Genomic DNA, 57,671 nt, shown 5'->3' on the forward strand with positions numbered 1-57,671 from the left:
ACTTCGGGAGAAGGGGGGCCATCACTGGTGAGAGGACTTGCTCCTTGAGCTGGGGGTGGCCGCAGAGACCAGCGAGAAGACGCCGCCCCACCGGTAGGTACCGCGGGTCCTACAGGAACGAGTTGATCTCGATCGTCTCGGTGCGGCCGGGACCGACGCCGATCGCGGAGATCGGGGCGCCCGACATCTCCTCGAGGGCCTTGACGTACGCCTGGGCGTTCGCCGGAAGGTCCTCGAAGGTCTTCGCCTTGGTGATGTCCTCCGACCAGCCGGGGAGGTATTCGTAGATCGGCTTCGCGTGGTGGAAGTCGGTCTGCGAGTACGGGAGCTCCTCGACGCGCTTGCCGTCGATCTCGTACGCGACGCACACCGGGATCTGCTCCCAGCCGGTCAGCACGTCCAGCTTGGTGAGGAAGAAGTCGGTCAGACCGTTCACGCGGGTGGCGTAGCGCGCGATCGGCGCGTCGAACCAGCCGCAGCGGCGGTCACGGCCGGTGGTCACACCGCGCTCGCCGCCGATGCGGCGCAGGTCCTCGCCGTCCTGGTCGAACAGCTCGGTCGGGAACGGACCCGCACCCACACGCGTGGTGTAGGCCTTCAGGATGCCGATCACGCGGCTGATCTTCGTCGGGCCGACCCCGGTACCGGTGCAGGCGCCGCCCGCGGTCGGGTTCGAGGAGGTGACGAAGGGGTACGTGCCGTGGTCGACGTCGAGCAGGGTGCCCTGGCCGCCCTCGAAGAGCACGACCTTGTCCTCGTCCAGCGCGTTGTTGAGGATCAGGGTGGTGTCGGCGACGTACGGCTTGATCTGCTCCGCGTACTGGAGCATCTCCTCCACGATCGCGGCGGCGTCGATCGCGCGGCGGTTGTACAGCTTCGCGAGGAGCTGGTTCTTGCCCTCCAGCGCCGCTTCGACCTTCTGGGTGAGGATCGACTCGTCGTAGAGGTCCTGGACGCGGATGCCGATGCGGTTGATCTTGTCCGCGTAGGTCGGGCCGATGCCGCGGCCGGTCGTACCGATCTTGCGCTTGCCGAGGAAGCGCTCGCCGACCTTGTCGAGGGTGACGTTGTACGGCGTGATCAGGTGCGCGTTGCCGCTGATGAGCAGCTTGGAGGTGTCGATGCCGCGCTCGTTCAGACCGCGCAGCTCGGAGAGCAGGACGGCCGGGTCGACGACGACACCGTTACCGATGACCGGGGTGCATCCGGGGGAGAGGATGCCGGAGGGGAGAAGGTGCAGCGCGTACTTCTGGTCGCCTACGACGACCGTGTGGCCGGCGTTGTTGCCGCCCTGGTAGCGCACCACATAGTCAACGGATCCACCGAGCAGGTCGGTGGCCTTTCCCTTGCCCTCGTCACCCCACTGAGCTCCGAGCAGCACAAGAGCGGGCACAGGCGTACACCTCTTCCGGATGGGGCATGTCCAAGGTCAGGGGGCGTACGACGATGTACACCGCAGGCTGAGCCGTCGGACCGGTACCCCGGAATAGACGAAGGCCCTGGCGCAATAGCGCAAGGGCCTCTTGCACAAAGATGCTACCCGAGGAAGGACCGAGGTGTCGGCTCCAGAGCCCACCATGAGCCATGCGGGCGCGCCGGTAGGCGGCCTTCTCGTGCTCGTCGACCCGGTCGCCCGCCGTCTTGACGGCGAGTCCGTGCGGATCGCGAAGGATGTGTTGTCAGCGGGAGCGGCGGCGAAAATCTGCCTCCCGGACTCGCAGGAGGAATTCGCGCGGGCCCTCGCCCGCCGGGGTCATCGGCGGCCGGTGATCGTGGGTGACGACCGGGCTCTGGTGCGCGCCGTGGGGCTGCTGCACCGGGAGCGGGGGCTGGGCGAGGGGCCCCTGTCGCTGGTCCCGGTCGGGTCCGCGGGCGCGCTGGGGCTGGCGCGGTCCCTGGGCGTGCCGCTGTCGGCGGTCTCGGCGGCGCGGGCGGTGCTCGACGGGTCGGTCCGCGTGTGCGACCTGCTGGTGGACGACAGCGACGGGGTCGTGCTGGGGGCGGTGCGGATCCCGCCGCTGCGGGGGGCGGGGCGGCCGGACGGGCGGCCGGGGCCGTCGGTGTGGAGCGCGTACCGCTCGCTGGTCCGTACGCTCGTCCGCCCGCCGGGGCCGGGGGGCGCGGGCCACCGGCTGCGGGTGGAGGCCGACGGGGTGGTGCTGGCGGACGTGGACCGGCCGGTGGAGGACGTCTCGGTGACCACGCGGGAAGGTGGCGGTCTGGCCGAGGTCGTGGTGCGGACGGGCGGCGGCGCGGGTGCGGCCGTCCGGGCCCGGGCGAGGACGGTGACGGTCTCGGGCACGGACTTCCGCTACCGCGCCGACGCCGCGATGACCGGCCCGGTCCGGCGCCGTACGTGGACCCTGCGCCCGGGGGCGTGGACGCTCACGCTGCCGCGGTGACGCTCGCGCTGCCGCGGTGACGCTCGCGCTGCCGCGGTGACGCTCGCGCTGCCGCGGTGACGCTCGCGCTGTGCGGTGACGCTCGCGCTGTGCGGTGACGGGGGCGTGCGGGGTGTGCGGTGACGCGCGGGGTGTGCCCGTGGGCGGGGCGTGTCGGGTGTGCGGGGCGTGCCCGTGGGCGGGGCGTGTCGGGTGTGCGGGGCGTGCAGGGTGTGAGGGATCGCGGGACGGGGTGCGAGGGCTGTGCGAGGTGCAGGGGGCTCGGCGGGGGCGGGGGTGGGGCGGGGACGCTCCGGAGTGTCTCCTCGGCTCGCGCACTTGGGTCCGGCTGCGTGAGGTGCGGCCTGGGTTGCGCGCTCGTCCTGCGGGGACTCTCCTGCGCGTCCCCGCCCCACCCCCGCCGGGCTCCCGCTCCACGGTGGCGGGGTGCGGGGCGCCGTCGTCCGCGCTCCGGCCGTCGGCCGCCTGGGCCGCGCCCGGCCACTGCGCAGCCCCCTCTGCCGCCGCTGCCTGGCCGCTCCCCGGTCACAGCACTAGGTCCTGTCCGGGCGATCTTCGTGGATCAGCCCGCGTCGTCTGGTGCGGTGCATCGCAAGGCGGAGGATCGCAGCTCGTACTCGGCCGTACTCGCGCGGTCCGACAACGCGGCGAGGCGCCGTGCCAGGCGGCGCGGGCCCGCGAAGATCGCCCGGACAGGGCCTAGGAGCTAGCCGAGGTCCAGGGTCGCCCTGTGGATCCGCCAGCGGTCCAGGAGCCCCAGCATCTCGCCCTGGAGGAACTCGAAGAACGCCGCCGTCTCGGCGACCCTGGCTCCGGCGGGGGAGTCGGCGCCGAGGCTCGCCGCCCCCTCGCGCAGGGTCTTCTCCCACATGGTGAGCACCTGGTCCCGCCGGGTGAAGGTCTCGTACCAGAGCTCGTTGTGCAGGACGTACCGGTCGCGGCGGGAGCCCGGCTCGCGCTCACGGCTGACCATGCTGACCTGGGTCAGGTAGGACACGGCTCCCGAGACCGCCGCGGGGCTGATCCGCAGGGCCTCGCTCAGTTCCGCGGAGGTCATCGCGCCCCCGTCGGTCGCCATCAGCTGGGCGAAGACCCGCGACGCCATGCGCTGCATCCCCGCCTCGGTCAGCTGCGCGGCGAACCGCTCCACGAAGCGGGAGACCGCTTCCTCGTTCCGTACCGCCATGTCGTCCGCCACCCTCCCCACTTTATACGATTCGTTAACTTCACAAATTTGTGAAAGAAGCGTACGTTCGGAGCCATGACGAAGGCAATCAGCGTGGCCGGACTCCACAAGGCGTTCGGCGCCACCCACGCACTGGACGGACTCGACCTCACGGTCGCCACCGGCGAGGTCCACGGATTCCTCGGCCCCAACGGCGCCGGCAAGTCCACGACGATCCGGGTCCTGCTGGGCCTGCTGCGCGCCGACTCCGGCACCGCCGAACTGCTCGGCGGCGACCCCTGGGCCGACGCCGTGGCCCTCCACCGCCGCATCGCCTACGTGCCCGGCGACGTCACGCTGTGGCGCAACCTCTCCGGCGGCGAGGTCATCGACCTCTACGGACGGCTCCGCGGTGGCCTCGACCGGGCCCGCCGCGCCGAGCTGGTCGAACGCTTCGAACTCGACCCGACCAAGAAGGGGCGTACGTACTCCAAGGGCAACCGGCAGAAGGTCGCCCTCGTCGCCGCCTTCTCCTCCGACGCCGAGCTGCTCATCCTCGACGAGCCCACCTCCGGCCTCGACCCCCTGATGGAAGGGGTCTTCCGGTCCTGCGTCGCCGAGGCCCGCGCCGCCGGACGCACCGTCCTGCTCAGCTCGCACATCCTCAGCGAGGTCGAGGCCCTCTGCGACCGCGTCAGCATCATCCGCAAGGGGCGCACGGTGGAGACCGGAACCCTCGCCGGACTGCGGCACCTGACCCGTACGTCGATCAGCGCCGAGCTCGCCGGCCCGCCCAACGGCATCGCGCACCTGCCCGGCGTGTACGACGTGGACGTGCAAGGGCTGAGGATCCGCCTGCAGGCCGACACCGACAAACTGGACGCCGTACTGCGCGCCCTCACCGACTCCGGGATCCGGTCGCTGACCTCGACCCCGCCCACCCTCGAAGAGCTGTTCCTGCGGCACTACGCGGACGCGGAAGGTGCCTCGCGATGAAGGACCGACTGGCCGGGACGGGCGCGCTGCTGAGGCTGGCCCTGCGCCGCGACCGCGTGATGACACCGGTCTGGATCATGGTCGTGTCGCTGCTGGTGCTCAGCATGCCCGCCTCCCTCGAATCCGTGTACGCCACGCCCGCCGACCGGGCCCGGCTGTTCGCCGCCATGGGCGCCAACGGCTCCCTGCGCGCCCTGTACGGGCCGCTCTTCGGGGACTCGGTCGGCGCCCTGGCCGCCTGGCGCGGCGGCGTCTTCGCCGGACTGCTCGCCGGGGTGATGAGCCTGGTCATCGTGGTCCGGCACACCCGCGAGGAGGAGGAGACGGGCCGTCAGGAGATGCTCTCCGCCGCGATGGTGGGCCGTCAGGCCCCGCTGACGGCCGCGCTCCTGGCCGCCCTCGTGGCGAACGGGCTCGTCGCGCTGGTGGTGACCGCCGGCCTCGCCGGGCAGGGTGCGAGTGGCGCGGCGGCCCTCGGGCTCGCCCTCGGCGCCACCGGGATGATCTTCGCGGGGCTGGCGGCCGTGGCGGCCCAGCTCACCGAGAGCGCACGGCTCGCGAAGGGCCTCACCGGGGCGGCGGTCGGCGCGGCCTTCGTCCTGCGCGCGGCGGGCGACGCGGGCTCGCGGACCGGCTCGTCGGCGCTGACCTGGATCTCGCCGCTGGGCTGGCTGGAGCACGTACGGGCCTTCGCCGCCGAACGCTGGTGGGTGTTCGCCCTGTTCGCCGCGGCCGCGACCGCGCAGGTGGCGGCGGCGTACGCGCTGGCCGGGCGCCGCGACGTGGGCATGAGCTTCCTGCCCGCCCGGCCCGGTCCGGCGCGGGGCCGGCTCGGCACGGCCGGGGCGCTGGCCTGGCGGCTCCAGCGCGGCAGCCTGATCGGCTGGAGCCTGGGCTTCCTCGCCGCCGGTGCGGTCTTCGGCGGGATGACGGACGGGGCCACCGAACTGGTCGGCGACAACGAGCGGACCCGCGAGATCATCGAGCGGATGGGCGGCCGGAGCGGGATGACCGACGCCTTCCTCGCCACGATGGCCGGGATGCTCGGCCTGGTCGCCGCCCTGTACATCGTCTCGGCGGTGCTGCGGCTCGGCGGAGAGGAGTCGGGCCAGCGCGCCGAACCGCTGCTGGCGAACGCCGTCGGCCGGCTGCGCTGGGCCGGCGGCCACCTCGCCGTGGCCTTCGGCGGCGCGGCGCTGATCCTGCTGCTCGGGGGGCTGGGCCTGGGGATCGGGCACGGGCGGTCCGCCGCGGGCACCGGCGAGGCCGTCGGCGCCACCCTCGCGCAGCTCCCGGCGGTCTGGGTGATCGGGGCCGTAGCCGTCCTGCTGTACGGCGCGGCCCCCAGGTACGCGGTGGCCGCCTGGGCGGTGGCCGGGACCTCGCTGGCCCTGGGCTGGGTCGGGCCGGCGCTGGAGCTCCCGCAGGCCGTCATGAACCTCTCGCCCTTCGCCCACCTGCCGAAACTGCCGGGGGCCGAGGCCCTGACGTGGGCCCCGCCGCTGACCTTGACGGCGCTGGCGGTGGCGATGACGGCCGCGGGCCTCGGCGCCCTGCGCCGCCGCGACATGGTGGCGTGACCCGCTCGTCGGGTCCTGTCCGGGCGATCCGCGAAGATCGCCCGGACAGGGCCTAGAACTGCACCAGCAATTGCTCCAGCCCCCGGATGACGTACCCCTCCCGCCGCTGCGGCTCCTCGACGAGCCGCAGCGGCGGGAACCCGTCCGCCAGCAGCGCGCCGAAGGAGGCCTCCAGCTCCCGCCGGGCCAGCGGAGCCCCCAGGCAGTAGTGGATTCCGGCCCCGAAGCTCAGATGCGGATTGTCGGCCCGCAGGAGGTCCAGGGTGTCGGGGTCCGCGAAGCGTGCGGGGTCCCGGTTGGCGGACCCGAAGAGCAGTGCGACCTCCGCTCCGCGCGGGATGAGCGTGTCCCCGATCCGGATGTCGTCGAGCACCCAGCGCTCGAACATCTGCAGAGGTGTGTCGTACCGCATGAGTTCATCCACAGCTGTGGACAACTTTTCGGAACTCGGCGGTCCGGGGTGCGCGCGCAGGCCCGCGAGCTGCCCGGGATTGCGGAACAGCGCCCACCATCCGTTGACGGTGGTGTTGACGGTGGCCTCGTGCCCGGCGTTCAGCAGGAGGACGCAGGTGGAGATCATCTCCTGCTCGCTGAGCCTGCCCTCCTCGTCGTGGGCGGCGATCAGCGCGGAGATCAGATCCTCCCCGGGGCGCGTGCGCCGTTCGGTGATCAGCCCGCGCAGGTAGGCGCTGAACTCGACGCTCGCCCGTACCGCGCGCCGCGCCGTCTCCTCGTCCGGCCGGAGTTCGAACATCCCGCAGATATCGGCCGACCAGGGCCGCAGCAGGCTCCGGTCCGCCTCCGGCACCCCGAGCAGCTCCGCGATCACGGCCACCGGCAGCGGCTCGGCGACGACGGTCAGCAGATCCCCGCCGCCGTCCGCGAGCAGCCGCCCCGCCAGCTGCCGGGCCAGCCGCTCCACTGCCGGTACCAGCCGTTCCACCGTCCGGGGGGTGAAGGCCTTCGCCACCAGGCGCCGCACCCGCGCGTGCGCGGGATCCTCCAGGTCCAACAGGCCGTTGCCGTTGAGCACGTGGAAGGGCTCGTGCTCCGCCGGCGGGGCCTCGCGCCCGAACTCCTCGTGCGAGAACCGGTGCAGATAGGTCCGCCCCAGCCGCCGGTCCCGCAGCAGCGCGCTCACGTCGGCGTAGTGCGGTACGAGCCACTGCCCGGTGGCCTCCCACCACACGGCCCGCCCCTGCTCGCGCAACTCCCGGTACGCCGGATACGGATCGGCGACGAACGCGGCATCCCACGGATCAAAGCCCATCCCGGCACTGTAGGCCTTGCCCGGGCGATCAAGCGGGGGTTCAGGCCGGGTTTCGGACCGGGGTCCAGGCCGGCGTTCAGGCCGGGGTCACCAGGCGGGTCTCGTAGGCGAACACCGCGGCCTGCGTGCGGTCCCGCAGGCCCAGCTTCACCAGGATCCGGCTCACATGGGTCTTGATCGTGGACTCGGCGACGATCAGCCGGTCGGCTATCTCCGCGTTGGACAGCCCTTGCGCGATCAGCACCAGCACCTCCGTCTCCCGCTCCGTCAACTCCCCCACCGCCGCCGGGTCGGCCGGCCTCGGCGTCCCGGACAGCTTGGAGAACTCCGCGATCAGCCGCTTGGTCACCGAGGGCGCCAGCAGCGCGTCCCCGGCCGCCACCACCCGTACCCCATCCGCGAGCTGACGGGCCGAAGCGTCCTTGAGCAGGAACCCGGAGGCCCCGGCCCGCAGCGCCTGGTACACGTACTCGTCGAGGTCGAAGGTCGTCAGGACCAGCACCTTCGCGTCCGTGTCGGCGGCCACGATCTCCCGCGTCGCCTCCAGCCCGTTCATCTCCGGCATCCGGATGTCCATCAGCACCACGTCCGGCCGCAGCGCCGCCACCTGGGCGATGGCCGCACGGCCGTCGACCGCCTCGCCCACCACCTCGATGCCGTCCATGGCGTTCAGCAGGACGGAGAAGCCCTCCCGGACCATCATCTGGTCGTCGACGATCAGCACTCTGATCGTCATGCCGGCCCTCCTTCGGCCGCCGGCTCCGGACGGCTGGGCACCGGTATGAACACCGCCACCTCGTACCCTCCCGCCGCCGTCTCCCCGGCCGTCATCTCACCCTCCAGCATGGCCACCCGCTCCCGCATGCCGGTGATCCCGTGCCCGGCCCCCGCCGAGGGCCGCACGTCCCCCGTCGCCGGCTCGTTGACGACGCGTATGCCCAGGCCGCCGAGTACGTACGACACCTCCACCCCGGCCGAGGCGCCCGGCGCGTGCCGCAGCGTATTGCTCAGCGCCTCCTGGACGATCCGGTACGCCGACAGCTCCACGCCCTGCGGCAGCTCCCGCACCGCTCCAGTGATCGTCTTGTCCACCCGCAGCCCGGCCTCGCGCACATTGGCCAGCAGCACGTCCAGCGAGGCCAGCGTCGGCTGGGGGGCGTCCGGGGCCTCGTAGTCCGAGGAGCGCACCACTCCCAGCACCCGCCGCAGTTCCGTCAGGGCCGCCACCGCGTTCTCCCGGATGGTGACGAACGCGGCCTCCAGCTCCGGCGGCGGATTCTTCACCCGGTACGGGGCCGCCTCCGCCTGGATCGCGACCACCGACATGTGGTGCGCCACCACGTCGTGCAGCTCCCGCGCGATCGTGGTCCGCTCCTCCAGCAGCGTCCGCCTGTCCCGCTCGACGGCCGTGACCTCCTGCTGGGCCGTGACCTCCTGCCGCGCCTCCTTGCGCGTGTTGCGCACCGTGACCACCAGCAGGATCACCGCCGACAGGAAGGCCATGGGGGCGAGCTCGACGGACCGGCCGATCAGGACCGGCAGCACCGTCCCGGCCACCACGGTGATCAGCCACATCCACGCGGCGACCCGGGGCCTGCTCCGCATCGCCACGATGGTCACCACGGCGAGATGGGCCACGAACGTGCTCGGCACCCAGGGCCAGTTCATGCCCGAGCTCTGCACCATGGCCGGCGGCAGCGTCACCGCCAGCATGACCCAGAACGCCCCCACCGGCCGCACCAGGGTCATCAGCACGGGCGCCGCGGCCATCAACGCCAGCAGCAGGGCCAGACCGTGGGGGGCGCCCTCGCTGATCGTCATGCCGAAGAACAGCGTGATCAGGGCCAGCAGGACCACCACGAAGTGCGGGTAGTACCCCGCCTGCGGCCGGGCCGCTCCGGGAAGCCACCGGGCTATCCGCCCGGCCGGCCGGACCGGTGGCAGCGGCCGGTAGGCGAAGGCATCGGTGATCAGGTCGTCGCGGAGGTCCCGGAGGAAGCCCGAGGCGATGCGGAACTCGGGCGGCCGGGCTGTCCCCCCGGTGGTGGTCTCGGTCATACACAGAACCGTAGGTCCGCCACCCCCTCACCCGCGTCGCCGCTGATGGGGATTTCCCGGGGTCCCCCTCAAGTACTACCCGGGTGGGATCAGTAGCCCGTCGGGCGGATCAGACCCGTCTCGTACGCGAACACCGCGGCCTGCGTGCGGTCCCGCAGGCCCAGCTTCACCAGGATCCGGCTCACATGGGTCTTCACCGTCTGCTCGGCCAGCACCAGGTGTTCCGAGATCTCCGCGTTCGACAGGCCCTGGGCGATCAGCGACAGCACCTCGGTCTCCCGCTCGGTCAGCTCGTCGATCCGCGCACGCGAGGGCGCGCGCGGAGCGCCCATCCGCGAGAACTCCGTGATCAGCCGCTTGGTGATGTTCGGCGAGAGCAGCGCCTCCCCGGCCGCCACCACCCGCACGGCCTCCGCGAGCTGGTCGGCCGACGCGTCCTTGAGGAGGAAGCCGGAGGCTCCGGCGCGCAGCGCCTCGTACACGTACTCGTCCAGGTCGAAGGTGGTCAGCACCAGCACCTTCACGGCCGCGCCGGGAGCGGCCGTGATCACGGACGTGGCCTCGATGCCGCCCATCCCCGGCATGCGGATGTCCATCAGGACCACGTCCGGATCCAGTTCGGCCACCTTCGCCACGGCGTCGGCCCCGTCCACCGCCTGGCCGACCACCTCTATGTCGGGCTGGGCGTTGAGGAGCACGGTGAAGCCCTGCCGGACCATCATCTGGTCGTCGACGATCATGACTTTGATGGGGGTGGCGCTGGCGCTCATCAGTCCTTCTTCAGCTCGGTGGAGGAACCGCGGGTCGGCACCGGCGGATCCATGGGGAGCACGGCGCTCACCTCGTACCCGCCGTCGGGGCGCGGGCCGGCGGCCAGCTCGCCCCCCAGCATGCCCGCTCGCTCCCGCATCCCCAGCAGCCCGTGTCCGGCGCCCTGCGAGGGTGCGGCCGGGCGGGTCGGCGGGGTGTTGGCGACGCACAGGTGCAGGTCCCGCGGCCCGTAGGCGAGACCGACCTCCACCCGGGAACCAGGCGCATGGCGCAGGCAGTTGCTCAGCGCCTCCTGGACGATCCGGTACGCGGTCAGCTCCACGCCCGGGGTCAGCGGCCGCCGGATACCGGCGATCGCGGTGGTGACCGCCAGCCCGGCCCCCCGCACGTTCTCCACGAGGCCGTCCAGCTCGGCGAGGGTGGGCTGCGGATGCTGCGGGGCCGCCGCGGGATCATCCGGCTGCTCCGATCGCAGCACGCCCAGCACCCGGCGCAGTTCCGTCAGGGCCTCCAGCGCGTTGGCCCGGATGCCCGCCAGGTTCTCCATCAGCTCCTCGGACGGGTTCTCCACGAGATGCGGGGCGACCTGCGCCTGGATGGAGATGACCGACATGTGATGGGCGACCACGTCGTGCAGTTCGCGGGCGATCCGGCTGCGCTCCTCCAGCAGGGTGCGCCGGGCCCGCTCCTCCTCGGTCAGGGTCTCCTGCTCGACCAGCTCGCCGCGGGCCAGCCGCAGGGCGCGCAGCGCATAGCCGAGCAGCCCGGCGAACCCGAAGAGGAGGGCGCCGCCGGTCACGGTGCTGGTGCTGTGCTCCGGCCGGAGCAGTGCCTCGGCCAGGCCGGTGCAGGTGAGGGAGACGGAGACGACCGCGACGGTGACCCGCGGCGGTACCCGCAGGGCCACCAGAAGGATCACTATGGCGAAGGCGAAGATGCCGCCGGGAGTCCAGGGCCAGGTCTGTCCCTGGCCGACGGGGCCGTGCATCTCCCAGGCACCGAGGCCCGCCGCGAGCAGGGCGAGCCACCATGCGGCGATCGGGCGGAACATCGCGAGCACGATGGACACCCCCGTCAGCGCCGCCGGCGCCCAGATGACCGCGCCGCTGACGTGGTAGTGGTCGCCGAGCTGTTCCGCGGTGAGGAAGCCGAAGAACGCGGCGGCGTAGGCGACGACGACGTGCGGCAGCCGGGCCAGCCACCGAGGCCGGGACATCCGGGGAAGCGGATCCCGGCGCAGGGTCAGCAGCTCCCGAGCGGTGTCCCGCAGCACCCTGCCCCGGCTCTCGGGGGCCTGGCCAGGGAGTCCGCTCTGCTCGTTCATGGGCTCAAGGCTAGACACGGGTGATCTCCGGGGCGGGAGCCGGCCGGGGCCGGGGCGGCACGGGCGAGCCCGCGGTCGTACGGGAGGGCTCCGCGCGCCGGCCCTGTTCGTACGTACGGAACGCGGCCCAGCAGAGCGTCAGCGCGGCGGCGAACACCGGCAGCCACAGCAGCCGGGCGACGATCCAGGCCCCGGAGTCGGGCACGGTGTGCAGCCCGGGCAGGTCGCCAGGGGCGAGCAGCCCGAGGGCGGTGACGGCCATCATCGCGGTCTGGTGCCAGAGGAAGACCGTCATCGCGGACAGGTTCACCAGCGCCACCTTTGCCCAGGCCGTCGGCCGTCGCATGGCCCGGGCCAGCGGCTCGCGCAGCGCCAGCGCCAGCCCGCACTGGGCCAGGCCGAAGGCCACCGCGGCGAGCGTCGGCGGGTTCAGGTTCGACACCTGCGCCCCGGGGACACCCACCATGGAGGCCGGGTACCCGCCCCACAGGACCAGCGCGGCGGTGGCGACGGAGCCCGCGCCGAGCAGCAGGAGGGCCGGTCCGCGCCGGGCGAAGGTCCCGCGGGACCAGGCGGCGCCCAGGGTGAAGGGGACGAGCCAGCCGGCGGCCACATTGACCCAGCCGATCCACTCGGGCCCGCCGAGGGCGAAGCGCCACACGTCGACGCCCGCGACCACGGCAAGGGGCCACAGCGGGCTGAGGCGGCTCACGAGCGGGGTCGCGGCGGTGAGCGCGGCGAAGACGAGGAGGAACCAGAGCGGGGAGAGGACCAGCTTGACCAGCGTCCGCACGGTGTTCAGCTCCGCTCCGCCGATCAGCATCCCGCCCGCCACGACCGTCCACAGGGTGAGGACGGCGGCGACCGGACGGAACAGCCGGCCCATCCGCTGCCCCAGCCAGGTGCCGTACGAATCGCCCCGGGCCCGCGCCGACGCGTACCCCTGGGCGGCGACGTGCCCGCCGACCAGGAAGAACACGGCCAAGGTCTGGAACACCCAGGTCACCGGCGCCAGCCAGGGCATGTGCGCCAGCGGGCTGGTGCCGCTCAGGCCGCCGTCGGCGGTGGTCAGGGCGGTGACCAGCCAGTGGCCGAGCACCACGCCGAGGATCGCGAAGGCCCGCAGGGCGTCCACGGACCGGTCGCGGCCGCCCGGGGTGGCCGAGTCGATGCGGTCCGCGAGGGCGGACCAGCGGGCGCGGAGCTCAGGCACGGGGGGCCTCCGGGTCGCTCGTGGTGCCGAGGACGATCGCGGCCAGGCTGTCGAGGGACTCGGTGCCGGGCTTGAGGTAGTCGCTGTGCCCGGCGGTGCCGGCGGCGAAGGCCCGGGCTCCGAAGGCGGGGTCGACGGGGTCGGCGCCCAGGCCGATGCCGCCGAGCCGGACGTGCGGGACCTTGGCTATCCAGTCGCCGCTGCCCCGCCCGGCCCAGACGCGGGCGCCGGTCGCCAGCTCATCGGCGGAGCCGGACGCCGTGCCCGGGCTGCCGTAGAAGACCATGTCGCTCACCGTGGAGCCGGTCGCGGTCCGGGCGCAGACCACGGAGCCGTAGGAGTGGCAGAGGAGGGAGAGGCGGGCGCCGGGTGCGGCCAGGTCCCGCAACCGGTGCAGGAAGGGCCCCAGTTCGGCGGCGGCCTGCTCCGCGCGGTCGGCGGTCAGGACGGTCGTGCTGATCGTGCCGGGGGTGTCGTACCCGAGCCAGGCGACCACGGCGGAGCGCGGGTGCTCGGCCTGGAGGCGCTGCTGGAGGGCGACGGCCCCGGCACGGAACCGCTGGTAGGTGTCCAGGGTGGTGTCGGAGCCGGGCACCAGGACGGTGACCCGGTCGGCGCTCTCCAGGTCGCCGAACACCTCGACGGCCCGGCCCTTCCCACCTCCGTCGAAGGCGAGGAACTGCGCCGTGCCGGCCGCCTCCATGGCGCGGAGCCTGCCGGCGCGGCCGGTCCGGCCGGCGTCCTCGGCCATCCGGGCCGCCTCGGCGATGGCGGCGCGGTTGGCGGCGTACCGAGCGGGGGCGCCGGTGCCCTCGGCGAACGTCGTGGCCGCGGGGGCGGGGACGTCGGGGGAGGCGGCGGCGGACACGGGGAGGGCGACGGCCGCGGCGACGACGGAGGCCAGCAGGGTGCGGCGCAGGCGGCCGCTGCCGGACCCCGCCCGCTGCCCACGGGAACCCCGGGCTTCGGAGGTCCCCGTCGTAGGCGGCGTGGTCTGCGCCGTTTCCGCCGCTCCTGCCGGTCGCGTCGTTCCTGCCGCTCCTGCCGCTCCTGCCGCTCCTGCCGCTCCTGCTGTTCCCGCCGTTTCCGTCGTCCCCGTCGTCATGGCTCTTCCCTCGGTCGCCGGAAGAGCCGTCAGCGCTCTTCTCTGCCTCCGAAGTTAGAAATCGCGGTCCGTGGTCGGCGTCACGCTGGGGAGCTGTGTTCCCGAGTAGCTCTCAGGTATGACAGGGGGTACCTGAGAGGGCCGATGGCCTGCGGCCCGCGCAAGGGGGCAGAGGGGGAGGGGGTTCAGTCGGCCAGCAGGGATTCGACGTAGCCGGCCCGCCAGCGGGGTGCCGGGTCCTGGCCGGGGCTGGTCCAGTACTCCCTCGCCGCGACGACCTCCCCGTCCCGCACCGTCCACAGGGAGACCGCCCGGTAGAGGACGTGGTCCTGGGGCATCTCCACCTCGGTGACGACGAGGTCCCCGTCCGCCAGGATGCGCAGGAGCTCCACGGACCTCTCGTCCGAGTAGCCGTCGTCGCTGTTCACGGCGATGAAGTTGGCGCGTCCCACGATGCGTTCACCGCTCACCGGCCATTCGATGACGGCGTCCTCGGCGATCAGCCCGGCCACGCCGTCCCAGTCGCGTGCCTCGATCCGCTCCCACAGTTGTGCCACTACCTTCAACGGCTCCATGTGCGGCAGTGTCCGACGGGCCCGTCACGCGTAACAAGCTTTGCTTGCAGGCTTATTGACTTCGACACAAACGGCCCGGGTCACTGTTTGCGATAGGTGAGCGGGGCGCCGGGAGCGCCCGCCAGCTCCCGCTGGAGGGTGCCGTCGGGCAGCAGGCGCAGCCGGCTCCAGTTGCCGGGACTGCAGGTCGGCGGGGCGCCGGAGGTGACGGTGGAGGCGTCGAGCTCCACCGGGTCGGGGGCGGCGCGCAGCGGGGCCTTCCAGGCGCAGGTGAACTCGGGGCTCCGGACGCTGAGGGTCATCACCGGCTCGCCGACCACGCCGTGGGTGAGGGTGAGCTGCCAGGTCTGCGTGCCGGTGGTGGCCCGCCAGGTGCCGAGGTAGGCCTCGGGGAGCGCGGCGGGCGGCGGGGGTGGAGCCGGGGTTCCGGCGGGGCCGGTGCCCGGGGTGCCCGGTGCCGTGCCGGTGGCCGAGGCGTGACCGCCGCCCGGCCGTACGGGGTCCGCCGGGCCGTTCATCACCGCGTACACCGTGCCGCCCGCAGCGACGGCGACGACCACGGCCACCGCGAGGAGGAAGACGGTGGACGCGGTCCGGGGGCGGTCCGCACGCTCCGCTTCTCCGTGGGCGCGGGCCGGGTAGAAGGGGTGGCCGGGCCCGGTCGCGGTCGCGGCCGCCGGTGGGACCACGGGCGGCGGAACGAGGGGCGCCGGCGGTGCCACGGGCGGGGCCGGAGGTGTGGGAGAGGGGGGCGCCGCGGGAGGTGCCGGAGGTACGGGTGGTTCGGGCGCCACGGGAGGCACGGGCTCCACGAGAGGTACGGACGGTACGGGCAGTACGGGAGGTACGTGGTCCGGGCCCGCGTCCTCGCGGTCCAACAGCTGTACGGCGTGCCGCCCGAGCTGCGCCACCAGCAGCGCCGGAAGCCACGGTTCCAGGGCCTTGCCCTCGGCCACGGTGTCCCCCGCGCCGACCCGGGCCAGCACCTCGGCGGGCTCCGGCCGCGCCGCGGGGTCCGCGCGCAGGCAGTCCCGTACGAGCTCGCGCAGCTCGGGCGGTACGCCGTCCAGGTCCGGTTCCGGTCCCGGTTCCGCTTCGGCTTCCGTGCCGCGGAGCAGGAGCGCGGCGACGCCGCCGGGCTGTTCGGCGTCGCCGAAGGGCAGCCGGCCGGTGGCCGCGTACGCCAGGACCGCGCCGAGGCAGAACACGTCGCAGGCGGCGGTCGCGGGCTCGCCGCGAGCCTGTTCGGGAGCCATGAAGCCGGGCGAGCCGATGAGTTCACCGGGCCGGGTCAGGCCCAGGTCGGGCTCGGCGGGGGCGCGGGCGATGCCGAAGTCGATGACGCGGGGGCCGTCGAGGGTGATCAGGACGTTCGAGGGCTTCAGGTCGCGGTGGACGAGGCCCGCGCGGTGGATGTCCTGGAGGGCGTACGCGAGTCCCGCGGCCAGGATGCGTACGGAGCGGCCCGGCAGCGGACCGAAGTCCCGGGCCACGACCTGGCGCAGGCTCGGCCCGGCCACGTAGCCGGTGGCGAACCAGGGGATCTCGGCCTCGGTGTCGGCCTCGAGGACGGGGGCGGTCCACTCGCCGGCGACGCGCCGGGCCGCGGCGACCTCCTGGCGGAAGCGGACGCGGAACTCCTCGCGGGCGGCGAGGTCGTGGTGGACCAGCTTGACGGCGACGGAGCGGCCGCGGTCGGAACGGGCCAGGTACACCTGGCCCATGCCTCCGGCGCCGAGCCGGGACAGCAGGCGGTACGGGCCGATGCGGTGCGGGTCCCGTGGGTGCAGTTGTTCCATGCCGGGCGGTCCTCCCCTGTGGGGCCGACAGCCCCCGCGGGAGAAGACGGACCCGGACCCCGGGTGGTTGCTCCGGACCGCCGGGGCACCGCCCCTTGCCGGGCCCGGCCGAGCCCGCCTGGAGCACCGGCCCTTGCCGGGGCACCGCCTCTGCCGGGGCACCGCCTCCCTGCCGGGGCACCACGTCTGCCGGGGCCCCCGCCGCTCCCTGCTGGGGCACCGCCCCCGGCTGGGGCCCGACCTCGGCGCCCTGCCCAGGCCCACCCCTGCCGGGGCCCCGCCCCGCCCGGGCCTTTCCGGGCTGGCCCAGGCGCGCCGGGCTCGCCCGCCCGGGCCCGCCCCGCCCAGCTGGGCCCCGCCCCAGCCATGGACCTGCCTCGCCCATCCCGCCCGCTCAGGCTCACCCCGCTGGGCCGAGCCCGCCCCGCCCCGCCCCACCCCGGGGTCAGGGCTCGGTTGTCGGAAGGGTGTCCAGGGCTCGGGTCAGGCGTTCCAGGACGTGGACCGTCTCGGCCAGGCCGTCGTCGCCCAGTTCCGCCGCGAGGCGGGTGGCCAGGGACGCGTGGCCCGGGCCGATGCGGGCCACCGCCGCGCGGCCGGCCTCCGTCGGGCGCAGCAGTTTCGCCCGGCGGTGCGCCGGGTTCGGTACGTACTCCGCCAGGCCCTTGGCGGCCAGCAGGTCCGCGACGCGCTGCACGCTCTGCCGGGTGATGCCCATGGCCCGGGCGATGCCCGCCACCGGCAGCGGCTCCCGCAGCACCGCGCCCAGGACCTGCCACGAAGCGGCCGTCAGTCCGGCCGGGCGGGCCAGCTCCTCCGAGACGGAGAGGAACTGGCCGTTCAGCCGGAACACTCCGAGCGCGGTGCGGCTCAGCAGGTCCTGCCGGGCGCGGACGGACAGCCCCGCCGCCTGGGACTCGGACCCCGCCTCCCGCGGCCGCGGCTCAGGCATCGCCCGACTCCGCCGCCGCCATCAGGACCGGGTACGCGCTCGCGTCCGAGTCGTGGAACAGCCGGTACCACGCGTCCAGCACGTCCGGCTTGTAGACGTCGAGCCGCGCGAAGACCTCGCGGGCGAAGGCCACCGGTTCCGTCGGCCCCGCCGTGATCAGGTCGCCGTCCGTCACGGCGTCGGCCTCGACGTAGTGCTCGGCGCCCGCGTACCCCGGCTGGTGCGCGAGGTACACGGAGGCCGCGCTGGTGTGGGCCCGGCCGTCCAGCAGGCCCTCCCGGGCCAGCCCGGCGGTGGCCCCGCAGATCGCCGCGACCGGGACCCCGGCGGCCAGGAACTCGCGCGCCTTCGCCGCGAAGGGGGCGAGGTCCTCGCCGGTGTCCCAGAGCGAGGCGCCGGTGAGGATCAGCAGCGAGGAGTCCTCGGGCCGCAGGTCGGCCAGGACCAGGTCGGGCTGGATCCGCACGCCGCCCATGGTGGTGACGGGCTGCTCGGCGGCGAGTCCGACCGTACGGACGCGGTGGCCGCGCTGGGTCAGGTGCGCGGTGGTGTGGCCGGTCTCCCAGTCCGCGTACGTGTCGTAGACCGCGAGGTGGACGGGCTTGGCCGGGGTGTCGTGCCGCAGGGTCTCGCTCATGGTGCTCGCCTCCGTGGTCGGGTCCGACGTGCGGTGCCTTATGACAAGAGGCTGTCATAACGACAGTGTGCTGTCAATCGTCTCGCAGCAGCCCTCGCAGCAGCCCTCGGGGCAGTCCACCGGGCGCCCTCCGGGCAGGCCGCAGGGACAGAGTCGCGAGGCAGGCCGCAAGACAGACTGCCGAGACCGGCACCCCAGCCGCAGACAGTCCGCCGATATCCCGCCCCACCTGCGCACTTCTAGCGTGGCGACATGACCCCTCATGTCCCCCCGCACGCCGACCCGCTCGCCGGTGCCGCAGTCAAAGACGCCGACCGAAAGCACGTCTTCCACTCCTGGTCCGCCCAGGCCCTGATCGACCCGCTCGCCGTCGCCGGGGCCGAGGGGGCGTACTTCTGGGACTACGAAGGCAAGCGCTTCCTCGACTTCTCCTCCCAGCTGGTGAACACCAACATCGGCCACCAGCACCCCCAGGTCGTCGCCGCGATCCAGGAGCAGGCCGCACGCCTGTGCACCCTCGCGCCCGGCTTCGCCGTCGACGTCCGCTCCGAGGCCGCACGCCTCATCGCCGAGCGGACCCCGGGCGACCTCGACAAGATCTTCTTCACCAACGGCGGCGCCGAGGCCGTCGAGAACGCCGTCCGCATGGCCCGGCTGCACACCGGCCGGCAGAAGGTGCTGTCCACCTACCGCTCGTACCACGGCGCCACCGCAGCCGCGATCAACCTCACCGGCGACCCGCGCCGCTGGCCCTCCGACACGGCCGCCGCCGGTGTCGTCCACTTCTGGGGCCCGTACCTCTACCGGTCCGCCTTCCACGCCACCACCGAGGCCGAGGAGTGCGCCCGCGCCCTCGCCCACCTCTCCGACACCATCGCCTTCGAGGGTCCGCAGACGATCGCGGCGATCATCCTGGAGAGCGTGCCCGGCACCGCCGGGATCATGACCCCGCCGCCCGGCTACCTGGCGGGCGTGCGCGAGCTCTGCGACCGCCACGGCATCGTCTTCATCCTCGACGAGGTCATGTCGGGCTTCGGCCGCACCGGCAAGTGGTTCGCCGCCGACCACTGGGGGGTCACCCCCGACCTGATCACCTTCGCCAAGGGCGTCAACAGCGGGTACGTGCCGCTCGGCGGCGTCGCCATCTCCGCAGCCATCGCCGAGACCTTCGCCACGCGCCCCTACCCCGGCGGACTGACGTACTCCGGCCACCCCCTGGCCTGCGCCGCCGCCGTTGCCACGATCAACACCATGGAGGCGGAGGGCATCGTCGAGCACGCCGCCCACCTCGGGGAGAACGTCATCGGCCCGGCGCTCGCCGGGATCGCCGAGCGGCACCCCTCCGTCGGGGAGGTCCGCGGGCTCGGCGCCTTCTGGGCTCTGGAACTCGTACGGGACAAGGAGACGCGGGAGCCGCTCGTCCCGTACAACGCCTCCGGCGCCGACAACGCGCCGATGGCCGAATTCGCGGCGGCCTGCAAGGCGTCCGGCCTGTGGCCGTTCGTCAACATGAACCGCACGCACGTCGTCCCCCCGTGCAACATCACGGAGGCGGAGGCCAAGGAGGGTCTGGCCCTCCTGGACGAGGCGCTGACGGTTGCCGACCGGCACACCACGGCCGGCTAGCCCGGGCTGTCGCATGAGCGGTGGTGGCTGATTCCCGTCCGCATAACGGGCATTAAATCCGCATATCGGCCACCAACCGTTCGGTTTCGGCCTTGCGGCCTGGCCTAAGGTGTCCGGAGTCCTACGACAGGAGACCGACCCCTATGCCAGGCAGCGGAGCTGTCACCCGCAACACACTTCGCCAGCAGATCGCGGACGCGCTTCGTGACGAGGTGCTCGCGGGACGTCTGCCTCCGGGTACCGAGTTCACGGTCAAGCAGATCGCCGAGCAGTACGAGGTCTCCGCGACCCCCGTACGCGAGGCCCTCGTGGACCTCTCCGCCCAGGGGCTGCTCGAGCTGGTCCAGCACCGGGGCTTCCGGGTGCGGGTCTACTCCGTGGACGACTTCCGGGGCATGGTCGAGGCCCGCTCGCTGGTGGTGGACGGCATCTTCCGGCGGCTGGCCGAGCGCGGCACCGCGCCCGGGGCCGGCGAGAAGCTGGTGTCGGTGCGCCGCCGGGCCGAGGAGGCGCGGCGGGCCGCGCACAGCGGTTCGCTGGAGGTGCTGATCGGCTACGACCTGCGCTTCTGGCGGGAGCTGAGCGGGCTGGTCGGCAACACCTACATCTCGGAGTTCCTGCACCGCATCCGGGTGCAGTGCTGGGTCTTCGCCGTCCCGCACCTCCAGCGCGAGCCGCAGCTGCGGGCCGCCCTGTGGGACCGGCACAGAGAGCTGGTGGACGCCGTGACGCTGGCGGACGCCGACGAGGTGCGGCGCCTCGTGCAGGACTACAACCAGCACGGGCTGGACTGGGCTGCCGAGCTGTAGGGCCGTGCCGTGGCTTGGCGTGTTGGGTGTGCCGGGCTTGGCGTGTCGGTCGTGGCGTGGCGTGGCGTCGGTCGGCGTCCGCGGGTCCCGGTGACCGGGTTCTGCGCACCTCTTCGCGGAGCGTGTCCGGAGCATTACGCTGGCCCGATCGGCGGCAACGACTGATCGGAGGCCGCGTGGCCTGTGACCTGTGGCTGGTCCCCCTTGTCGATGTGCTGTGCCACAGCCCCGACAACCCCTTCGCGGAAGAGATCGCCTCGTACGACAAGGCGCTGGGCGAGGCCGGACTGCCGTCCGTCCCCGTGTTCGCCTACATGCCGGGCCTGAGCGGGGACGTCGCCCCGGTCGCCGGCTTCGACTACGACGCCCTGCATTTCCTGAGGCGGGCGTACCTGCTCCAGATCTGCGGCCTGCCGGTGACTCCGGTGGACGAGCTGGGCGGGGACTACGAGCAACTGCTGGAGATGTTCGAGCCCACGGCCCAGCAGTCGCACCTGGTGTGGCACTACGACCACGCCGGGGCGTACGTACCGGTGGACTTCGCGGCTCCGCTGGCGAACGAGGAGCTGTTGGCCGGGGGCGGGCCGCTGGGGTCCGCGCAGGGGTTGCTGCGGGAGCTGGCGTTCGTGGCCCCCGCCATTGGGATAGACCCGGGGAATCCGCCCGCGGCGCCGGCGCCGCCCGGGCGGCCGACCTCGCTGGAGGAGCCTGCGGGGCCGATCCCGTACGACGACAGCCCTTTCGCGCGGGAGCGGCATGTCTGGCTCGGGCTGCATGCGGCCGCCACGCGGAGTCTTGGGCAGGGCTCGATGATCATCTTTAGCTGACGGGGTTCTGGGTTCTGGGTTCTGGGTTCTGGGGTCCGGGGGTCTGAGGTCTGGGTTCGGGCGCGAGGTGCGGGTGCGGGTTCGGGGGCCGGGTTTCGGGGTTCGGGCCGGTGGGCGGGTGCGGGTGCCGCTGCGCGGAGCTGGTCCCCGCCCCGCCCTTTCTCCGTTTCCCGGGGCTCCGCCCCGGACCCCGCGCCTCAAACGCCGGCGGGGCTGGTAGGGCCCCGGTGCGGCTGGCAAAGGCTCGGCGGGGCTGGAAGGGCCCCCGGCGCGACTTGAAGTGGCTCGGCGGTGCTGGAAGGGCCCCCGCGCGGCTGGGAGAGGCCGGCCCGGGCTGGAAGGGCCGGGGTGTCGCTGGGAGAAGGCTTGCCCGGGCTGGAAGGGGCTCGGAGCCGCTGGGAGAAGGCTGCCCGGGCTGGGAGGCGTGGCGGGGCGGGAAAGTCAGCGTGGTTGTTCCGGGGGGCGTTGGCGGGGCATGTTCGGGCGGGTGCCGGGGGGGAGGGAGAAGCGGGCCGGGGGGACGCCTACGTCCGTGCGGGTCGCGGAGCCGCCCAGGGACTGCATCACCAGCGGGGCGGGCCCGGCGCGGAATTCCACCATCCAGTCCGCCGTCTCCGAGCGCACCAGCTCGGTGATGTCCTCCGAGAAGCGCCGCAGCACGGTCAGGCAGCGCTCGGCGGCCTCGCTCGCCGTGCCCTCGGTGGGCCCGAGGACCTCGCGGACGTTCTCCGAGGCCCAGTCGAACTGCAAGGTCTGGAGCCGCCGCTGCACCGCCTGCGCGGTCGCCACGTTCCGCATCCACCCGGAGGTCAGGCCGAAGAACCTGTCGCAGCCCAGCGCGGCGGCGCCCAGCAGGAGCGCGAGGTACCCGTACGCCGACGCGCCCGGCACCGAGCCCGTCAGCTCCAGCAGGGGCAGCGCGGAGCCGGTGACGGCGCCCACGGCCGCGCAGACCCGCAGGACGCGGGCGCCCCGGCGCTTGCGCGCACGGTCGGACAGGTACCACTCGGCGGTGCGCAGCGCATCGGCCTCGACCCGGCGGTAGAGCTCGTCGAGCCGCTCGGCGGGTTCACCCCAGTCCCCGAGGGGGAACGGCCGTCCGGTCAGGTCGCCCGCCGCCATCGGCCCGCCGCCCTCCTCCCGGGGATCCCGGGGTGGGCCCTCGGGCTGCATCTCCGGCTGGCTCACCCGGCACTCCCTCTGCCTGCGCTGACGTGTGGTGGTGCGCGTGTGCGCAATGGTGCGCATGCTCTTCCTACCTTCGAATGACGTGCGGTGGACGACGAATCCCGGGTTTTCCGCCCGCAAGGAGGTCTCCAGCAGGTACGCGCAGGTCCCGTCTCTCACTCGAAAGAGTTGGTCCTCACGGCGTAGGGCGCGGCGCCCGGGGAGCACGTAGGCTCGGATTGACCAAGAGCTTCCGAAGGTATGGAGTGAGTGCCCTGTGATTCCCGGTGGTGGCCAGCCCAACATGCAGCAGCTGCTCCAGCAGGCCCAGAAGATGCAGCAGGACCTCGCCGCGGCCCAGGAGGAGCTCGCGCAGGCCGAGGTCGAGGGCCAGGCCGGCGGCGGCCTGGTCAAGGCGACCGTGACCGGCTCCGGTGAACTGCGCGCCCTGGTGATCGACCCGAAGGCCGTGGACCCGGAGGACACCGAGACCCTCGCCGACCTGGTGGTCGCGGCGGTCCAGGCGGCCAACGAGAACGCCCAGGCGCTCCAGCAGCAGAAGCTGGGCCCCCTGGCCCAGGGCCTCGGCGGCGGCACCGGGATCCCCGGCCTCCCCTTCTAGCACCGGCCCGGCCCCCGACCGACCCGACCCATCCGACCCGACGACCCGACCCGAAACGAAAGAAGGCAGTCCGTTGTACGAAGGCGTGGTCCAGGACCTGATCGACGAACTGGGCAGGCTGCCCGGCGTCGGGCCCAAGAGCGCGCAGCGGATCGCCTTCCACATCCTGCAGGCCGAGCCCACCGACGTCCGCCGCCTCGCGCACGCGCTGCTCGAGGTGAAGGACAAGGTCCGGTTCTGCGCGGTGTGCGGCAACGTGGCGCAGGAGGAGCGGTGCAACATCTGCCGCGATCCGCGCCGCGACCTGTCGGTCATCTGTGTCGTCGAGGAGTCGAAGGACGTCGTCGCGATCGAGCGGACGCGCGAGTTCCGGGGCCGTTACCACGTCCTCGGCGGCGCCATCAGCCCGATCGAGGGCATCGGCCCGGACGATCTGCGCATCCGCGAGCTGCTGGCGCGCCTCGCGGACGGGACGGTGACCGAGCTGATCCTGGCCACCGACCCGAACCTGGAGGGCGAGGCGACCGCCACCTACCTCGCCCGCATGATCAAGCCCATGGGCCTGAAGGTCACCCGCCTGGCCAGCGGGCTCCCCGTCGGGGGAGATCTGGAGTACGCGGACGAGGTCACGCTCGGGCGGGCCTTTGAAGGAAGGCGACTTCTCGATGTCTGACGCAACGCTGCACGCCCTGGGCCAGGACCCGGACGACTTCGCGGCCTCGATCGCGGACCAGATCGAGTCCTTCATCGTCGCGGTCACCGAGGTGGCCAAGGGCGAGGACCCGGACAGCGCGGTGCCGTTCCTCCTGCTGGAGGTGTCCCAGCTGCTGCTGGCGGGCGGCCGGCTCGGGGCGTACCAGGACGTCCTGCCCGAAGAGCGCTACGAGCCCGACCTCGGTCCGGAGCCGGACGTGGACGACCTGCGCGAGCGGTTCGCGATCATGCTGGAGCCGGTCGACGTCTACTCCGAGGTCTTCGACCCGTACGAGCCGCGCAAGACCCCCGTCGCGCACCGGATCTCCGACGACCTGGCGGACGTCGTGGCCGACCTGCGGCACGGGCTCATCCACCACCAGGCGGGCCGGGTGACGGAGGCGCTGTGGTGGTGGCAGTTCTCGTACTTCACCAACTGGGGCCCGACCGCCTCGGCGACCCTGCGCGCCCTCCAGTCGCTGATCGCCCACGTGCGCCTGGACCAGCCGCTCGCCGCGCTGGACGGACTGGACACGGACGAGGACCTGGCGGAGGACGATCTCGCCGAACAGGCCGGACAGGTGATGGCCGAGGAACTGGGTGGTCTGGGCCGCCACTGAGGCAGCGTATGCTGTGATCTTTTCGTCTCATGATGTGGTACGAAGCGGTCGGATCGCGGCCGCTAGTTAGACTGCACCAGCAATGAGACGGACTGAGCGAGGAGCGCACGTGGGCCTTGTCGTGCAGAAGTACGGAGGCTCCTCCGTAGCCGATGCCGAAGGCATCAAGCGCGTCGCCAAGAGGATCGTGGATGCCAAGAAGAACGGCCACCAGGTGGTCGTCGTGGTATCCGCGATGGGCGACACGACGGACGAGCTGATCGATCTCGCCGAGCAGGTGTCCCCGATGCCTGCCGGACGCGAATTCGACATGCTGCTGACCGCCGGAGAGCGGATCTCCATGGCCCTGCTGGCCATGGCGATCAAAAACCTGGGCCACGAGGCCCAGTCGTTCACCGGCAGCCAGGCGGGCGTGATCACCGACTCGGTCCACAACAAGGCGCGCATCATCGATGTCACGCCGGGCCGTATCCGCACCGCGCTGGACGAGGGCAACATCGCCATTGTCGCCGGCTTCCAGGGCGTGTCCGCGGACTCCAAGGACATCACCACCCTCGGCCGCGGCGGCTCGGACACGACCGCCGTGGCCCTCGCCGCGGCGCTCGACGCCGAGGTCTGCGAGATCTACACCGACGTCGACGGCGTCTTCACCGCGGACCCCCGCGTCGTGAAGAAGGCGAAGAAGATCGACTGGATCTCCTCCGAGGACATGCTGGAGCTCGCCGCCTCCGGTTCCAAGGTGCTCCTGCACCGCTGTGTCGAGTACGCACGCCGATACAACATCCCGATCCACGTCCGGTCGTCCTTCTCGGGACTGCCGGGCACCTGGGTCAGCAACGAGAATCCGCAAGGGGACGAGCAGGTGGAGCACGCCATCATCTCCGGAGTCGCTCACGACGTCTCCGAAGCCAAGATCACGGTCGTCGGCGTCCCGGACAAGCCGGGTGAGGCCGCGGCGATCTTCCGCGCCATCGCGGACGCCGAGATCAACATCGACATGATCGTGCAGAACGTCTCGGCGGCCTCCACGGGCCTCACCGACATCTCGTTCACCCTCCCCAAGGCCGAGGGCCACAAGGCCATCGACGCCCTGGAGAAGGCGAAGGGCCAGATCGGCTTCGAGTCCCTGCGCTACGACGACCAGATCGGCAAGATCTCCCTGGTCGGCGCGGGCATGAAGACGAACCCGGGCGTCACCGCCTCGTTCTTCCAGGCGCTGTCCGACGCGGGCGTCAACATCGAGCTGATCTCCACCTCCGAGATCCGCATCTCCGTCGTGACCCGCCAGGACGACGTCAACGAGGCCGTCCGCGCGGTGCACACGGCCTTCGGCCTCGACTCCGACAGCGACGAGGCCGTCGTCTACGGAGGCACCGGACGATGACCGCGCACCGGTCCTCCGGCCCGGCGCTCGCCGTGGTCGGGGCGACCGGAGCTGTCGGCTCCGTCCTGCTCCAGATCCTGTCCCAGCGGGCGGACGTCTGGGGCGACATACGCCTGATCGCCTCCGCGCGGTCGGCCGGCCGCGTGCTGACCGTCCGCGCGCAGGAGACCGAGGTGCTCGCCCTCTCCGAGGACGCCTTCGACGGCCTCGGAGCGGGTGACGTGGCGCTCTTCCTGACCCCGGCCGAGGTCTCGGCCCGGTGGGCCCCCCTCGTCACGGCGCGCGGCGCCGTCGTCGTGGACCAGTCCGCCGCCTTCCGCGAGGACCCCGAGGTGCCGCTGGTGGTACCCGAGGTCAACGGGCACGCCGTACGGATCCGGCCGCGCGGGATCGTCGCGGGCCCCGACTGCGTGACCGCCGCGATGATCACCGCCCTGGGCGCGCTGCACGCCGAGTTCTCCCTGGCCGAGCTGGCCGTCTCCACGTACCAGGCCGCGAGCGCCGCCGGACGGGCCGGTTCCGCGTCCCTGCGCCGCCAGCTGTCCGTGGTCGCCGGGACCTCCCTCGGGGAGCAGCCCGGGGACGTGCGCCGCGCCGTGGGCGAGGACACCGGCCCCTTCGCGGCCCCGCTGGCCCTCAACGTGGTGCCCTGGTCCGGTGAGCTGCGCGCGGACGGCTGGTCCTCGCACGAGCTGGCCGTACGGGCGCAGACGCGCCGGATCCTCCAGCTGGAGCGGCTCCCGGTGGCGGTGACCTGCGTCCAGGTGCCGGTGGTGAACGGGCACTCGCTGACCGTACGGGCCCGGTTCGAGCGCGAGGTGGACGCCGTCCAGGCCCGGAAGGTCCTGGAGGCCGCGCCCGGCGTGGTGCTCGCGGACGACCCGGCCGCGGGGGAGTTCCCGACTCCGGCGGACGCCGCCGGAACGGATCCGGCCTGGGTGGGGCGGGTGCGGGCCTCGCTCGACGACCCCCGCTCGCTGGAGTTCTTCGCGTGCGCCGACAATCTCCGCACGGGCGCCGCGCTGAACGCCACACGGATCGCGGAGCTGGTCGCAGGTGAATTTGCGTAAACCACTTTGTAGGATCGGTGCTGATCCCTTGATCAAGGTGATGGCCCGGATGCCGTCTCGATGGACGGGGCACTCGGGAAGAGCGGGCACGCATGAGGGCGTTGGGGATTTTGCTGGTGAGGCGGCCTCGCGCGTACAACCCTGACGGGGGCACACGCGTCCTACAGGCGTGGCTGAGGCACTCCTCGATATCGCCGTCGTACCGGCACGCACCGGGATCGTTCCGTCGCGCCGGGGTTCCCGTACGCCCGGTGGCGGTTTCCCGGTGATCGTTCCCGTCCCGCCCGGGCCCTCCGAGCTGCCCCTGCGGTCCCCCGTGCCGCCCCGCAGCGGCCGTGTGCCCCCGCCGCGCGACGGCGCGGACCCCGCAGGGAACGCCAAGGGCGAGGGCAGCGCGGGCAGCGGCGGGAGCACGGCCGAGGCGGCCGTCGTGGCCGGCACCACCGTCGACCACCTCACCGAGACCTACCAGGCGCACTACCGCTCGCTGCTGGGACTGGCCGCACTGCTCCTCGACGACACCGCCTCCTGCGAGGACGTGGTCCAGGAGGCCTTCATCCGCGTCCACTCGGCGCGCAGCCGGGTCCGCGACCGCGACAAGACGCTGGCCTACCTGCGCCAGACCGTGGTCAACCTGTCCCGGTCCGCGCTGCGCCGCCGCATCCTCGGTCTCAAGCTGCTGTCGAAGCCGATGCCGGACATGGCGAGTGCCGAGGAGGGTGCGTACGACCAGCTGGAGCGCGACGACCTGATCAAGGCCATGCGCGGGCTCCAGCGCCGCCAGCGCGAGGTGCTGGTGCTGCGCTACTTCGCGGACATGACGGAGGCCCAGGTCGCCGAGACGCTCGGCATATCGATCGGCTCGGTCAAGGCGTACGGATCGCGGGGCATTGCCGCGCTGCGGGTGGCGATGGAGGCTGCGCAGTCATGATGGACGACCTGAAGGACGACCGCACCCCGCGGGGCGGGACGAGCGAGGAACAGGCGCTACGGGGCCTGCTGCGCGGAGCCGTCGGGGGCCTGGAGCCCTCCGGGGACGCGCTGGAGCGGCTGCGGTACGCGGTCCCGGCGCGCCGGACGCTCAAACGGCAGGTCCTCGTCGGCGCGGCGACCGTCGTGCTGCTGGCCGGGGCCGCGGTCCCGGCGGCCCTGCACGTGGCGGGCGGCACGGGCGAGAGCACCGAGCACCCGGCCATGGCGGGCCACGGCGAGCAGCACGGCGCCGAAGCGGGCGCCACCCGGTCCGGATCGCACCAGGACGGGGCCGGCGCCCAGCCGAGGGCCAGCAGGTCCGCCGGCGGCACCCCGGACGCGGGCGGTACCACCGGGCAGCCGACGCCCACGGCCGGAGGCTCCCCGTCCGGAGGCCTGAGCGCGGGCCCGTCGGGGACCGGCGCGTCGGGCGGCCCGGCCGCGGGCACCGGCCCGATGCCGCCGGTGGCGGCCCCGGGGGTGCCCGGCTGCAGCGCCGATCAGCTGGGGGTGGTGGGCTCGGCCCGCGCCCCGGAGACCGACGGCAAGGTGTACGGGAGTTTCAAGGTCACCAACGTCTCGGCGAAGGGCTGTACCGTCACCGGCCCGGACACGGTGCGCGCGGCGCCCCTGGACGGGGCCCCGTCCGCGCAGGGCACGGGGGTCGCGGTGGTCGGCCACACGGCGGGCGACCCGGCGAGCGGGCTGCTGCCCGACCCGTCGGTGGAGGCTCGGGTGCTGACGCTCGAGCCGAACACGGCGTACGAGGTCCGCTATGCGTGGGTGCCGCCGGCGGAGCCCTGTCCGGCGCAGAGCACGGGCGGGGGCGGGAAGCCGCCGCAGGGCGGGTCCGCGGGCGCCTCGGCGGGTACGGCGGACGGGACGGCGGCCACCGAGCCGCAGACGGCGGAAACGCCCCCGGAGCCGGGCGGTGTGGCGGTGTCCCACACACCTCAGACGGGATCTCCGACCACCCAGACCACGATTCCCGAGGCCTGTGGCGGGACGGTGTACCGCACGGGGGCGATCCCGGTGGACGAGGAGAAGCCGTAGCGCTCCGCCGGTGCTCCGGTGCTCCGGTGAGCGCAGGGGCCGACGGACTCCGGCCGGCTTTCCGGGGACTCCGCCGCGGACCCCGCGCCTCAAACGCCGGCGGGGCCGGATGCGGCCGGCGTCGACTCGGAAGTGTGCGCAGCGCAGTTTCAGGGGTTCAGGTGCGCGGGGCGGTGGCCCCGGCCGTTTCAGCCGTTCCGCCCGCCGCAGGCGGCTCGGCCGGGAGCAGGCCCGCCTCCGCGTCGCGGATCATCTCGACCTCGCGCCGGTAGAGCCGGAACCACATGAAGAGCACGAAGGCGACGAAGACGAACCATTCGCCGGTGTAGCCGAGGTTCTGGAAGGCCTTCAGGTCGAGCCCGGTGTTGACCGGCGCCTGCGCGGGCACCGGAACCATCCCGTCCGCCGGGGTCTGCACCGTCAGCCAGGCGTCGTACAGCTCGTACGGGACGAGGTTGACCAGCGAGGCCGCCCCGATCACCCCGAGCTGTCCGGCCGGCAGGCCGCCCTCCGCGTGCACGCCCTTGGTGCCGGAGTTCTCCGCGGCCTGGAGGGCCCCGGTGACCTCGACCCGCCCGGTCGGCGGGGCGGGCGCCTTCGACGCGTCCGCGGTCCCCGGCAGCCAGCCCCGGACCACCGGGACGGCCTTGCCGGAGTCGGTCCTCAGCAGGGTCAGGACGTAGAAGCCGGTCGCGCCGTCCAGCCGCCGCTCGGGAACCAGCAGCTGGTCCCCGTACTCCCCGGCGGCGGAGGCCAGCTGTCCGGAGGTCTTCTTGTCCACCGGAAGGAGCGAGTCCAGCGGCGCGGGCGCCTCGGCGGCGGGCCGCCCGGCGGTCGCCTCCCGGTGGCTGTCCACGCGGTCCTCGAAACGGCCGAGCTGCCAGGACCCCATGAACAGGCAGAAGGGAACGGCGAGCGCGACGAAGACGTTGATCCCCCACCAGCGCGGGGTCAGGAGAAACCGGTGCACCCCACCACGGTACGGGGGGTGCACCGGCGGGTGTCCCGCAGGGTCAGTCGGACAGGCGCGAGGGCAGGTGCTTGAGCGCGAACTCCAGCTCCATCCGGACCTGCTTGATCCGCTCCTCCACCACGAGCGAGCCGTGCCCGGCGTCGTACCGGTACACCTCGTGCACCGCGCCGCGCGCCGCCAGCCGGTCCACGTAGTTCTCGATCTGCCGGATCGGGCAGCGCGGGTCGTTGACCCCCGCCGCGATGTGCACGGGGGCCGTCACCGCGTCCACGTACGTCAGCGGCGAGGACGCCTCGAAACGGTCCGGGACCTCCTCCGGGGTGCCGCCGAAGAGGGTGCGGTCCAGGGCCTTCAGGGCCTCCATCTCGTCGTGGTAGGCCGTCACGTAGTCCGCGACCGGTACGGCGGCCAGGCCCACGGCCCAGGCGTCCGGCTGCGTCCCGAGGCCCAGCAGCGTCAGGTAGCCGCCCCACGAGCCGCCCGACAGGACCAGCCGCGCCGGGTCCGCGAGGCCGGAGCCGACCGCCCATTCGCGGACCGCCGCGATGTCCTCCAGCTCGATCAGGCCGACCCGGTGCTTGAGGGCGTCCGTCCAGGCCCGGCCGTAGCCGGTCGAGCCGCGGTAGTTGACCCGGACGACCGCGAAGCCGTGGTCCAGCCAGGTCGCCGGGTCCGCCGCGAAGGCGTCGCTGTCGTGCCAGGTCGGCCCGCCGTGGATCTCGAAGACCGTCGGGAAGGGGCCGTCGCCGTGGCCCTCGGGCCGCTGCGCGAGCGCGTGGATCCGCCCGCCGGGGCCCTCCACCCACACGTCCTCCACCGGCACCGAGCCGGGCGCGCGGAAACCGGGCGGGTCCAGGACGGTCCCGCCCGCGGTGGACCGCACCGAGGCGGGCTCCGAGGCCGAGGACCACTGGTACTCCACTGTCCCGTCGGGCCGCGCCGTCGCCCCCGAGACCGTCCCGGGCGGGGTGTCCACCCGTACGAGCTCCCGTGCGGCCAGGTCGTAGCGCCACAGCTCGCTGCGCGCCTCGAAGCCGTGCACGATCAGCAGCGCGGAGCCGTCGGGATACCACTCGGCGCTGACGTCGCCCGGCAGGTCGAGGACCAGGTCCTCCTGGGCGCCGGTGGCCACGTCCCACACCATCGGCTCCCAGCGGCCGCGCCGCTGGTGGCCGACCAGCAGCCGGGTGTCACCCGCGACGGGCGCGAAGCCGAGCACCTCCAGGCCCAGCTCCTCGGTGCCGCCCCGGGTGTCGTCCAGCTCGGCGACGGTGGCGCCGTCGAGGGTGAGCACGCGCAGCGCCGAGTGCATCGCGTCCCCGTGCTCGGTGTGCTCGACGGCGACGAGCGTCCCGTCGCGGGACAGGTCGCCCACGCCCGCCGACTCCCGGTGCCGGTAGATCACGGTGGGCGCGGAGCCGTCCGCCCGCACGACGTGGACGGTCGAGCCGTCCTCGTCGGTGGAGCGGCCCACGACCGCCGTCCCGTCCCGGCCGATGGCGAGCCCGGCGGGGTACGAGGGCTCCAGCCCGGGCGTGGCCGGCTCGTCGGGCCCGCCCGCGAAGGGCTGGCGCACCCAGGTGCCGAACTCGTCACCGTCGGTGTCGGAGAACCACCAGATCCACTCCCCGTCGGGGGAGAGGGTGCCGTCGGTGGTGCCGTTGGGGCGGTCGGTGGCCTGCCGCCGGCCGCCGGTGGCACGGTCCCAGGCGTAGATCTCGTAGGTGCCGGTCGCGTTGGAGACGAAGAGCGAACGGTCCGGGGCGTCCTCGGCCCACTCGGGCAGCCCGACGCGCGGTGCCCGGTACCGCTTCTCCCACTGGGGCATCTCGGGGGTGTCGCCGGTGGTCACATGGCTGTCGCTGGTCATGTCCCCCATTCTTAGCGGACGGGCCGCCGGGATGCCGATTGCTCCGAACGGGCGCACAGTGGAACGCGTACGTCTGCTCAGTGCTCCCAGAAGGAGTGGTCATGGCCAAGAAGGCTCGTACCGGTCACCACCGCCACCAGGATTCCGAGCGTGCGATGGCGAAGAACACGGCGGCCGAGGCACGTGCCAAGGCCGCGGTCAGGGACGTGCAGTCGGTCGCCGCGAAGACGAGAGGCATGCAGCAGAAGGCTCAGGCCAAGCGCGGCTGACCGCTGAGTCACAGCACCGGTCACCGGCCCGCGGCTTCCCCGAAGCCGCGGGCCGTGTGCGCGGCCGATCCGGCAGGATCCGGAAGAGACGCCCTAGGGTGGGCGCATGCGGATGATCGTCCGGGGCGCCCGGTTGCCGACCGACCAGAATGCCGCCGTCGACGCGCACGGCCTGTTCGACGTCGAGGTCGGTGAGGACGGCCGCATCGCGCGGGTCCTCCCGCACGACGACCAGAAGGAACCGCCGGCCACCGGCACCCTCATCGAGGCGCACGGCTCGCTGCTCACGCCCCCCTTCGTCGAGCCGCACATCCACCTCGACACCGCCCTGACCGCCGGTGAGCCGCGGCCGAACGCCTCCGGCACGCTCTGGGAGGGCATCGCCTGCTGGAGCGAGCGCAAGCGGACCCTGACCCGCGAGGACGTGATCGCGCGGGCCACCGAGGTGCTGCGCTGGCAGGCGGCGCAAGGCGTGCTGCACGTCCGTACCCACTGCGACACCACCGACCCCTCCCTCACCGCGCTCGACGCCCTGCTCGAAGTGCGCGACAGGGTCCGGGAGTTCATGACCCTCCAGATCGTGGCCTTCCCGCAGGAGGGCATCGTCTCCTTCCCGGACGGGGAGGCCCTGCTGCGCGAGGCGCTCGTGCGCGGTGCGGACGTCGTCGGGGCCATCCCGCACTACGAGGACACCCGCGAGGACGGGGTGGCGTCGCTGGGCATCGCCTTCGCCCTGGCCGAGGAGTACGGGCTGCGCGTGGACGCCCACTGCGACGAGATCGACGACGAGCAGTCCCGCTTCGTGGAGGTGCTGGCCGCCCTCGCGCTGCGCTCGGGCCTGCGCGGGCGGGCCACGGCCTCGCACACGACGGCCATGGGCTCCTACAACGGCGCGTACAGCTTCAAACTCCAGCGGCTGCTGGCCCGTTCCGGCATCAACCTGGTGTCCAACCCCTTCGCGAACCTCAACCTCCAGGGCCGCTTCGACGCCTACCCCAAGCGGCGCGGCCTGACCCAGGTCAAGGAGATGCTGGCGGCGGGCGTCAACGTGGCCTTCGGCCACGACGACGTGATGGACCCCTGGAACGCGCTGGGCACGGGCAACCCGCTCCAGACCGCCCTCGTCGGCCTGTACGCCGCCCAGCTCACCGGCGCCGACGACATCCCCACCGCCTTCTCGATGGTGACGGACCGGGCCGCCCGGGTCCTCGGCCTGGACGCGGACCAGTACGGCATCACCGAGGGCGCCCCCGCCTCCTTCGTGCTCCTGCCCGCCCCGTCGCCCCAGGAGGCGGTCCGCCGCCAGGTCCGCCCCCGGTACGTGGTCTCGCGCGGCAGCGTCCTCGCCCGGACCCCGCCCGCCCCGACCGTGCTCAACTGGCCGGGCGAGCCCCCGTCGGAGGTCGACTTCACCCCGCGCCTACGCTGACGTGCCATGACCATGACCTGGACCCTCGACACCGCATCCGCCCGGGCCGCCCTCCGGATCGCGTCGGAGTACGCCGACGCGGACCTGCTCGGGCATTCCGTCCGCTCCTACGCCTTCGGGGCGCGGTACGCGGCCGAGCACGGGCTCGCGTACGACGCCGAACTGTTCTACGTGGCCGCCCTCGTGCACGACCTGGGCCTGACCGCGCCGTTCGACAGCCACACCCTCCCCTTCGAGGAGGCGGGCGGCCATGTCGCGCGCGTGCTGACGGCGGGCCTGGGCTGGCCCGCGGAGCGCCGAGCCCGCGCCGCGGAGGTGATCGTCCTGCACATGCGTGATGACGTCACGGCCGCCGAGGACGTCGAGAGCCACCTCCTCCAGGTCGGCACCAGCGCCGACGTGTCGGGGCTGCGCGTCGAGGAGTTCGACGCCGGCTTCACGGCCGCTCTGCTCGCCGCGTACCCGCGGGGCGGCTTCGGCGCGTCCTTCCTAGCCCTGGCCGAGGAGCAGGCGCGGCGCAAGCCCGCCTGCGCGGCGGCCGGCTTCGTGGCGGGCGGCGCGGCAGCCCGTATCGCGGCCAACCCGCTGGACCGGCGCGGCTGACCGCGCCGCGGCGGCGGACTTGCTCGCACTGGCCCGGACCGAACTCGCCGCCCTGGCACGCACCCGTACCGACCGCACCGAAGGACTCGGCTCATGAACGACCCGCACCGGACCCCCACGGAGGACACCCGCTTCCGCGGGATAACCGTCCGCCAGGAGGGCCAGGACCGCATCGAGGTCCACGGCGAGGGGATACCCCGCGTGACCCTGGAGCGCGACCCGGCGTCGGAGGTGGACCCGCGGACCGCCATCGGCACCCGCGACCCGGACCGCCTCACGCTGCGGATCGACGGGCGGCAGGCCCGGCTGGCGCCGGCGAAGGGGGCCCTGACCAGGCGCTCGTACCGGGTGGACGTGGAGTACGGGGGAGCGCGCTACCGCCTCGTCCCGGACTCGGTGCCCAGCAGCCGGCTGACCCGCGACGGAGTGCACCTCGGTGACTTCTCCTGCGACGGCGACGAGACGGTGGTCGCCGAATGGAAGGAGGGCGCCGAGGTCGAGCCGGTGGACGCCTCGATCGGCTACGCCCTGGCGTCGGCCTTCGGCACGGGCGGCCAGCCCCTGTGGATGATGATCGCCGACGGGGTGAGCAGCGCACTCCCGTAGGTGCTCCCGCAGAGCTCCCGAAGAGGGTGGAGGCGCGGCCCTGACCGGCCGTTCCGTCCCGGCCTTCCGTCCGGCCTTCCGTACCGTCCGTTCCGCCCCGTCCTGCCGACCGGCGGCCCCGTGGCTACGCTGGGCGTGAGGGGCGACCGACGGGAGGCCACCTCATGGGCCGACGCCACCACTTCCACATCGACCACGCGGGGCACTCGGTGAGCGCCACCGTCCAGCCGGGCCACACCGTGCAGGTGGAGGTACTGGTCGACGGGAAGGAGACGGGGCATGCCACCACGTACGACGACCACCCCGTGACCGTGCAGGTGGAACTGCCGACGGATCCCCCGACGTGGGCATCGGTCCGCGCGACCCCCGGCCCGGGGGTGCCGCGCTGCGTCTTCGAGACGGCGGCCATCGAGCCGCGGGTCATGTCGCCGCGCTCCTACTGACGTGCCGCCGCCCTTCGCCGTGACGCGGGAGATCCAGCCGCGTCTGGCGTCACGCTCGACGGGCCCGCTCGGGGGAGCGGGCCCCGGCGGGTCAGTGCCCGCGGGTCAGTGCCCGCGGGTCAGTGCCCGGGGGTGAGTTCGCCGCTCAGCGTGCGGTGGATGCGGGCGCTGTGCTCGTTCAGGCCGGTGATCTCGACGGTCTTGCCGAGCCGGGCGTACTTGGTCTCGACGGCGTCCAGGACGGCGACGGTAGAGGCGTCCCAGATGTGGGCCGCGGAGAGGTCGATGACGACCCGGTCCGGGTCTCCCGCGTAGTCGAACCGCGTCACCAGGTCGTTGGAGGAGGCGAAGAACAGTTCGCCGGTGACGGAATAGACGACCTCGGTCCCGTCGGGGTCGGTGACCGAGGTGACGTCCGCCAGGCGGGCGACCCGCTTGGCGAAGACGACCATCGCGGTGACGGAACCCGCGATGACGCCGACGGCCAGGTTGTGGGTCGCCACCACGCACACCACGGTGACCACCATGACGGTGATCTCACCGGCGGGCATCCGCTTGAGCGTCTTCGGCGCCACCGAGTGCCAGTCGAAGGTCGCGAAGCAGACCATCACCATGACGGCGACCAGCGCGGCCATCGGGATCTCGGAGACGACCGGTCCGCAGACGATGCACAGCACCATCAGGAAGACGCCCGCGAGGAAGGTCGACAGGCGGGTGCGCGCTCCCGACACCTTCACGTTGATCATCGTCTGGCCGATCATCGCGCAGCCGCCCATGCCGCCGAGGAACCCGGTGACGATGTTGGCGACGCCCTGCCCGACGGATTCGCGCGTCTTGCTGGAACGGGTGTCGGTGATCTCGTCGACGAGCTTCGCCGTCATCAGCGACTCCATCAGCCCGACCAGCGCCATGGCGAAGGCGTACGGGGCGATGGTCGTCAGGGTGTCCAGCATGAACGGTACGTCGGGCAGCCCGGGCACCGGCAGGGCCGACGGCAGCGCCCCCTTGTCGCCCACGGTCGGCACCGCGATCCCGGCCGCCACGGTGACCGCGGTGAGGATGGCGATGGAGACCAGCGGAGCGGGGACCGCCTTGGTGACCTTCGGGAAGAGGACCATGAGCGCCAGCCCGGCCGCGACCAGCGGGTACACCGGCCACGGCACATCCCGCAGCTCCGTCACCTGTGCCATGAAGACCAGGATGGCGAGCGCGTTGACGAAGCCGACCATCACCGAGCGCGGTACGAAGCGCAGCAGCCGGGCCACCCCGAGCGCGCCGAGCAGGATCTGGAAGACGCCCGCCAGGATGACTGCGGCCACCAGGTAGCCGAAGCCGTGCTCCCGGTTGAGCGGGGCGATGACCAGGGCGACCGCACCGGTCGCCGCCGAGATCATCGCGGGCCGGCCGCCGACGACGGCGATCGTCACGGCCATGGTGAAGGAGGCGAACAGCCCGATCGCCGGATCCACCCCCGCGATGATCGAGAAGGAGATGGCCTCGGGGATCAGCGCGAGCGCGACGACGAGCCCGCCGAGCACCTCGGTCCGCAGCACCTTCGGCGAGAGCCAGGACGGCCGGCGCACGCGCGGGCGCGCTGACGGGGAAAGGGCGGGGGAGGGCATGGCGAAGCGGACCTGTCGTGTCGTGGGTGCGAAGTGAGGAGTGTACGGGCTCCTCGCAGACACCCCCGCGCGCGGAAAGGGCCCGGCCCGTGACACGGGTCGGGCCCTTGCACGGACGCCGGGCCGCCCGCCCCGGGACCGTCCGGGGCGGGCGGACCGGCGGCTCAGGTGGCCGCGCCGGCCGCCTCCGGCGTCAGGGACGGCTCGTCAGGTAGCCGCCCATGGAGGTGAAGTACTCGGACGCGGGCAGCTCCCGGCCGTCCTCGGTCCGTACGCGGGTGATGGCGAGGCCGTGGTTGCGTCCCGTCCGGGCGTCGGCTCCGGCGACGATCACCACGCCCTCGCCCTCCCGGTAGAAGATGCGGCCGGGGGTGCCGCCGTAGCGGCCCTCGGACACGACGGCGGCGAGGATTTCGAGGCGCTTGCCCTTGTGGAAGGCGAAGGCGCTCGGGTACGGGGCGCACTGGGCGCGGACCAGGCGCTCCAGGTCCTGCGCGGGCCAGTTCCAGTCGACCCGGATGTCTTCCTCGGAACGCTTGTGGAAGAAGCTGGCCTGGGAGCGGTCCTGCTTGGTGAACTCGGTCTGACCGGAGGCGATGAGGTCGAGCGCGCCGATGGTGACCGGGGCGATGAGGTCCACGGTCTTGTGGAACAGGTCGGTGGTCGTGTCCTTCGGACCGACGGCGACCGACCGCTGGAGGACGATGTCGCCGGCGTCGAGCACCTCGTCCATCATGTGCGCCGTGACGCCGACTTCCGGCTCGCCGTTGATGAGGGCCCAGATCAGCGGGGAGAAGCCGGCGTACTTGGGCAGCAGCGAGTCGTGGACGTTCAGGGTGCCGTGCTTGGGCAGGGTGTAGATGCGCGGCGGGATCCAGGTGCGCCAGTTGTTGGCCACGAGGATGTCCGGGTCGGCTTCCTTGAGCAGCTGGAACAGCTCCTCGTCGTCGGGCCGGTTGCGTATGACCACGGGGACGCCGTGCTCCTCGGCCAGGTCCGCGACCGAATCGCTCCAGATCTTCTCGTAGGCGTGGTCGCTCTTGGGGTGGGTCACGACCATCACCACGTCGTGCTCGGAGTCCAGGAGAGCCTGCAGGGTGCGATGGCCCCAGGTCTGATAACCGAACATGACGACCCGCATGGGGTTCCTCCTCAGAAGAGCGACTGACCGGGATAAGTAAAGCAAGGCTTACCTAAGGGTGCAACGGGCCGTAATTCTAGGCCCGGTTGACCTGATGATCGCCGGGTTGTCCGTTTTGCCCCGTCGACAGGGTGGCTGGATCAGGTTAGCTTTACCTAAGTTCCGCTCGGCTGCCGGTCACCGGTGTGCCTGGACCTCCGTTTCCCCACCTCGCCTGACCGGACACCTGGCAGGCGGCTGTCCCGCACGATGGGAGTGACATGTCTCAGGCTCTTCCTGGCGACGCACCACTGATCCACGATCTGATCGGAATCGGCTTCGGGCCGTCCAACGTGGCCATGGCAATCGCGCTGAGCGAGCACAACGCGCGCGTCGGAAGGCAAGAGGCGGTCACCGCTCACTTCTTCGAGCAGCAGCCCCGTTTCGGCTGGCACCGCGGCATGCTCATCGACGACGCGACCATGCAGGTCTCCTTCCTCAAGGACCTGGTGACGCTCCGGAACCCGAGCAGCGAGTACACCTTCCTCCGCTTCCTGCAGAGCAAGGGCCGCCTGATCGACTTCGTCAACCACAAGAACCTCTTCCCGCTGCGCATCGAGTTCCACGAGTACTTCGAGTGGGCGGCGGCCAAGGTCGACGACATGGTCTCCTACGGCCACCAGGTCATAGCCGTCGAGCCCGTCGTCCGTGACGGCGTCGTGGAGTACCTCGACGTGACGGCCCGCTCCGGCGACGAGGTGGTGACCCACCGCGCCCGCAACCTCGTCATCGGCACCGGCCTGCGCCCGGTCATGCCCGAGGGCGCCGAGCGCACCGACCGCGTGTGGCACAACTCCGACCTCCTCGCGAAGGTGGAGGGCCTGGAGGGCACCGACCCCTCCCGCTTCATCGTCGTCGGCGCCGGCCAGAGCGCTGCCGAGAACGTCGCCTACCTGCACCGCCGGTTCCCCGAGGCCGAGGTCTGCGCCGTCTTCTCCCGCTACGGCTACAGCCCCGCGGACGACAGCAGCTTCGCCAACCGCATCTTCGACCCGCAGGCCGTCGACGAGTACTTCACGGCCCCGGACGACATCAAGCAGAAGCTGATGGACTACCACGGGAACACCAACTACTCCGTGGTCGACATCGACCTCATCGACGACCTGTACCGGCAGGCGTACCAGGAGAAGGTCCTCGGCACCGAGCGCCTGCGCTTCCTGAACGTCTCGCGCCTCACGGGCGTCGAGGAGACCGCCGACGGCGTCCGCGCCACCATCAAGTCGCTGGTCACCGGTGAGGAAGCGCCGCTGGACGCCGACGTGGTCGTCTGCGCGACCGGCTACCAGCAGGCCGACGCCCTCGGACTGCTCGGCGAGGTCGCCGAGCGCGTCCACCGCGACGAGCAGGGCCGGGTGCGCGTCGAGCGCGACTACCGCATCTCGACCGACGCCGAGCTGCGCTGCGGCATCTACCTCCAGGGCGGCACCGAGCACACCCACGGCATCACGTCCTCCCTGCTCTCCAACACCGCGATCCGGGTCGGCGAGATCCTCGACTCGATCCTCGACCGCGACCTCAAGACCGTGGCCGAAGAGGTCCGTCCGGTCGCGGACGGGATCCCCTCCACCCGCTGAGACCTCCACCATCGAGGCCTTTACCCCCGAAGGCCTCTCCCCCGGGACCACCGCCCCGTACAGTCCCACCCCGCCCGGCCCGCCGGCAGCGCCGTCCTGCGCGGCGGTCCGGGCACGCACCGTGAAACCCCCGTGAAAGGAACATCCGTGTCCACTGGTACACGCCCCGCGCTGACGCGGTTCGGCAGAAGCATCCCCCGCGTGGCCGTCGCCGCCGCCGCAGCACTCGCCCTCGCCGCCTGTGGCGGCGGCTCCGAGAAGAAGGAGACCGAGGCCACCCCCTCGGCCGGGGCCGACGCCAAGTCCGCCGCCTTCCCGGTGACGGTCGACCACAAGTACGGCAGCACGACGATCGACAAGGCGCCGACGAAGGTCGTCACCCTCGGTCTGTCGGACCAGGACGCCGTCCTGGCCCTCGGCGTCAAGCCGGTCGGCGCCGTGGACTGGTTCAAGGAGGACCCGTACGGCAAGTGGCCGTGGGCGAAGGACAAGTGGGGCGACACCAAGCCCGCGATCGTCGGAGAGCGTGACGAGTACAACATCGAGAAGATCGCGGCCCTCAAGCCGGACCTGATCATCGCTCAGTACTCGGGCATGAAGAAGGAGCAGTACGACACCCTGTCGAAGATCGCCAAGGTCGTCGCGCAGCCCAAGGACCTGCCCGACTACGGCGCCTCCTGGCAGGTGATGACCCGGCAGATCGGCAAGTCCCTCGGCAAGGACACGGAGACCGAGAAGCTGATCTCCGACATCGACGCGCGCTTCAAGGCCGTCCGCGAGAAGCACCCCGAGTTCGCCGAGAAGACCATCGCCGTCGCCGACAGCTTCGAGGCCGGCAAGTACTCGGCCTTCACGAAGACCGACCCCAAGGCGATCTTCTTCTCCGAGCTCGGCTTCAAGCTGAAGCCCGAGATCGACACCCTGGCGAAGCCGGGCTTCAACGTCGCCGAACTGAGCGCCGAGAAGCTCGACGTCCTCGACGTCGACCGCCTGGTGTGGGTCACCTCCAGCACCGAGGCCAACGACCGCATCAAGGCCGAGGCGCTCTACAGCAAGCTGAAGGTCCACCAGGAGAAGCGCGACCTGTTCGTGCCGTACCAGAACCCGGACATCGGCGCCGCGTTCTCCTTCAACACCGTCCTGTCGATCCCGTACGCCATCGACCAGGTCGAGCCGCTGATCTCGGCCATCAAGTAACCGCCGGCCCTCCGGCATCCCGCCCGTCCGCCGACCACGTCGCGGACGGGCGGGCCCGCTGCGCCCCGATCCTGGCCGGACGGGACACACCTCACTGACGCACCACCAGGGAAAGGCCCATTCGAACGATGTTTGACGACGCGTCGGACCGGACGTCCGCTTCCGGCACACCCGTCACGGGCGGGCAAACCGGCATCTGGCTCGCCCAGCAGATCGACCCGGACAGCTCCGCCTACAACATCGTGTTCGCCCTGGACCTGCGCGGCGACATCGACCTCGGTCTCCTCGCCGCGTCCGTACGGCAGGCCGTGGAGGAGGTCGAAAGCCTCCACGTGCGGTTCAGCGACGGCGAGGACGGCCCCCGTCAGACGCCCGTTCCCGCGGCCTTCGACGTCCCCGTCGTGGACCTGCGCGGTGCCGCCGACCCCGAGGCGGCCGCCGCCGACTGGATCGGCTCCGAGCGCGACCGCCCCGCCGACCTGGCCCGCGGCCCGCTCTTCGCGATGGCGCTGCTGCGGCTCGCGGACGACCGCGTCCGCTGGTACCAGCGTTACCACCACATCGTCAACGACGGCATGGGCGTCGCCCTGATCACCCGCCGCGCCGGTGAGCTCTACACCGCGGGCGGTGCGGACCCCGCCCCGCGCGACCGCCGGATCTCCCGCCTCGTGGCGGCCGACCAGGCGTACCGCGCCTCGGACCGCCACCAGGAGGACCGCGCCTACTGGCTCGCGCGCATGGCCGGCCGGCCCGAGCCCGTGCGCCTCGTCGAGCGCGCCGCGGCGCACATGACGCGCCGGCTGCGCCGCACGTCGGAGCTGTCCGCCGCGGACATCCGCCGGCTGCAGGCCGCCGCCGAGCGCGCCGGCACCCGCCCCTCCCGGCTGCTGATCGCGGCCGTCGCCGCCTACCTGCACCGGGTCAGCGGCGAGCAGGACCTCGTCCTCGGCCTGCCTGTCGCCGCCCGCCAGGACGCCGTGTCCGCCGACATCCCCGGCATGGTGTCCAACATCGTCCCGCTGCGGCTGACCGTCCGCCCCGGCACGACCGGCACCGAACTCCTCGCCGACGTCCGCACGGCCGTCGCCGGCGCCGTCGACCACGGGCGCTACCGCGCCGAGGACCTCGCCAGGGAACTGGGCCTGGCCGACGGCGTGACCGAACTCGTCGGCCCGACCGTCAACGTCCTGCCCCGCCCCGACAGCCTGCGCTTCGGCGACCTCGACAGCGAACTCGACGCCGTCTGGCTCGGCCCCGTCAGCGACCTCGCCCTCAGCTTCGTCGAGACCGAGGGCGGCCTCGGCATCCGGGTCCACCTCGACGCCGACGCCGACGTCTGCGACGAGCAGGCCCTGCGCGACCACGAGCGCCGCTTCCTGGACCTGCTGGGCGCCCTCGCCGACGACCTGGACCGCCCCGTCGGCCGCATCGAACTGACCTCCGCCGCGGAGCGCGCCCAGCTCCTCGGCGAGTTCGGCGTATCGCCCCGCGAGACGGCCGAACTCTCCTGGCCCGCCGCCTTCGAGCAGCAGGTACGGCGCACCCCCGACGCCGTCGCGCTGGTCTGCGAGGAGCGGGAACTCACGTACGCGGAACTGAACGCCGCCGCCAACCGGCTGGCCCGCCTCCTCACCGCCCGCGGCGCGGGCGCCGAGGACGTCGTCGCAGTGGCCGTTCCGCGGTCCCCCGAACTCGTCGTGTCCCTGCTCGCCGTCATGAAGGCGGGCGCGGCCTACCTGCCGCTGGACGCCGACCACCCGCAGGACCGCATCCTCTACATGCTCGACGACGCCGGCGCGCGCACCGTCGTCACCACCCGTGAGCTCGCCGCCGCGCTGCCGGACGCCCCCGGCGTCTCCCACCTGCTGCTGGACGACCCGGCCGTGGCGGCCGAGTGCGCCGCGCTCGACGCCTCCGACCCGGGCCTGCCCATCGCGCTCGACCAGGCCGCGTACGTCATCTACACCTCCGGCTCCACCGGCCGGCCCAAGGGCGTCGTCGTCTCCCACGACGGCGTCGGCAGCCTCGTCGCCACGGCCACCGACCGCATCGGCATCACCTCCGGCAGCCGCGTGGTGCAGTTCGCGTCCGTCGGCTTCGACGTGACGGTCTGGGACCTGATCATGTCGCTGTGCGTCGGCGGCCGGATCATCGTCGTCCCCTCCGAGCGCCGCGTCGCCGGGGCCGCCCTCACCGACTACATCGCGCGCCACCGCGCCACCCACATGATCCTGCCGCCGTCGCTCGTCTCGGCGCTGCCGCAGGACTGCGACCTGCCCGACGGCGCCGTCCTGATCGTCGGCACCGAAGCGGTGCCCAGCGAGCTCATCGCCCGCTGGGCCGGCCGGCTCCAGGTCGTCGTCGCGTACGGCCTCACCGAGGCGACCGTCAACTCCACCCTGTGGCTGGCGGAGGCGGACCGCCCGGGCCCCGCGCCCATCGGGGAGCCCGACCCCAACACCCGCGCCTACGTGCTCGACGCGGCGCTGCGCCCGGTGCCCGTCGGCGCCGAGGGCGAGCTGTACGTCGCCGGGCGCGGCCTGGCCCGCGGCTACCTCGGCCGGCACGGGCTCACCTCCGAGCGCTTCGTCGCCGACCCGTACGCCGCCGAGCCGGGCGGGCGCATGTACCGCACGGGCGACCGCGTCCGCTGGGCCGCCGACGGCAACCTGGAGTTCCTGGGCCGCTCCGACGGCCAGATCAAGATCCGCGGCCACCGGATCGAGCCCGGCGAGGTCGAGAGCTTCCTGATGGCCTGCCCGGGCATCGCCCAGGCCGCCGTCCTGGTCCGCGAGGACCACCGGAGCGCCAAGCGGCTCGTCGCCTACCTCGTCGCCGAGGCCGGTACGGACGCCGACGCCTCCGTGGCGCAGGCCCGCACCCGGATCGCCGAGGCGCTGCCCGACTACATGGTCCCCTCCGCGGTCGTCCGCCTCGACGGGCCGCTGCCGCTGACGCCCAACGGCAAGCTCGACACCCGGGCCCTGCCCGAGCCCCAGTGGACCGCGACCGTGGGCGGCGACGCGCCCACCACCCCCGCCGAGACCGCGCTCGCCGGGCTCTTCGCCGACGTGCTCGGCCTGCCGTCGGTCGGCGTCCACGACAGCTTCTTCGAGCTGGGCGGCGACAGCATCGTCGCCATCCAGATGGTCAACCGCGCCCGCGAGGCGGGGCTGGCGATCACCCCGCGCGACGTGTTCCGCCAGCGCACCGTCGCGGCGCTCGCCAGGACGGCGGGCGAGGCCCCGGCCGCCGCGCCGGCGGCCCCGGCGGTGGAGCTCGACGAGGACGCCCTGCCCGTCTCGCCGCTCCAGGAAGGTTTCTTCTTCCACGCGGAGTTCGACCAGGCCGCCGGCGACCTGTACGTCGTCCAGGAGCTCCTCGACCTGGAGGGCGAGGTCGACCCCGAGCGGCTGCGCCGCTCCCTCCAGCTGATGCTCGACCGGCACCCGCTGCTGCGCGCCTCGTTCCGCCAGCTGCCCGGCGGCCAGGTCGTCCAGCGGATACCGGGCCACGCGGCCCTGCCCTGGAGCGAGGCCGACACGGCCCGCACCCCGCTGGAGGACGTCCTGCGGCAGGACCGCGCCGAGCGCTTCGACCTCGGCCGGCCGCCGCTCATGCGCGCCACCCTGATCAAGGACGGGCAGCGCAGCCGGCTGCTGCTGACCCTCCACCACATCATCGCCGACGGCTGGTCGGTCTCCGTCCTGCTGCGCGAGCTGACCGCCGCCTACCAGGGCGAGGCGCTGCCCGAGCCGCCCGCCCCGCAGCCGTACCTGGCGTGGCTGGCCGGCCGGGACCGCGACGCCGCGCGCGGCGCGTGGCAGCATGCGCTGGCCGGTCTGGACGAGCCCACCCGGCTGCTCGAGCCGGCCGCGGGCACGGCCGCCTGCCCGGACGACGGGGGACTCGTACCCCTCGCCGTCCCCCAGGACGTGGACGTCCGGCTGCCCGAGTCGCTGACCGCCGGCCTGACCGCCCGCGCCCGCAGCCACGGCCTCACCCTCAGCACCGTCGTGCACGGCGCCTGGGCCCTGCTCCTCGGCGGCCTGACCGGCAGCCGGGACGTCGTCTTCGGCACCACCGTCTCGGGCCGCACCACCGAGGTCGAGGGCCTGGACGCGGCCGTGGGCCTGTTCATCAACACCGTCCCGGTCCGGGTCTCCCTGCGCCCGGACGAGGCCCTCGCCGAGCTGCTGCTGCGCGTCCAGGACGAGCACGCGGCCCTGCTGGACCACCAGCACCTCGGGCTCGCCGAGATCCAGCGGATCGCGGGCGGCGGGGAACTCTTCGACACGCTCGTGGTCTTCGAGAACTACCCCTCCGGCGACCTGTCCGCCGAGCAGGACGCGCAGGCGCTGCGCGTCACCGGCGCCGAGGTCTTCGACGCCGTGCACTACCCGCTCGCGCTGATCGTCGAGCCCGGCGGCGCCCAGCTGTCGCTGCGGTTCAAGTACGACGCGACCCGGCTCGACCAGCCGGCCGTCGCGGCCGTCGCCCACCGCTTCGAGGCGCTGCTCCAGACCCTCGTGTCCGACCCCGCCCGCCCGGTCGCCCGGGTCGCGGTGCTGTCCGGCCGCGAGCAGGAGCAGCTCACCGCGCTGAACGCCACGGCGCGCACCCTGCCCGGCGCGGACGCCACCCTCGCCTCGCTCTTCGCCGCCCAGGTGGCGCGGACCCCCGGCGCCCCGGCCGTCGTCTTCGAGGACACCACCCTCGACTACGCCGAACTCGACCGGCGCGCCGAGGCGCTGGCCCGGCGCCTGCGGGCCCGCGGCGCCGGCCCCGAGCAGTTCGTGGCGGTCGCGGTGCCCCGCTCCGCGGAGCTGATGGTCGCCCTGCTCGGCGTGCACAAGGCGGGCGCCGCCTACCTGCCGCTGGACCTCGACTACCCCGCCGACCGGGTCGCGTTCATGCTGGCCGACTCGGGCGCCCGTACCGTCGTGACCACCGCCGACGCGGCCGGCCGGCTGCCGGACGTGCCCGGTCTCGCCCATGTCCTGGTGGACCGCGACGAAGAGGCCGCCGACACCACCGGCGCCGCCGGCACGGCGGGTGCGCCCGCCGGACCCGACCACCCCGCCTACCTGATCTACACCTCCGGCTCCACCGGGCGCCCGAAGGGCGTCGCCGTCACCCACCGGGCGATCGTCAACCGCCTGGCCTGGATGCAGGGCGAGTACGGGCTCACCGCCGGTGACCGCGTGCTGCAGAAGACCCCGTCGAGCTTCGACGTGTCCGTCTGGGAGTTCTTCTGGGCCCTCGTCGAGGGCGCGACCGTCGTCCTCGCCCGGCCGGACGGCCACCGCGACCCCGCCTACCTCGCCGACCTGATCCGCACCCGGCGGATCACCACGATGCACTTCGTGCCGTCGATGCTGGCGGCGTTCGTCCAGGTCATGGAGGCCGCCCCCGGCGCCCCGGACTGGGCGGCGAGCCTGCGCCGCGTCTTCTGCAGCGGCGAGGCCCTCACCGGCCCCGACGCCCGCCGCTGGCACGAGCTGACCTCCCGCCAGGGCGGTGCCCCCGTACCGCTGCACAACCTGTACGGGCCCACCGAGGCGGCCGTCGACGTCACGTACTTCCCCTACGAGGGGGGCACCGAGCTCGCCGTGCCCATCGGCCGGCCCGTGTGGAACACCCGGCTGTACGTGCTGGACTCCTTCCTGCGCCCCGTCCCGGACGGCGTACCGGGCGAGCTGTACCTCGCCGGCGTCCAGCTGGCCCGCGGCTACCACGACCGGCACGGCCTGACCGCCGAGCGGTTCGTCGCCGACCCGTTCGGCGGGCCCGGCGAGCGCATGTACCGCACCGGCGACCTGGTCCGGCGCCGCGCCGACGGCGCCGTCGAGTACCTCGGCCGCACCGACCGGCAGGTCAAGATCCGCGGCAACCGCGTCGAACTGGGCGAGATCGAGGCGGCCGTGGCCGCCCTGCCCGGTGTCGCCCGCGCCGCCGTGATCGTCCGCGACGGAGCCCTCCTCGGCTACGCCGTCCCCGCCCCGGGCACGGCCCTGGACGCCGAGGCCCTGCACCGGGAGCTCGCCGCGGCGCTGCCCGCGGCGATGGTGCCGGCTGCCCTCACGGCCCTCGACGAGATCCCGCTGACGCCCAGCGGCAAGCTCGACCAGAACGCCCTGCCCTCGCCGTCCGTCGCCCCCCGGGCCGGCGGCCGCGCACCCCGCGACGAGCGGGAACGCGCCCTGTGCGAGATCTTCACCGACGTCCTCGGCATGACCGGGGTCGGCGCCGACGACGACTTCTTCGTGCTCGGCGGCGACAGCCTCACCTCGATCTCCGTCGCCACCCGGGCCCGTGAAAGGGGACTGACCATCAGCCCGCGCGATGTGTTCGAGCACCGCACGCCCGCCGCGCTCGCCGCGGCGGCCGCGAGCGCGCCCGAAGAGACCGCTCCCGCCGCCCCGGCCGGCCCCGCCGCGCCCGCCGCCGGCGTGACCGTGTCCGCCACCGACGCCGGGCAGGCGGCCGCGGCCCTGCAGGCCGTGCTCGCCCTCCAGCAGCAGTCCGGCGCAGCGGTCGATCCTGCCCTGCAGGCGCTGCTGGCCCAGCTGACCGCCGCCGCGCCGGCGCAGGAGCCCCCGGCCCCCGCCCCGCTCGGCGGACTGGAGCTCTCCGCGGAGGAGACCGCCCGCGTCGAGGCCGCCGCCGGGCTGCCCGTCGCCGACATCTGGCCGCTCTCCCCGCTCCAGGAGGGCATGTACTTCCACGCCACCTACGACGCGGGCGACGCTCTCGACGTCTACCTGTCCCAGGAGACCCTGGACCTCGACCACCGGCTGGACGCGGACCGGCTGCGCGCCGCCTGCCGGGCGATCCTGGAGCGCAACGCCAGCCTGCGCGCCGGCTTCACCAGCGACGGACTGCCCCGGCCCGTGCAGTTCATCGCGGACGGCGCCGAGATCCCCGTACTGGAGACCGACCTGTCCGGGCTGTCCGCCGACGAGCAGCACTCCCGCATGGAGGAACTGCTCGCCGCCGACCGCCGCAAGCGCTTCGACCTGTCGGCGCCGCCCCTGTGCCGCCTCCAGCTGATCCGGCTCGCCGACGGCCGCGACCGGCTCGTCGTCACCCACCACCTCATCCTGTGGGACGGCTGGTCCGCGTGGCTGTTCCTGGAGGAACTGTTCACGCTGTACGAGCGGTCCGGCGAGAGCGCCGGCCTGCCCGCCCCCGGCTCGTACCGGGACTACCTGGAGTGGCTGGACCAGCAGGACACGGCCCAGGCCCTCGGCGCGTGGCGCGACGCGCTCGCGGGCTTCGACGAGCCCACCCTCGTCGCCCCCACGGGCCGCGACGCGGGCCCGGTCATCCCGGCCGACTTCGACGCCGTGCTGACCCGCGAGACCAGCGACCGGCTGCGCACCCTGGCGCGGCAGCACGGCCTCACCCTGAACACCGTGCTCAACGCCGCCTGGGGCCTGGTCCTCTCCGCGATGACCGGCCGTGGCGACGTCGCCTTCGGCACCGCCGTCGCCGGCCGCCCCGCGGACGTCCGAGACGTCGCCGGCATCATCGGCATGTTCCTCAACACCATCCCGGCCCGGATCGCCTTCACCCCGGACGAGCCGCTGCTCGCCCTGCTGCGCCGCATGCAGTCCGAGCGCGCCGGCGTCATGCCGTACGAGTACGTCGGCCTCGGCACCCTCCAGCAGGAGACGGGCCACCGCCGCCTGTTCGACACGCTCTTTGTGCTCCGCTCCGCCGACGGCGAGGACCGCGCCGCGGCGCTCCGCCAGCGCTACGGCATCACCGACGTCTCCAACGTCGACGGCACGCACTTCCCGCTCACCCTGATCGTCACGCCCGAGACCAGGCTGCGCGTGACCCTGGCGGCCCGGCCCGACCTGTTCGACGCGCAGGCCGCGACCACGATCCTGGACCGGTTCACGACCGTCCTGGAGCGGTTCGGCGAGCTCCTCGCCGCCCCGGACGCCGCGTCCGCCCGTACCGTCGGCGTGGACCTGCTGCTCCCGCCGGAGCGGGCCGCCCTGACGGCCGAGTGGGCCGGCAGCCGCGAGCCCGTGCCGAACGAGACCATCGCCGACATGCTGACGGCCCAGGTCGCCGGCACGCCGGACGCGGTCGCGCTGGTCTTCGGCGAGCGCGCCCTGACGTACGCCGAGCTGGACGCGCACATCAACCGGATCGCCCGCCTGCTCCTGGCCCGCGGCGCCGGGCCGGAGAAGGTCGTCGCGCTGGCACTGCCCCGGTCCATCGACATGGTGGCCGCGCTGTTCGCCGTCCTGCGGACCGGCGCCGCCTACCTGCCGCTCGACCTGGACCACCCGGCCGACCGGCTGCGGCTGATGGCCGAGGACACCGGTCCCCTGTGCCTGGTGTCCACCGCGGCCGTCGCCCCGACCCTGCGCGGCGACAGCGGCCCGGTGGCCCCCGAACTCCTCCTGGACGACGAGGCCGTCGCCGCCGAACTGGCCGCCCTGCCCGGCGGCGAGATCACCGACGCCGAGCGCCCGGCGTTCGCCCACGACGTGGAAGGCCGCCTGGAGTACCCGGCGTACGTCATCTACACCTCCGGCTCCACCGGCCGGCCCAAGGGCGTCGTCACCCCCTACCGGGGCCTGACGAACATGCAGCTCAACCACCAGAAGGAGATCTTCGACCCGGCCATCGCCTCGGCCGGCGGGCGCCGGCTGCGCATCGCGCACACCGTGTCCTTCGCCTTCGACATGTCGTGGGAAGAGCTCCTGTGGCTCGTAGAGGGCCACGAGGTCCACGTCTGCGACGAGGAGCTGCGCCGCGACGCGGAGGCGCTGGTCGCCTACTGCGACCGGCACCAGGTCGACGTGGTCAACGTGACCCCGACGTACGCCCAGCTCCTCATCGAGGAGGGCCTCCTGGAGAGGGACGAGCCGGCGGGCAAGCACCGCCCCGCGCTGGTCCTGCTCGGCGGCGAGGCCGTGTCCGACACCGTGTGGACGACGCTGCGCCGTACCGAGGGCACCTACGGCTACAACCTGTACGGCCCGACCGAGTACACCATCAACACCCTCGGCGGCTCGACGGCGGACAGCGCCACCCCCACGGTCGGCATGCCCATCCGCAACACCCGCGCCTACGTCCTGGACGCCATGCTGCGCCCGGTCCCGCCCGGCTGCCCCGGCGAGCTCTACATCGCCGGCACCGGCCTGGCCCGCGGTTACCACGACCGCCCCGCGCTGAGTGCCGAGCGGTTCGTCGCGGACCCCTTCGGCGCGCCGGGCGAGCGGATGTACCGCACCGGCGACCTCGTCCGCCAGCGGACCGACGGCCTGCTCGACTTCCTGGGCCGGACCGACGACCAGGTGAAGATCCGCGGCTACCGCATCGAGCTGGGCGAGATCGCCGCGGCCCTCTCCGCGCACCCCGAGGTCGCCCACGCGGCCGTCGTCGTCAACGAGAGCACCGGTACCAAGCGCCTGGTCGGCTACTTCGCACCCGAGGACGCCGCGGCGGCCGGGGAGGCCGGGGAGGACCTGCTCCAGCGGCTGCGCGAGCACCTGAAGGCCGGACTGCCCGACTACATGGTCCCGTCGGCGCTCGTGCCCGTCGCCACCCTGCCGCTCACCGTCAACGGCAAGCTGGACGTCCGCGCCCTGCCCGCCCCCGACTTCGCCGGTACGGGCACCAGCCGCGCCCCCCGCACCCCGCGGGAGGAGACGCTCTGCGCCCTCTACGCCGAGGTGCTCGGCCTGCCCGAGGGCAGCGTCGGCATCGACAGCGACTTCTTCGAGCTGGGCGGCCACTCGCTGCTGGCCACCCGGCTCGTCAGCCGGGCCCGTACCGCTCTCGACGCCGAACTCGCCATCCGCGACCTGTTCGAGGCGCCCACCGTCGCCGAGCTGGTCGAGCGCGCGGCCCGTTCCGGCGGCGCCGCCCGCCCGGCGCTGACCGCCGGCGAGCGGCCCGACGAGCTGCCGCTCTCCCACGCCCAGCAGCGGCTGTGGGTCATCCAGCAGATCGAGAGCTCCTCCGCCGCGTACAACTTCCCGCTGGTCATGCGCCTGCACGGGGCCCTCGACACCGATGCGTGGGAAGCCGCCCTCGCCGACGTCACGGCCCGGCACGAGGCCCTGCGGACGGTGTTCGTGGAGGGCGACGGCCAGACCGTCCAGCGGGTGCTGCCCGCGGAGCGGGCGCGGCCCGTCGTGGAGCGCCTGCGCGCCACCGAGGACGAGGTGCCCGGCATCGTCGACGCGGCCGTCAACCGGCCCTTCGACCTCGCCGCCGAACTCCCGCTGCGCGCCACGATCGTGGAGCTGGCGCCGGAGGACCACGTCGCCGTCCTGCTGCTGCACCACATCACCACCGACGAGTGGTCGGACCGTCCGTTCCTGCGCGACCTGGCAGCCGCCTACGCGGCCCGCGCCGGCGGCAGCGCCCCGCAGTGGGAGCCGCTGCCCGTGCAGTACGCCGACTACGCCCTGTGGCAGCACCGCCTGCTCGGCGACCCGGCGGACGCGGACAGCCTCGCCGCCCGGCAGCTGGAGTACTGGCGCACCACCCTGGACGGCGCCCCCGAGGAGCTGGAACTGCCCACGGACCGGCCGCGCCCGGCCCGGCCGGCGTTCACCGGCGCCGAACTGGACATCGCCTTCGACGGCGACGTCCACGAGGGCCTCAAGCGGCTCGCCCGCGAGAGCGGCGCCAGCATGTTCATGGTGGTGCACGCGGCCGTGGCCGCCCTGCTCCACCGCATGGGCGCCGGCACGGACATCCCCCTCGGCTCGCCCATCGCGGGCCGCGGCGACGAAGCGCTGGACGACCTGGTCGGCTTCTTCGTCAACACCCTCGTGCTGCGCACCGACCTGAGCGGCGACCCCAGCTTCACCGAGCTGCTCAGCCGGGTCCGGGAGACCGACCTCGCGGCGTTCTCGCACGCCGACGTGCCGTTCGAGTCGGTCGTGGAGAAGCTCAACCCGACCCGCTCGCTGTCCCGGAACCCGCTGTTCCAGGTGATGGTCGGCTACCACGCCCGCACGGGCGACGGGCTGGAACTGCCCGGCCTGCGCGCCGACTACGTGCCGTTCCGCATCAGCTCGGCCAAGTTCGACCTGGTGTTCAGCTTCACCGAGCACACGCCCGCCGACGGCGGCGCGGGCTCCCTGGGCTGCCGCCTGGAGTTCGCCACCGAGCTCTTCGACCACGCGACCGCCGACCGCCTCGGCGAGCGCCTCCGGACGCTCGCCGCGGCCCTGGTCGCCGCACCCGGGCGCCCCGTCTCCCAGGCGGAGATCCTCGCGGACGACGAGCGCCGGCTGGTCCTGGAGGGCTTCAACGGCGCCCCCCGCGAGGTCGAGGAGGAGACCTTCCCGGCCCTGTTCGCGCGGCGGCTCGCCGAGCGGCCCGACGCGGTCGCCGTCGTCGACCGCGCCCGTTCGGTGACGTACGAGGCGCTGGACGCCCGGTCCAACCGGATCGCCCGGCTGCTGGCCGCCCACGGAGTGGGCGCCGAGAGCGTGGTCGGCGTGGCCGTGCCCCGCTCGGTCGACATGGTCGCCACGGTGCTCGCCGCGCTCAAGCTGGGCGCCGCGTTCCTGCCCCTCGACCTGGCCCACCCCGCCGACCGGCTGGCGTACATGATCGAGGACTCGGGCGCGGGCCTGGTCGTCGGCACCGAGCCCGTCGCGGGGAAGATCCCCGAGGCACAGGGCGTACCGCTGGTGCTGCTCGACGCCCCGCAGACCGCCGCCGAGCTGGCCGAGCTGCCCGAATCCGCCCTCGCGGGCGGGCCGGTGGGCCTCGACCAGGCCGCGTACGTGATCTACACCTCGGGTTCGACCGGCCGCCCCAAGGGCGTCGTCGTCCCGCACGAGGGCATCTCCAGCCTCGTGGCCACCGCCGTGGACCGGATGGGCCTGGACTCCGACAGCCGGGTCCTGCAGTTCGCCTCGATCGGCTTCGACGTCTTCGCCTTCGAGCTGGCCATGGCCCTGTGCAACGGCGGGCGCCTGGTCCTCATCACCGACGAGGCCCGGGTCGCGGGCCCCGAGCTCACCGACTTCCTCGCGGACCAGCGGATCAGCCACATGATCCTGCCGCCGTCCCTGGTGTCGGCGCTGCCCGCGGGCTGCGAACTGCCCGAGGGCTCCACCGTCCTCGTCGGTACGGAGACGGTGCCGCCGGACCTGTTCGAGCGCTTCGGCGCCACGGCCCACCTGATCTGCGCGTACGGGCTCACCGAGGCGACGGTCAACTCCACGCTGTGGCCCGCCCGCGAGCACGGAGGCCGGCCCGGCAGCCGCGTCCCCATCGGCCGGCCCGACCCCAACACCCGCTGCTACGTCCTGGACGACACCCTGCGCCCGGTCCCGCCGGGCGTGGTGGGCGAGCTGTACGTGTCCGGCCGCGGCCTGGCCCGCGGCTACCTCGGCAAGACGGGGCTGACCTCGGAACGCTTCGTCGCCGACCCCTTCGGCGCCCCCGGCACCCGCATGTACCGCACGGGTGACCGCGCCCGCTGGCTCGCCGACGGCAACCTCGACTTCCTCGGCCGCGTCGACACCCAGGTGAAGGTGCGCGGCTTCCGGATCGAGCTCGGCGAGATCGAGGCGGCCCTCGCCTCGCACCCGTCGGTCGCCCAGGTCGCCGTACTGCCCGACCGCGACGGCGACATCGTGCGCCTCGTCGGTTACGCCGTACCGGACACGGGCGAGCTGGACCCGCAGGAGCTGCGCGCCCATGTGGCCGGGCTGCTGCCCGAGTACATGGTCCCGGCCCTCGTCGTCCCGCTGGACGGCCCGCTGCCGCTGACGCCCAACGGCAAGCTGGACCGCAAGGCGCTGCCGGCGCCGGACTGGGCCGCGATGACCGGCGACGCGCTGCCGGCCAACGCGACGCAGGCCCGGCTCGCCGAGCTGTTCTGCGAGATCCTCAAGCTGGAGAAGGTCGGCGTCCACGACAACTTCTTCGCGCTCGGCGGCCACTCCATGGCCTCGATGCGGCTCCTGGGCCGCATCCGCGCCGAGTTCGGGGCGGAGCTGAGCATCCGCGACGTCTTCGACGCGCTGACCGTCGCCGGCATCGAGGGCAAACTGAAGGGCGCGGCGTCGGCCCGCCCGGCCCTGAGCCCGGCGGCCGAGCGCCCGGACACGCCGGCCGCGGCGCCCGTCCAGCGCTGGCACTGGGACGCCTTCCGCCGCCACGGGGGCTTCGACCACGCGCTCGTCCTGCGCTCGCCCGGCGGCCTGGACGCGGACGCCCTGTCCGCCGCGCTCGCCGACGTGGCGGCCCGTCACGAGCCGCTCCGCACGGCGTTCACGGAACTGGACGGCGTCCTGCACCACCGGGCCGCCGCGGCCCCGGCCCTGATCCGGGAGACGTGCGAGGACCTGGAGGCCCGCCTGGCCGAACTGGCCGCCGGGGCACCGGAGCCGGACCGCGCGGCTCCGCTCGCTGCCCACCTGCTGACGGCCGCCGATGGGCAGCAGGCCCTGCTGCTGACCATGCACTACCTGGTGGTCGACGAGTGGTCGGTCGTCCCGCTGTTCCGCGACCTGACCGCGGCGTACGCGGCCCGGACGGACGGCCGGGCACCCGCCTGGCAGCCGCTGCCGGTCTCGTACGCCGACTACGCCCAGTGGGCCCGCGAGGTCCTCGGCGACCTGGACGACCCGGACAGCCGGGGCGGCCGGCAGCTCGCCTGGTGGCGCGAGACGCTCAAGGACGTACCGGCCGCACTGGCCCTTCCGGCGGACGGCCCGCGCTCGTCCTCCGCGGGAGCGGACCACGTCGGCTTCGTCCTCGACGAGCGGCTGCACGCGGCCGTGGACGAGCTCGCCCGGGCGACCGGCACGAGCATGTTCATGGTGCTGCACTCCGCCCTGGCGGCGGTGCTCACCGCCCACGGTGCGGGCACGGACCTGCCCATCGGTACGATGGTCGCCGGCCGTACGGACGACCAGCTGGCCGACCTGGTGGGCTGCTTCTTCAACACGGTCGTGCTGCGCACCGACACGGCGGGCGACCCGACGTTCGCGGAACTGCTGTCCCGCGTACGGGAGACCACGCTCAGCGCCCTCGACCGCCAGGAAGTCCCCTTCGAGGAGGTCGTCCGGGCGGCCGGACTGCCCGCGCAGGGCCCGCAGGTCATGGTGATCCACCATGAACAGGCGGACCTGGAGCAGCTGGAGGGCGGGATCGGCTCCCTGGACGCCGTTCCGACCGGCTCGACCCGTGCCCAGCTGACCCTCAGCTTCTACGAACCGCAGGGGGACGGCCCCGTCCACTGCGGCCTGATCCACGCGACCGACCTGCTCGGCACCGCCAAGGCACGGCGGCTCGCCGACGAACTCCAGAGGCTGCTGCGCACCGTGGCAGCCGACCCGCAGCAGCCGCTCTCGGAGCTGTTCACCGCCATGTCCACGAGGAGTGACAACGCATGACCACCAACCCGTTCGAGGACCCGCAGGGCCGCTTCCTTGTCCTGGTCAACGATGAGAACCAGCACTCGCTGTGGCCGTCCTTCGCGGAGGTCCCCGCCGGCTGGCGGACCGCCTTCGGCGAGGACACGCGCGAGGCGTGCCTCTCGTACGTCGAGCAGAACTGGACGGACCTGCGCCCGGCGAGCCTGGCCGCCCAGCAGGGCTGACCGCTAGCGGGCCTTGACGCCGCCGCCCGTGGAGAAGGTTCTCCAGGGGCGGCGGCGTCCGCGTATCCGGGCCGGGGCGGGCGAGGCTCGGCTGCGCCGGGGCTTCCTGGGGCTCCGCCCCAGACCCCGCGCCTCAATCGCCGGCGGGGCTTGATCTGGCCTCCCCTCCAGAGCCGGTCCGTGGGGTGGGGACACGCCGGAGGGTCCCCGCAGGACGAGCGCGCAACCCCGGCCGGGCTCTCGTAGCGGGGGCTCGGTGCGCGAGCCGAGGAGATCCTCCGGCGGGGCACCGCCCCACACCCAGAGCCAAACCCAGCCCCGCCGGCGTTTGAGGCGCGGGGTCCGGGGCGGAGCCCCGTGCAACGGCGCCGCAGGCGAGGGGGCGGCCCGGGACGGCAGAAGGCTCCCGCCCGGAGTACCGGGCGAGAGCCTTCTGCAGAGGGAGATACGGGTCAGGCCTGGACCGCAGGTTCCCGCCGGCTGTCGGACCACGCCGACCAGAGCTCCGCGTAACGGCCGCCCGCCGCGACGAGTTCCGCGTGGGTGCCCGTCTCGACGACCCGCCCCTGCTCCAGGACGACGACGCGGTCCGCGGTCGCCGCCTGCGGGAGCCGGTGGGCGACCATCAGGCCCGTACGGCCCTCCAGGGCGCGCAGCGCGGCGGTTTCCAGTACGCGGGCGCCCGCGCTGCCGGCGTCGGCGGTGGCCTCGTCCAGGATCGCGATGGGCGGGTCCGTGAGGACGAGGCGCGCGAGCGCGAGGTGCTGCGCCTGGGTCACCGTGAGCCGGTGGCCGCCCTCGCCCACGACCGTGGCCAGCCCCTCGGGCAGCGCGTCGACCCACTGCAGGGCGTCGACGTGGGCCAGCGCGGCGCGCAGTTCCTCGTCCGTCGCCCCGGGGCGGGCCAGCCGCAGGTCCTCGGAGAGCGGGCCCGCGAAGACGTGGACCTCCTGGCTGATCAGGGTGACCGCCTGCCGGACCCCGGCGGGGCCCAGCTCGCGGGAGTCCACGCCGCCCAGGGAGATCGAACCGGTCGCCGGGTCGTGGACGCCCGCGATCAGCTTGGCGAGCGTGGTCTTGCCGGCGCCGCTGGCGCCCACCAGGGCGACGCGCTCGCCGTCCCGGACCTCCAGGTCGACCTCGCTGAGCACCGGGTGGCCGTCCACGTACGCGTGGCCGAGGCCGAACACCTTGACCGAGCCGTCGACCGGTGCGGCGGCCCGGACGTCGGGCTCCCGTTCGGCGGGCAGGCTCGACACGCCGACGAGACGGGCGAGGCTCGCCCCGGCGGACTGGGCGTCGTCGATGAGGAACAGCGCGGCGTTGATCGGGTTGAACAGGCCGTGGAAGTAGAGCGCGGCCGCGGTCGCCGTACCGATGCTCGCCGAGCCGTTGTCGACGAGGAAGAAGCCGGTGACGAGGATCGCCGTCATGCCGATGAACTCGGCGATGTTCAGACGGGAGAAGAAGCCCGAGACCAGACGCATGCCGCGCGCCGCGAGGTCCACGGCGGTCTGCGACCGCTGTTCGAGCAGCTCCTCGTGGCGCCCGCCCAGGCGGAAGGCCCGCACGGTACGGACTCCGCCGACGCTGTCGAGCAGCTGGTGCTGGAGGGCTCCGGTCGCCACCCGGTGGGCGGCGTAGATGCTCGCGGCGCGCGGGATGTACCAGCGGACCGTGAGGATGTGCACCGGGACGGCCAGCAGGACGGCGGCCAGGAAGCGCCAGTCGAGGACGGCGAGGCCCACCAGCGTCAGGACGATGGTGAGGAAGGCGTTGGCGAACTCGGGCAGGGCCTGCCGAACGGCCCTGGCGATCAGGGTGACGTCGCCCGTCACGCGCGAGGTCAGGTCGCCCGAACCGGCCTTCTCGACCCGTTCGAGCGGCAGCCGCAGCGCCCGCGCGATGAACCGCTCGCGCAGGTCGGCGAGGACCGTCTCGCCGAGCCTGGCCACCAGGGACTTGCCGATGGCCGTGGCCACGCCGCGGGCGACGGCGACCACCAGCAGGAGGATCATCGGCACGGTCAGCGCGGATTCGCCGCGCTTGTCCACCACCAGGTCCACGATCCGGCCGAGCAGCGGCGCGGTCAGCAGCCCGATGGCCGTGCCGAGGACGAGGACGGTCACCGCGCCGAACGCCAGCAGCCGGTGCCGGCGCAGGAGTTCGCGTACGACGGCGAAGGTCCGGGCGCCGGTGGCGGTGGGCAGGAGCTCGCGTTCGGGTGTGCCGGGTCCGCTCATCGTCGGTCCTTCGTCCTTCGCGTCTCGGTCCAGCGGTTGAGAGTCCAGCGGTTGAGAGTCCAGCGGTCGTGGGTCCAGGGGGTCCCGGTCCTGGGCGGCCGTCATGCCAGCACCGCCGAGCGGTACGTCTCGTGGGCGGCGACCAGCTCCGGGTGGCTGCCCTCGGCGGCCACCCGGCCGTCGTCGAGCATGATCACGACGTCGGTTCCGGCGAGCAGCGCGGGACTGGTGGTGACGAGCACCGTGGTGCGGCCCCGGCGCAGGTCCCGCAGCCGGGCGGCGATCCGGGCCTCGGTGACGGTGTCGACGGCGGTGGTCGGGTCGTGGACGACGAGGACCGGCGGGTCCGCGGCCAGGGCGCGGG

General features: G+C 73.3%; 42 protein-coding genes (1 of these 42 running past the window's edge). 22 read left to right on the plus strand and 20 right to left on the minus strand.

Annotated elements, in window-relative coordinates; genetic code table 11:
* Positions 1–109: 109 nt before the first annotated feature.
* Entirely contained in the window at positions 110–1,393 is a 1,284-nt protein-coding gene (locus tag AB0D94_RS06605; RefSeq protein ID WP_030838794.1) for an adenylosuccinate synthase, read from the minus strand.
* 184 nt (positions 1,394–1,577) lie between these two features.
* On the opposite strand from AB0D94_RS06605, the gene AB0D94_RS06610 reads away from it, so the two are divergent.
* Positions 1,578–2,402: a diacylglycerol kinase gene (locus AB0D94_RS06610; protein ID WP_362046997.1), complete on the plus strand. Its 825-nt coding sequence runs from the start codon at positions 1,578–1,580 to the stop codon at positions 2,400–2,402.
* Between the two features lie 706 nt (positions 2,403–3,108).
* On the opposite strand, the gene AB0D94_RS06615 is transcribed toward AB0D94_RS06610, so the two are convergent.
* A complete protein-coding gene (locus AB0D94_RS06615) occupies positions 3,109–3,588 on the minus strand; it encodes a MarR family transcriptional regulator (protein WP_362047000.1) in 480 nt (159 codons plus the stop codon).
* Between the two features lie 75 nt (positions 3,589–3,663).
* On the opposite strand from AB0D94_RS06615, the gene AB0D94_RS06620 reads away from it, so the two are divergent.
* Both AB0D94_RS06620 and AB0D94_RS06625 read left to right on the plus strand, forming a co-directional pair.
* Positions 3,664–4,563 (plus strand): ABC transporter ATP-binding protein, encoded by a 900-nt coding sequence (locus AB0D94_RS06620; RefSeq protein WP_362046514.1) that lies wholly within the window; start codon positions 3,664–3,666, stop codon positions 4,561–4,563.
* A complete protein-coding gene (locus tag AB0D94_RS06625; RefSeq protein ID WP_362046517.1) occupies positions 4,560–6,143 on the plus strand; it encodes an ABC transporter permease in 1,584 nt (527 codons plus the stop codon). The genes AB0D94_RS06620 and AB0D94_RS06625 overlap by 4 nt, the downstream gene beginning before the upstream one ends.
* Before the next feature lie 52 nt (positions 6,144–6,195).
* Here AB0D94_RS06625 and AB0D94_RS06630 read toward each other — a convergent pair whose 3' ends face one another.
* The 11 genes from AB0D94_RS06630 to AB0D94_RS06680 all read right to left on the minus strand — a co-directional run bounded on the left by AB0D94_RS06630 (position 6,196) and on the right by AB0D94_RS06680 (position 17,847).
* Complete coding sequence (locus tag AB0D94_RS06630) at positions 6,196–7,413, minus strand: cytochrome P450 (RefSeq protein WP_362046520.1); 1,218 nt, start codon at positions 7,411–7,413, stop codon at positions 6,196–6,198.
* Between the two features lie 76 nt (positions 7,414–7,489).
* Positions 7,490–8,149, minus strand: a complete 660-nt coding sequence (locus tag AB0D94_RS06635) for a response regulator transcription factor (protein ID WP_362046523.1) — start codon at positions 8,147–8,149, stop codon at positions 7,490–7,492.
* Positions 8,146–9,471 (minus strand): histidine kinase, encoded by a 1,326-nt coding sequence (locus AB0D94_RS06640; protein WP_362046526.1) that lies wholly within the window; start codon positions 9,469–9,471, stop codon positions 8,146–8,148. The genes AB0D94_RS06635 and AB0D94_RS06640 overlap by 4 nt, the downstream gene beginning before the upstream one ends.
* Before the next feature lie 89 nt (positions 9,472–9,560).
* Positions 9,561–10,241 carry a response regulator transcription factor gene (locus AB0D94_RS06645; protein WP_362046529.1) on the minus strand — a complete coding sequence of 227 codons (681 nt, stop codon included), beginning with the start codon at positions 10,239–10,241 and terminating at the stop codon, positions 9,561–9,563.
* Positions 10,241–11,566: a sensor histidine kinase gene (locus AB0D94_RS06650; RefSeq protein ID WP_362046532.1), complete on the minus strand. Its 1,326-nt coding sequence runs from the start codon at positions 11,564–11,566 to the stop codon at positions 10,241–10,243. Before AB0D94_RS06650 ends, AB0D94_RS06645 begins: the two co-directional genes overlap by 1 nt.
* A gap of 10 nt (positions 11,567–11,576) precedes the next feature.
* Positions 11,577–12,779: an acyltransferase gene (locus tag AB0D94_RS06655; protein WP_362046535.1), complete on the minus strand. Its 1,203-nt coding sequence runs from the start codon at positions 12,777–12,779 to the stop codon at positions 11,577–11,579.
* Positions 12,772–13,884 carry an alpha/beta hydrolase gene (locus AB0D94_RS06660; RefSeq protein ID WP_362046538.1) on the minus strand — a complete coding sequence of 371 codons (1,113 nt, stop codon included), beginning with the start codon at positions 13,882–13,884 and terminating at the stop codon, positions 12,772–12,774. The genes AB0D94_RS06655 and AB0D94_RS06660 overlap by 8 nt, the downstream gene beginning before the upstream one ends.
* Before the next feature lie 185 nt (positions 13,885–14,069).
* Positions 14,070–14,459, minus strand: coding sequence for a nuclear transport factor 2 family protein (locus tag AB0D94_RS06665; RefSeq protein WP_362046541.1), 390 nt, complete (start codon positions 14,457–14,459; stop codon positions 14,070–14,072).
* An 80-nt stretch (positions 14,460–14,539) separates the two neighbouring features.
* Positions 14,540–16,258: a serine/threonine-protein kinase gene (locus tag AB0D94_RS06670; protein ID WP_362046544.1), complete on the minus strand. Its 1,719-nt coding sequence runs from the start codon at positions 16,256–16,258 to the stop codon at positions 14,540–14,542.
* A 445-nt stretch (positions 16,259–16,703) separates the two neighbouring features.
* On the minus strand, positions 16,704–17,210 hold the full coding sequence (locus AB0D94_RS06675; RefSeq protein WP_362046547.1) for a MarR family winged helix-turn-helix transcriptional regulator: 507 nt from the start codon (positions 17,208–17,210) through the stop codon (positions 16,704–16,706).
* Positions 17,203–17,847: a DJ-1/PfpI family protein gene (locus tag AB0D94_RS06680; protein WP_362046550.1), complete on the minus strand. Its 645-nt coding sequence runs from the start codon at positions 17,845–17,847 to the stop codon at positions 17,203–17,205. The genes AB0D94_RS06675 and AB0D94_RS06680 overlap by 8 nt, the downstream gene beginning before the upstream one ends.
* Before the next feature lie 252 nt (positions 17,848–18,099).
* Here AB0D94_RS06680 and AB0D94_RS06685 point away from each other — a divergent pair, with 252 nt between their 5' ends.
* The 3 genes from AB0D94_RS06685 (at position 18,100) to AB0D94_RS06695 (ending at position 21,109) form a co-directional block, all read left to right on the plus strand.
* Positions 18,100–19,473 carry an aspartate aminotransferase family protein gene (locus AB0D94_RS06685; RefSeq protein ID WP_362046553.1) on the plus strand — a complete coding sequence of 458 codons (1,374 nt, stop codon included), beginning with the start codon at positions 18,100–18,102 and terminating at the stop codon, positions 19,471–19,473.
* Between the two features lie 143 nt (positions 19,474–19,616).
* Entirely contained in the window at positions 19,617–20,282 is a 666-nt protein-coding gene (locus tag AB0D94_RS06690) for a GntR family transcriptional regulator (protein ID WP_362046556.1), read from the plus strand.
* 176 nt (positions 20,283–20,458) lie between these two features.
* The gene (locus AB0D94_RS06695; protein WP_136217620.1) at positions 20,459–21,109 is read left to right on the plus strand and encodes a hypothetical protein; all 651 of its coding nucleotides are present in this window, start codon (positions 20,459–20,461) and stop codon (positions 21,107–21,109) included.
* 441 nt (positions 21,110–21,550) lie between these two features.
* Here AB0D94_RS06695 and AB0D94_RS06700 read toward each other — a convergent pair whose 3' ends face one another.
* Complete coding sequence (locus tag AB0D94_RS06700; protein WP_362046560.1) at positions 21,551–22,297, minus strand: SLATT domain-containing protein; 747 nt, start codon at positions 22,295–22,297, stop codon at positions 21,551–21,553.
* Between the two features lie 256 nt (positions 22,298–22,553).
* Between AB0D94_RS06700 and AB0D94_RS06705 the strand changes: the two genes are divergently transcribed.
* From AB0D94_RS06705 to AB0D94_RS06735, 7 genes are all read left to right on the plus strand, one after another.
* On the plus strand, positions 22,554–22,898 hold the full coding sequence (locus AB0D94_RS06705; protein WP_362046563.1) for a YbaB/EbfC family nucleoid-associated protein: 345 nt from the start codon (positions 22,554–22,556) through the stop codon (positions 22,896–22,898).
* A 73-nt stretch (positions 22,899–22,971) separates the two neighbouring features.
* Positions 22,972–23,571 carry a recombination mediator RecR gene (recR, locus tag AB0D94_RS06710; protein ID WP_362046566.1) on the plus strand — a complete coding sequence of 200 codons (600 nt, stop codon included), beginning with the start codon at positions 22,972–22,974 and terminating at the stop codon, positions 23,569–23,571.
* Entirely contained in the window at positions 23,564–24,211 is a 648-nt protein-coding gene (locus AB0D94_RS06715; RefSeq protein WP_362046569.1) for a DUF5063 domain-containing protein, read from the plus strand. The genes recR and AB0D94_RS06715 overlap by 8 nt, the downstream gene beginning before the upstream one ends.
* 109 nt (positions 24,212–24,320) lie before the next feature.
* Positions 24,321–25,595: an aspartate kinase gene (locus tag AB0D94_RS06720; RefSeq protein WP_362046572.1), complete on the plus strand. Its 1,275-nt coding sequence runs from the start codon at positions 24,321–24,323 to the stop codon at positions 25,593–25,595.
* Positions 25,592–26,665: an aspartate-semialdehyde dehydrogenase gene (locus tag AB0D94_RS06725; RefSeq protein ID WP_362046575.1), complete on the plus strand. Its 1,074-nt coding sequence runs from the start codon at positions 25,592–25,594 to the stop codon at positions 26,663–26,665. The genes AB0D94_RS06720 and AB0D94_RS06725 overlap by 4 nt, the downstream gene beginning before the upstream one ends.
* A 169-nt stretch (positions 26,666–26,834) precedes the next feature.
* The gene (locus AB0D94_RS06730; protein ID WP_362046578.1) at positions 26,835–27,596 is read left to right on the plus strand and encodes a SigE family RNA polymerase sigma factor; all 762 of its coding nucleotides are present in this window, start codon (positions 26,835–26,837) and stop codon (positions 27,594–27,596) included.
* Positions 27,593–28,690: a hypothetical protein gene (locus AB0D94_RS06735; protein ID WP_362046581.1), complete on the plus strand. Its 1,098-nt coding sequence runs from the start codon at positions 27,593–27,595 to the stop codon at positions 28,688–28,690. Before AB0D94_RS06730 ends, AB0D94_RS06735 begins: the two co-directional genes overlap by 4 nt.
* Before the next feature lie 157 nt (positions 28,691–28,847).
* Here the strand turns inward: AB0D94_RS06735 and AB0D94_RS06740 are convergent, their stop codons facing one another.
* Together AB0D94_RS06740 and AB0D94_RS06745 are read right to left on the minus strand one after the other, a co-directional pair.
* The gene (locus tag AB0D94_RS06740) at positions 28,848–29,660 is read right to left on the minus strand and encodes an SURF1 family protein (protein ID WP_362046584.1); all 813 of its coding nucleotides are present in this window, start codon (positions 29,658–29,660) and stop codon (positions 28,848–28,850) included.
* A 43-nt stretch (positions 29,661–29,703) separates the two neighbouring features.
* The gene (locus AB0D94_RS06745) at positions 29,704–31,533 is read right to left on the minus strand and encodes a prolyl oligopeptidase family serine peptidase (RefSeq protein ID WP_362046587.1); all 1,830 of its coding nucleotides are present in this window, start codon (positions 31,531–31,533) and stop codon (positions 29,704–29,706) included.
* A 101-nt stretch (positions 31,534–31,634) separates the two neighbouring features.
* On the opposite strand from AB0D94_RS06745, the gene AB0D94_RS06750 reads away from it, so the two are divergent.
* The 5 genes from AB0D94_RS06750 to AB0D94_RS06770 all read left to right on the plus strand — a co-directional run bounded on the left by AB0D94_RS06750 (position 31,635) and on the right by AB0D94_RS06770 (position 34,883).
* Positions 31,635–31,802 carry a hypothetical protein gene (locus tag AB0D94_RS06750; RefSeq protein ID WP_362046590.1) on the plus strand — a complete coding sequence of 56 codons (168 nt, stop codon included), beginning with the start codon at positions 31,635–31,637 and terminating at the stop codon, positions 31,800–31,802.
* A gap of 106 nt (positions 31,803–31,908) precedes the next feature.
* The gene (gene codA, locus AB0D94_RS06755; protein WP_362046593.1) at positions 31,909–33,231 is read left to right on the plus strand and encodes a cytosine deaminase; all 1,323 of its coding nucleotides are present in this window, start codon (positions 31,909–31,911) and stop codon (positions 33,229–33,231) included.
* Positions 33,232–33,237: 6 nt separating this feature from the next.
* Positions 33,238–33,834 carry an HD domain-containing protein gene (locus AB0D94_RS06760; RefSeq protein WP_362046596.1) on the plus strand — a complete coding sequence of 199 codons (597 nt, stop codon included), beginning with the start codon at positions 33,238–33,240 and terminating at the stop codon, positions 33,832–33,834.
* A 93-nt stretch (positions 33,835–33,927) separates the two neighbouring features.
* Positions 33,928–34,440, plus strand: coding sequence for a hypothetical protein (locus AB0D94_RS06765; RefSeq protein ID WP_362046599.1), 513 nt, complete (start codon positions 33,928–33,930; stop codon positions 34,438–34,440).
* Positions 34,441–34,604: 164 nt separating this feature from the next.
* On the plus strand, positions 34,605–34,883 hold the full coding sequence (locus tag AB0D94_RS06770; RefSeq protein WP_362046602.1) for a hypothetical protein: 279 nt from the start codon (positions 34,605–34,607) through the stop codon (positions 34,881–34,883).
* Positions 34,884–35,002: 119 nt separating this feature from the next.
* Here AB0D94_RS06770 and AB0D94_RS06775 read toward each other — a convergent pair whose 3' ends face one another.
* Together AB0D94_RS06775 and AB0D94_RS06780 are read right to left on the minus strand one after the other, a co-directional pair.
* Complete coding sequence (locus AB0D94_RS06775; RefSeq protein ID WP_362046605.1) at positions 35,003–36,505, minus strand: SulP family inorganic anion transporter; 1,503 nt, start codon at positions 36,503–36,505, stop codon at positions 35,003–35,005.
* A gap of 193 nt (positions 36,506–36,698) precedes the next feature.
* Positions 36,699–37,646: a methionyl-tRNA formyltransferase gene (locus AB0D94_RS06780; RefSeq protein WP_362046608.1), complete on the minus strand. Its 948-nt coding sequence runs from the start codon at positions 37,644–37,646 to the stop codon at positions 36,699–36,701.
* 260 nt (positions 37,647–37,906) lie between these two features.
* Here AB0D94_RS06780 and AB0D94_RS06785 point away from each other — a divergent pair, with 260 nt between their 5' ends.
* From AB0D94_RS06785 to AB0D94_RS06800, 4 genes are all read left to right on the plus strand, one after another.
* Entirely contained in the window at positions 37,907–39,259 is a 1,353-nt protein-coding gene (locus tag AB0D94_RS06785; protein ID WP_362046611.1) for a lysine N(6)-hydroxylase/L-ornithine N(5)-oxygenase family protein, read from the plus strand.
* Between the two features lie 147 nt (positions 39,260–39,406).
* On the plus strand, positions 39,407–40,456 hold the full coding sequence (locus tag AB0D94_RS06790; protein ID WP_362046614.1) for an iron-siderophore ABC transporter substrate-binding protein: 1,050 nt from the start codon (positions 39,407–39,409) through the stop codon (positions 40,454–40,456).
* Between the two features lie 128 nt (positions 40,457–40,584).
* Positions 40,585–54,858 carry an amino acid adenylation domain-containing protein gene (locus tag AB0D94_RS06795; protein ID WP_362046617.1) on the plus strand — a complete coding sequence of 4,758 codons (14,274 nt, stop codon included), beginning with the start codon at positions 40,585–40,587 and terminating at the stop codon, positions 54,856–54,858.
* The gene (locus tag AB0D94_RS06800) at positions 54,855–55,064 is read left to right on the plus strand and encodes an MbtH family protein (protein WP_362046620.1); all 210 of its coding nucleotides are present in this window, start codon (positions 54,855–54,857) and stop codon (positions 55,062–55,064) included. The genes AB0D94_RS06795 and AB0D94_RS06800 overlap by 4 nt, the downstream gene beginning before the upstream one ends.
* Before the next feature lie 452 nt (positions 55,065–55,516).
* Here the strand turns inward: AB0D94_RS06800 and AB0D94_RS06805 are convergent, their stop codons facing one another.
* Positions 55,517–57,307, minus strand: coding sequence for an ABC transporter ATP-binding protein (locus tag AB0D94_RS06805; protein WP_362046623.1), 1,791 nt, complete (start codon positions 57,305–57,307; stop codon positions 55,517–55,519).
* A 101-nt stretch (positions 57,308–57,408) separates the two neighbouring features.
* A protein-coding gene (locus AB0D94_RS06810; protein ID WP_362046626.1) for an ABC transporter ATP-binding protein crosses the window boundary here: on the minus strand, positions 57,409–57,671 show its end. Its footprint extends 1,438 nt past the window's final position; only the last 263 of its 1,701 coding nucleotides appear in the window; the start codon falls outside the window, past its right edge — the gene reads right to left on this strand; its stop codon occupies positions 57,409–57,411.

Source organism: Streptomyces sp. NPDC048255 (genome assembly GCF_040652415.1).
Taxonomy (GTDB): Bacteria; Actinomycetota; Actinomycetes; order Streptomycetales; family Streptomycetaceae; genus Streptomyces.

Bases quoted from the DNA above. Each gene is read 5' to 3' on its own strand.
- AB0D94_RS06610 (WP_362046997.1), top strand. From the start codon at position 1,578: ATGAGCCATGCGGGCGCGCCGGTAGGCGGCCTTCTCGTGCTCGTCGAC.
- AB0D94_RS06615 (WP_362047000.1), bottom strand. From the start codon at position 3,588: ATGGCGGTACGGAACGAGGAAGCGGTCTCCCGCTTCGTGGAGCGGTTC.
- AB0D94_RS06620 (WP_362046514.1), top strand. From the start codon at position 3,664: ATGACGAAGGCAATCAGCGTGGCCGGACTCCACAAGGCGTTCGGCGCC.
- AB0D94_RS06625 (WP_362046517.1), top strand. From the start codon at position 4,560: ATGAAGGACCGACTGGCCGGGACGGGCGCGCTGCTGAGGCTGGCCCTG.
- AB0D94_RS06630 (WP_362046520.1), bottom strand. From the start codon at position 7,413: ATGGGCTTTGATCCGTGGGATGCCGCGTTCGTCGCCGATCCGTATCCG.
- AB0D94_RS06635 (WP_362046523.1), bottom strand. From the start codon at position 8,149: ATGACGATCAGAGTGCTGATCGTCGACGACCAGATGATGGTCCGGGAG.
- AB0D94_RS06640 (WP_362046526.1), bottom strand. From the start codon at position 9,471: ATGACCGAGACCACCACCGGGGGGACAGCCCGGCCGCCCGAGTTCCGC.
- AB0D94_RS06645 (WP_362046529.1), bottom strand. From the start codon at position 10,241: ATGAGCGCCAGCGCCACCCCCATCAAAGTCATGATCGTCGACGACCAG.
- AB0D94_RS06650 (WP_362046532.1), bottom strand. From the start codon at position 11,566: ATGAACGAGCAGAGCGGACTCCCTGGCCAGGCCCCCGAGAGCCGGGGC.
- AB0D94_RS06660 (WP_362046538.1), bottom strand. From the start codon at position 13,884: ATGACGACGGGGACGACGGAAACGGCGGGAACAGCAGGAGCGGCAGGA.
- AB0D94_RS06665 (WP_362046541.1), bottom strand. From the start codon at position 14,459: ATGGAGCCGTTGAAGGTAGTGGCACAACTGTGGGAGCGGATCGAGGCA.
- AB0D94_RS06670 (WP_362046544.1), bottom strand. From the start codon at position 16,258: ATGGAACAACTGCACCCACGGGACCCGCACCGCATCGGCCCGTACCGC.
- AB0D94_RS06675 (WP_362046547.1), bottom strand. From the start codon at position 17,210: ATGCCTGAGCCGCGGCCGCGGGAGGCGGGGTCCGAGTCCCAGGCGGCG.
- AB0D94_RS06680 (WP_362046550.1), bottom strand. From the start codon at position 17,847: ATGAGCGAGACCCTGCGGCACGACACCCCGGCCAAGCCCGTCCACCTC.
- AB0D94_RS06685 (WP_362046553.1), top strand. From the start codon at position 18,100: ATGACCCCTCATGTCCCCCCGCACGCCGACCCGCTCGCCGGTGCCGCA.
- AB0D94_RS06690 (WP_362046556.1), top strand. From the start codon at position 19,617: ATGCCAGGCAGCGGAGCTGTCACCCGCAACACACTTCGCCAGCAGATC.
- AB0D94_RS06715 (WP_362046569.1), top strand. From the start codon at position 23,564: ATGTCTGACGCAACGCTGCACGCCCTGGGCCAGGACCCGGACGACTTC.
- AB0D94_RS06725 (WP_362046575.1), top strand. From the start codon at position 25,592: ATGACCGCGCACCGGTCCTCCGGCCCGGCGCTCGCCGTGGTCGGGGCG.
- AB0D94_RS06735 (WP_362046581.1), top strand. From the start codon at position 27,593: ATGATGGACGACCTGAAGGACGACCGCACCCCGCGGGGCGGGACGAGC.
- AB0D94_RS06745 (WP_362046587.1), bottom strand. From the start codon at position 31,533: ATGACCAGCGACAGCCATGTGACCACCGGCGACACCCCCGAGATGCCC.
- AB0D94_RS06750 (WP_362046590.1), top strand. From the start codon at position 31,635: ATGGCCAAGAAGGCTCGTACCGGTCACCACCGCCACCAGGATTCCGAG.
- codA (WP_362046593.1), top strand. From the start codon at position 31,909: ATGCGGATGATCGTCCGGGGCGCCCGGTTGCCGACCGACCAGAATGCC.
- AB0D94_RS06760 (WP_362046596.1), top strand. From the start codon at position 33,238: ATGACCATGACCTGGACCCTCGACACCGCATCCGCCCGGGCCGCCCTC.
- AB0D94_RS06765 (WP_362046599.1), top strand. From the start codon at position 33,928: ATGAACGACCCGCACCGGACCCCCACGGAGGACACCCGCTTCCGCGGG.
- AB0D94_RS06770 (WP_362046602.1), top strand. From the start codon at position 34,605: ATGGGCCGACGCCACCACTTCCACATCGACCACGCGGGGCACTCGGTG.
- AB0D94_RS06775 (WP_362046605.1), bottom strand. From the start codon at position 36,505: ATGCCCTCCCCCGCCCTTTCCCCGTCAGCGCGCCCGCGCGTGCGCCGG.
- AB0D94_RS06780 (WP_362046608.1), bottom strand. From the start codon at position 37,646: ATGCGGGTCGTCATGTTCGGTTATCAGACCTGGGGCCATCGCACCCTG.
- AB0D94_RS06785 (WP_362046611.1), top strand. From the start codon at position 37,907: ATGTCTCAGGCTCTTCCTGGCGACGCACCACTGATCCACGATCTGATC.
- AB0D94_RS06795 (WP_362046617.1), top strand. From the start codon at position 40,585: ATGTTTGACGACGCGTCGGACCGGACGTCCGCTTCCGGCACACCCGTC.
- AB0D94_RS06800 (WP_362046620.1), top strand. From the start codon at position 54,855: ATGACCACCAACCCGTTCGAGGACCCGCAGGGCCGCTTCCTTGTCCTG.
- AB0D94_RS06805 (WP_362046623.1), bottom strand. From the start codon at position 57,307: ATGAGCGGACCCGGCACACCCGAACGCGAGCTCCTGCCCACCGCCACC.